The following is a 48,863-nucleotide window of genomic DNA, read 5'->3' as shown; positions in this document are numbered from 1 at the left end:
CGTTGGCCGCGCGGAACACGCGAATGGCAATTTCGGAGCGATTGGCAACGAGAATCTTGGAAATGGGCAAAACGGTCTCCTCAGACGTTCAGACGCGGGAATGCTGCACCCGCGAAGGAAATTCTTAACTTCTTGTCACAGAAACTTCAATTTATCTTGCGACTGCGAAATGCAATTTTTCGACATGCTGAAGCAATTCCAGGAAAAGTGCGATGCGGTTTCCGTCCGGAGTTGCGTAAAAATAAAATGCAAAGCGGTTTCGCTTCGATGAGAAGCGGAATTGCCCTAACTTATCAGGCCATGACGGAAGGCAAGCGCTACCGCCTGCTGCCTGTTTTTCGCCTTCAGCTTGTCCTGCAAGCCGTTCATATACCAGTCGACGGTGTGGTTTGATATCTTCAGCATCTTGCTGATCTCCATCGAAGTCATGCCTTCGGCGAGATAATGCAGGATTTCCATCTCGCGCCGCGTCAGCGGCGTGTCGGCCGGCAGCACGGTTTCTAGTGCCTGCGCCTCGCCTTTCAGATCGAGCAACCGCCAGAAGGCCTTGCGCGCCACCGCCTCCAGCAATGCGATTTCCACCGGCGACAGCTCGATCGGCTTGCCGGCGAGACTGAGGCTGGCGAGAGTGCCGTTGCGTCCGTGGATCGGAAAGATGTAACCGTCCTCCAACCCGTGCCCAAAGGCATCGACCATCATCTGCTCCATACGGCGCTGGTGGGTATCCTTGTGGAAGGCCGCCATCGCCTCTCGCCAGCCGAAAGGCCGCTGCGCGTGGGCGAGATAGCGCACCATCGGATCGATCAGAGCATATTTTTTCGCGGCATATATCTGCGGCCATTGTTCCGGCCAGCGGCCGGCAAGCGCCGCAGCCCAAGGCTCCGGATTCTGCTGTACCGGGCGCTGCGGCAAATGGCGCAGCAGGCCGTAATATTCGAAGCCGCAACCGTGGAGGACCTGCTCCAACTCGGTGACGACGGCTTCAGGGTTTGAGCATTCTTCCAGAATTACAAGCAATTGAATTAACGAATTAATTTTCACAAATATGCCCCTTGCCCGGACCTGATGCCCGCATGAGGCCGTCGGCGGCTGGTCAAGCTGGTCGCGAAACGGTCTTCAATAAATGCAGTCTGTAATTTAATGCTGCGCTAAACATTTAATAAAATGCAAGCGCAAATTGTCGCGAGATATAGCCGAACGGCAATTTCGGCGCCATAGCCATCTCGTCGCGTCTGCAATAATACGATCGTATCAATCGTCACATCGGTCGAACTCTGAATACGCCGTTAATCGCCCGTTCAGGTAGCCTTTTGTAGCATCGCATCATCCCGTTTTTCGCAGATGCACAAGAGGTTTCAACGTGACGCTATTCAAGGTCTATGCAAGGGCTCTGCGCTATCTTGGCGCCTACAAGCTGCGCGTATCCCTGGTCGTTGTCGCAAACATTGTTCTTGCGACGATCACCATCGCGGAGCCGATCCTGTTCGGTCGTATCATCGATGCGATTTCGGGCAAGGGTGAGGTCAAGCCCATCCTCTTCATGTGGGCGACTTTCGCCGTCTTCAACACCATTGCTTTCGTTCTGGTGGCCCGCGAGGCCGACCGGCTGGCCCATGGCCGGCGGGCGACGCTGTTGACGGAAGCCTTCGGCCGCATCATTTCCATGCCGCTTGGTTGGCACCATCAGCGCGGCACCTCAAACGCGCTGCACACATTGCTGCGCGCCTGCGAAACGCTGTTCGGCCTCTGGCTGGAATTCATGCGCAACCACCTGTCGACGGTCATCGCGCTTGCCCTTCTGATACCGACCGCAATGTCGATGGACCTGCGCCTTTCCGCCGTCCTCATGGTGCTCGCCATCGCCTACTGGCTGATCGGCCGCGTCGTGATGAGCCGCACCAAGGACGGCCAAGCTTCGGTCGAGAACCATTATCATACCGTCTTCTCGCATGTCAGCGACTCGATCAGCAACGTTTCGGTCCTGCATAGCTATAACCGCATCGAGGCCGAAACCAGGGCGCTGAAATCCTTTGCCGACCGTCTACTCGAAGCTCAGTATCCGGTGCTCGACTGGTGGGCGATCGCCAGCGCACTGAACCGCATGGCGTCGACCATCGCGATGATGGTGGTCCTGATTATCGGCACCATGCTCGTGCAGGCCGGCCAGCTGCGCGTCGGCGACGTCATCGCCTTCATCGGCTTTGCCAACCTGCTGATCGGCCGTCTCGACCTGATGCGCCAGTTCGCCACGCAGATTTTCGAGGCCCGTTCCAAGCTCGAGGACTTCTATACGCTTGAAGACTCGGTGCGTGAGCGTGAAGAGCCGGCCGGCAACGGCGAGATCAAGGACGTCAAGGGTGCGATCGAATTCCGCGACGTCTCCTTCGGCTTCGGCAACAGCTCACAGGGCCTGCATAATGTCTCCTTCTCGGTGAAGGCAGGCCAGACGGTGGCGATCGTCGGCCCGACCGGCGCCGGCAAGACGACACTCGTCAACCTGCTGCAGCGTGTCTACGACGCCCAGGCCGGCAAGATCCTCGTTGACGGCACCGATATCACAAAGGTGACCCGCAAGTCGCTGCGTCGCCACATCGCCACTGTCTTCCAGGATGCGGGCCTGCTGAACCGTTCGATCAGCGACAATATTCGCCTTGGCCGCGAAGGCGCCAGCGAAGAAGAAATGCGCCGTGCGGCCGAAGCCGCCGCCGCCGCCGACTTCATCGAGACCCGTGAGGATCGCTATGATACGCATGTCGGTGAACGCGGCAACAAGTTCTCCGGCGGCGAGCGCCAGCGCATCGCGATCGCCCGCGCCATCCTCAAGGACGCGCCGATCCTGGTGCTCGACGAGGCGACCTCGGCGCTCGACGTCGAAACCGAAGCTCGCGTCAAGGCCGCAATCGACAATCTGCGCCAGAATCGCACCACCTTCATCATCGCCCACCGCCTGTCGACGGTCCGCGAAGCCGATATGGTGCTCTTCCTGGATGACGGTCGCGTCGTCGAACAGGGCAGCTTCGACGAACTCAGCCACAGCAACGGCCGCTTCGCCGCCCTGCTGCGCGCCAGCGGCATCCTGACGGACGACGAGGTCCGCAAGGCCCACACCACCGAAGCCGCCTGATCGGTTCGGATTTCAAGATAATGGCCGGAAGGGTGACGCCCTTCCGGCCTTTTTGTTTGCTCTCGGACTGAGGACCAATCGACATACAGGATTCCCAAATCGGTGGATCGCTGATTCAGAGGGTACCGTGTGCAGCACGGAGGCCTTTGATGGGAGTTGATCGAGGCGCAAATGGTTTTCGCCTTTGTTGCCAGACAAAGCCAGCCATCCGGGTCGAACGGGGGTAGGGATAGACAACCGGTCCTTTGTGATCGGATGTTTGTGGATCCTGCGCTCGGGCGCACCCTCGCAGAGCCTGCCGGGAGCGCTATGGCAAGTGGAAGGCGGTCCACCGCCGGTTCAGTCGCTGGCGCCATGCCGGAGTATGGGAGCGGGCCTTTGATGCCCTTACTGCTGACCGGACAATCGGAACTTAAATGATCGACAGCACTATCATGCGCACCATCAACAGGCGGCGAGCGGAAATGGGGGCAAAGGATCAGGTGCTGGGGCGTTCCAGAGATAGGCTGACGACAAGGTCCATATGCTGGCCGATGCGCTCCCCCTGCGCTTTATCGTGGCGGCCGGCCAGGTCGGCGACATCACGCAAGGTCCGCTTTTCTCAACAACCCGACAGGTGATGCCATCTGGGCCATAAAGCGCATGACAGCCATTCCTTGCGCGCAACAATCGCGAAGATGGAGGCCGAGGCGGTCATCCCCTCAAACCATTCCCGAAATCTAGAGATGGTGTCGTACCTGCTGGGGCATCTCTCCGCCAGACCAGACCATGCCGACCTCCCGAGAAATCATCACGGAAGTGTCAGGCATGTCTCCGAACACCGGCCGGCTATGTCTCCGGGCGTACACAATGGGGGAGATGGGATGCCGCGTGGGTACCGCACGGTGTCTTCACAATTGTCCATATGATTGATCGCTGCGTTGATCCCCGCTATCCTTTCCCATCATGGAGTACCTCGGGAGCGAACCCATGAAGGTCCTGCGCATCGTCGCCAATATCCAGGCAGCGGATGTCACCCTGGCCCGGCGCTTCTATCAGGATATCCTCGGTCTTGACGTCATTATGGATCACGGCTGGATCACGACGTTCGGCGCGGCGCGCTCGATGAACGTTCAGCTCAGCATCGCCAGTGAAGGCGGTTCCGGAACGGAGGTGCCGGACCTCTCGATCGAGGTCGACGACCTCGATGCTGCTTTCGAAGCGATGTCGGCCTCAGGCTTCCCGATCGAGTACGGCCCGGCCGACGAGCCTTGGGGCGTCAGGCGCTTTTATGTCCGAGATCCCTTCGGCAAGTTGGTGAACATCCTCATGCATAAAAATTGAGCCGGCGGCCATCGGCCACCGGCTCCTTCATGTCGGGCAAATCCCAGCCCTATTTCCGATCGTTCCGGCGATAGGCATTTGCCGTCCCGCCAATGCGGACGGGAACGGGGATGGTGGCGGTATCGGTGACAAGTTTCCCCTTGAGCCTGCCCTGCTGGCGCTTGCGTTCGAGATAATAGGCATAGGCGAATTGTATCGCGATCCCTGCAATCACGAAGAGCGGACCGACCAGTTGGTCCTTGTTGGTGATGTAGAGCACCACCTGGCCGATCATGGCGAGGATCGTGCCGGCGACGAAGATGTTCAGCGAATGACGGCCGAGGATTGTCAGCGGATGGTCCGCAGGACGGCGCAGGATGCGCGAGAGTGCCGGGATGCTGATAACGAGATAGGTCAGCGCCAGTACATGCAGCAACCGCGGCAGCGACAGGAAGGTCTTGTCGAAACCGGTGATAACAGTCGGCAGGCCGAGTGCCGCCAGCGAATTGCCCCAGATCCAGAGATGGCCGGTCACCCAGATGAAGGACAGCATGACGTAACCGGCAGCGGCAGCGAGCAGCAGCGGATGCTGCGGGATCGTGCCGCCGCGCTTGATATGCAGCATCGAGACGATGCCGATCGAAAACAGGAACTGCCAGGAGAGCGGATTGAGGAACCAGTAACTCTCGATCAGCATGTTGTGCGGCGCCACCTCATAGATGCCCGCAAGCAGCCAGACCGTGGCCGAGACGCCGAGCGCGAGCCAGGGGCTGCGCGCATTCAACAGCAGGATGATCGGCACCATCAGCATCAGCGCGCCGTACATCGGCAGAATATTGTTGTAGCCGATCTGGTGGCCGAGCAAGAGCAGCGCCGGAATGCCTTCCTTCAGGTTCATCAGAACCGCCAGGATATTGATTTCGACCAGCAAGCCCGGCCGATGGAACAGCCAGGCACCGCAGATGAAGAGCGCCAGCGTCATGAAGGTGGTAATCATATGGGCGAGATAGAGTGTGAAGGCGCGCTTTACCGCCTTGATCGCCACCGTGAGCCGGTTGCCCACCTGGAAGCGGGACCCATAGGCAAGGCCGACGGCAATGCCCGAGATCAGCACGAAGGCTTCGGCGGCATCCGAGAAACCGAAATTCTTCGTCGTCACATATTCGAAGATTTGTCCGGGAACATGATTGATGAAGATCATGATCAGGGCCAGGCCGCGCAAGACGTCGAGCCTCGTGTCACGCACCGGCGCAGCTGCGGATAGGGAACTGCGCCCCGCGACGATGGCTTCGGTCGGCGTGCTTGCCATGGGTTTCTCCTTATTATCCGATTTGCAAACGCGACGACGGCCAAAAGGGTTCCCTTTTGGCCGTCGCGAATCGCCGTGTTTTTCAGCGTGGAGAACGCTGTTATCCGAGCGGATATCCCTCTTCGGGATCGGTGACTTCGCAGCCGTTTATCGACAGAGTGTAGCCGCTGTCATTGGACGCTTTTGAGACCAAAATGCGGTATTTGCCGTCGCCTTGCTCCACCTCCGCCGCAAAACCGTCCCATTCCGACGGGAGCGACGGACGCACATAGAGCCGGCCGTCCTTCCGCCGGATGCCGAGGATGCCCTCGACGGCGGCACGGTAGAGCCAGCCGGCAGACCCGGTATACCAGGTCCAGCCGCCGCGCGACGTATAGGGCTCATGTCCGTAGACGTCGGCCGCCACGACATAAGGTTCGACGCGGTATTGCTCCGCTGAAGCCTTGTCGAGCGCATGGGTGATCGGGTTGAGGATCTGGAAGCAGCGGAAGGCATCGTCGCCCCGCTTCAGCTCCGCCAGCGCCATCACCACCCAGGTTGCGGCATGGGTATATTGCCCGCCGTTTTCGCGCACACCCGGCGGATAGGCCTTGATATAACCGGGATCCCTGGCGGAATTGGCAAAAGGCGGTGTGAACAGCCGGATGATGCGGGCATCCTCGTCGACCAACTGATCGAGCACGGCATCCATCGCCGTGACGGCGCGGGCCGGATCGCCTTCGCCGGACAGAACGCTCCAGGACTGCGCGATGGAATCGATCCGGCATTCGGGGCTTTCCCTGGAGCCGAGCAACGCACCGTCGTCGAACGTGCCGCGGCGATAGTAGCCGCCATCCCAGGCCGCGGTTTCGAGCGCCTTCTTGAGCTCGGTAAGATGCGCCGACCAGCGCTCTGCACGGACCGTGTCGCCGCGCTCTTCGGCATAGGGAATGAAGGAGCGCAATGCGCCCGCCAGGAACCAGCCGAGCCAGACGCTGGTGCCGCGCCCGCCGATGCCGACGCGGTTCATGCCGTCGTTCCAGTCGCCGCCGAGGAACAGCGGCAGGCCGTTTTCCCCCTTGCGGGCGATGGCGAGATCGAGCGCCAGCGCCGCGTGTTCGTAGACGCTCGCCTTGTCTTCGGAAATTTCCGGCTTGTAGAACGAGTCGTGCTGGCCTTCGAGCAGTGCCGGCCCTTCCAGGAAGGCGATCTCCTCGTCGAGCACGTTTTTGTCGCCGGTGACGCTGCAGTAGTGATGGATTGCATAGCTGAGCCAGACGACATCGTCGGAGATCAGCGTGCGCACGCCGGCACCCGTTCCGGGCAGCCACCAATGCTGTACATCGCCTTCACGGAATTGCCGCGAAGCGGCATTGAGGATCTGCCGGCGGGCAAGCGAGGGTTCGTGCAGCACGAAGGCCAGCGTGTCCTGCAGCTGGTCGCGGAAACCGAAGGCGCCGCTTGCCTGGTAGAAGGCGGTACGGGCCATGATGCGGCAGCCGAGGCTCTGATACGGCAGCCAGGTGTTGACGAGATTGTTCATCCCGCGATCCGGAGTCGATATCTGCAGCCTGCCGGTGAAATCCCGCCAGAAGGCGCGGTTCGCCTCGACTGTCTCGTCGAATGAAGCCTTGCGGATATCGGCGATGACGGTGCGCGCTTCTTCTTCTGTCGGCGTATCGCCGAGGAAGAAGGTGAAGTCACGCTCCTCGCCGGCGCTAAGCTCGATGTCGATCGCAAGCGCTGCGGCCGGATCACCGTCGAGATCGGTCGTACCGGAAAGGCCGGCGGCGGAGGTGACGGCCTGCGGCGTCTGGATCGTTCCCGCCTTGCCGATGAATTCGCGCCGGCTTGCCGAGAAGCTCGAAAGCGTCTCGCTCGCCGCGAAGAAGGCGGTGCGGTTGGAAAAATCGATGCTGTAGGGATTGGTGGCAAACAGCGCCCCCGTCTCCTCGTCACGGCTCGACAGGACGAAAGGCACTGTGCGGGCCGCATTGCTGCCAAGGACCCATTCGACATAACCGTAGAGACGCAGCTTACGGCGGGCCGAACCGGTATTGCGCAAGCGAAGGCGCTGTAGTTTCACCGGCTTTTCGCGGTCGATCGTCTGCGTCAGCTCGAGTGCGATATCGTGCTGAACGCTGGAGAAGACGGAATAACCGAGCCCGTGGCGAGCTTCGAAACGGATGTCCGGGCGGCGGGAAAGCGCGGCGAACGGCGTCATGACGGCACCGCTGTCCAGATCGGTGAGATAGAACGCCTCGCCCGAACGGTTGACCACGGCATCGTTCGACCAGGAGGTCAGCTGATAGTCGCGCGAATTGACGCTCCAGGTAAAGCCTGAGCCTTCGGCCGACACATGGAAGCCGAACTTGTCATTGGAGATGACATTGATCCAGGGCTGCGGCGTCGCATGACCTCCGGGCAGCCGAACGACATATTCGCGCCCGTCGCGGGCAAAGCCGCCGATGCCGTTCCAGAAGTCGAGATCGCCTTCGTCCTCGATGACGACGGCAGGCACGACAGCTGGCGGCACCGGCGCGATACGCTTGACGGGGGCTTTGTTGCGCTCGGCCCGCTCCATCTCCTGCAACTCCTCCTTGGAGGGTGCAAACAGCGCCACGGCGCGGTTGATCTGGTCGACCACCTTGCCGTTCTTGGTATGCAGCGTGACGCGCGAAGCCGCGATCAGCGCATGATAGGTGCTCTCCTCCATCAGGTCCTTGCGAACCGCAAAAATATGCTGGCGCAACCCGTCGGCCTGGCCCATGCGGCGCACGTTTTCGCACATGGCGTCGAGCGCATGCTGCATGTCCTGCGCATAGGAAGAGGCGCGTTCGTTCATGATGACGAGATCGGCGGTGACGCCGCGAGAGCGCAGATATTCCTGCGCCAGCAGCGCCTCGCGGGCGATGTCGAGATCCATGTCGTCATTGATGCGCAGCGTGAAGATCGGGAAGTCGCCGGAGATCGCCAGCGGCCAGAGCGCCGATTGCGACTGCAGGCCGGCCTCGACGGTCGCCTCGTCCTTGCGCAGTTGCATGTCGGGATAGACGAGATAGCGTCCGAGATGCTGGAAGGCCGCCGCCTGCTGCGAGGTGACGCCGACATGGCGCATCTGCACCTGCGTGCGTGTCCAGGCCTGGACCAGCTCGTGGGTGAAGGCGTCGGGATGACGGTAGCGATTGACCGCCTTGTCGACTTCGTCACGGCTCGGCGCCGCGATCGTCCAGAAGATCACGCTGACTTTCTTGCCGGCCGGTACGCGGACGGTGCGGCGCAGCGACATGACGGCATCAAGCATGAAGCCGTCGCTGCCGGAAAGTGTCGCACCCGGATCGAAGGCCGCCGCATCGGCAAGGCTGCGGCCACGGCCGATGAACTTGCGCCGGTCGGTCTCGAATTCGGTGTGGCGGGTGTCGCCGGCATTGTCGACGATCAGATGTGCGATGCTGATGTTCGGCTCGTTCGGATCGCGCTTGTTGCGTTCGGCGCGGATGACGTCGCCGCGCTTGCCGATCTCTGTCTTGACGAACATCCGGGCGAATGCCGGATGCGCATTGTCGGTATCGTCGGAGGTGATCACCGGTTCGAGGTAGGAGGTGACCTCGATGAAACGGTCTTCCGTGCCCATGTTGAGCAGGGTGACGCGGCGGGCCTCGGCATCATGCTCGGTCGCAATGATGCACTCCACCTCGCTGGTGAGGTCACCGACCGTCTTGGTGAACTGCGCCTTCTCGTCGGCGAATTCGACCTTGATCTTTTCGCCCTCGACACCCTTCGGCTCCGATGTCGTCGACCACCATTCATTGGTGGCGGTGTCGCGCAGGAAGATGAAACTTCCCCAGCGGTCTTCGGTCGGATCGGCTTTCCAGCGTGAAACGGCAAGGCCGTTCCAGCGGGAATAACCGGCGCCCGTCGCCGTCAGCATCAGCGAATAATGGCCGTTCGACAGGAACACGAGTTCGCGGTCGCGCGACGCCGGATCGCTGATCTTCCTGATCTCCGGCCGCAGGAGATCGTCCTGGATGCTGGCCGGCGTGTCGGATTCATGCTTTCCGCTCATGACCGGAATGTCGCGCGGCGCCTTTTCCTGCAGCAGCAGCTCCGCTGCCTCGATGACGGGATCGGAGTGGAAGAGCTCGCGCAGATGACCGTTGAAGGCGACGTTGGCGACCGCCGCGATCGACATGCCGTGATGGTGGGCATAATAATTGTAGACCACCGCGCATTTCTTGCCTTCCGGCACGCGCGTCGGCGTGAAGTCGACGGCGTCGTGGAAGCCGAACTTGCCGAGCGCACCGACCTTGCGCAGCCTCTGCAGGTTTTCGAGCGCCCCCGGCGGGTCGTACTGGGCGGCGAGCAGCGAGGCGTAAGGCGCGATGACGGCATTGTGGCCGAGGCCACGCTTCAGGCCGAGCGTCGGCACGCCGAAATTCGTGTACTGATAATTGAGGTTGTGGTCACGGGCATTGAAGGCCGCTTCCGAAATGCCCCAGGGAATACCGAGCTTGCGGGCGTAATTCATCTGCTCGACGACGACCAGATTGTTGGTCTGGTTGAGAATACCCCCGCCGCGCTCCTGCATGACGAGCGGCGGCATCAGATATTCGAACATCGAGCCGGACCAGGAAACCAGCGCGCCGCGTGACCCCACAGGCACGACCTGGCGGCCGAGACGGTACCAGTGTTCCGTCGGCAGATCACCCTTGGCTATGCCGAAGAGGCTGGTCAGGCGGCATTCCGAGGCGAGAAGGTCGTAGCAGGCCTGGTCGAGTTCACCGCTTTCGACGCGATAGCCGATCGACAGCAGACGCCGCTCTGGCCGGAACAGGAAGCCGAAATCCATCGAGAAGGCGAGATCGCGCGCCTTGTCGCGCAGCGCCACCAGGCGCGGCCTCAGCGCATCGACCTTGGAAAGATCGAACGTGCTGTCGGAAATATGCGCCTCGCAGACCTTCACCAGCGATGCCGCCCACAAGGTGACCTCTTCGCTCTGCTTCGACTTGACCTCATGGTCGAGATTGGCGGCGAGCTTCTCGATGTCGCGCGCGAGAACGGCGAGGTTGATGATACGGATGGAGGCGAATTCGTGCTCGCGCTTGACTGCGGCGAGTGCGTTCTGGAAGCCGACGATGCGCTCCTCCAGGCGTCGGCGCAGCGGGCGCACGGTCTTGCGATCGTCGGGCAGGTCCGCCAGCACTTCGCCGAGAATGCCGGCCGTGTCGCCGACGCCGTCGAGATTGCCCTGCATATGTGCGGACGGCGCCTCGGCCCAGTTGCGGCAGGCCGACGAAATGGCGATCAGATGGCCGGCGAGATTGCCGCTGTCGACGGCCGAGACGTAACGGGGGCCAAGCGTCTGCAGCGTATCGGTGTGGTACCAGTTGAACAGGTGACCGCGGAATTTCTCCATTTTGTCGATCGTCGCGATCGTCTGCTCCAGCCGCTCGAGCGTCTCCTCGAAGGAGAACCAGCCGAAATGCCGGCCGGAAACGACGGAAAGCAGATAGACGCCGATATTGGTCGGCGAGGTGCGCGCCGCGACGATCACATGCGGCGTTTCCTGGATATTGTCCGGCGGCAGATAATTCTGTTCGGCCGTCGTGAAAGTCTCGAAATAACGCCAGGTGCGCCGGGCGATCTTGCGCAGTTCGCTCGACACGGAATCGGCGACCTCGAGCCGGTCCTCGGTCTCCGCCGACTGGCTGACATACCAGGCGACGACAGGCGACAGGATCCACAGCAGCGCGAAGGGAATGCCGACGAGGAAGGCGTTGTCGCCTGGAAGGGCAGCAAAACCAAGCGCCAGCAGCGCCAGCACCGGTGCATGCCACATCGCCTTGTAATAGGAGATCAGCGTGCCCTGGCCGCCGGCCTGGACGCTGGCGGCGGTCCGCCACTGCAGCATCAGCTTGCGGCTGACGAACAGGCGGTAGAGCGAACGGCCGATCGCATCCGCCATCATGCAAGCCGAATCGGCGATGAAGACGATGCGCAGCGCAACCTGCGCATTGGCAGCGGTGATATCGGACCAGACCGTATAGAGATGGGCGCGGGCGATGATATCGCTGGTGCGCGGGATGATGCCGTTGATGAGCGACAACGTCGGCGCGACGAAGAGGCAGAAGATCAGCAGAATCTGCCAGATGAGTGCGCCGAGCGGACTCATGAAATACCAGCCGAGCACGGAGGCGAAGAACCAGGCGATCGGCGTCAGCGAGCGGCGCAGATTGTCGAACATCTTCCAGCGGCCGAGTGCCGTGACGCCGTATTTCGGATTGAACATGTAGGGGAGAAGCTGCCAGTCGCCACGCGCCCAGCGATGCTGGCGCGAGGTTTCCACCTCGTAGCGGATCGGGAAATCCTCCACCAGTTCGAGATCGGTGACGAGCGCGCAACGCGCCATCGAACCTTCGAGAAGATCGTGGCTGAGCACGGAGTTCTCGTCGATCCGGCCCTTCAGCGACGCTTCGAAGGCGTCGACATGGTAAAGGCCCTTGCCGGTGAAGGTGCCTTCGCCGGCGAGATCCTGATAGACATCGGAAACGGTGAAGACGTAAGGATCGAGGCCGCGGTTGATCGAAAAGACGCGCTGGAAGACCGACGCGTCCTTGCCCGTCGTCAGCGACGGGGTGACACGCGGCTGCAGCACGCCATAGCCGCTTTCGACGCGGCCGGTTTTCGGATTGATGACCGGGCGGTTGATTGGATGATAGAGCTTGCCGACGAGCTTGGTGACGGCATCGCGCATCAGGCGCGTATCGGCATCGAGCGTCATGACATATTGCACATTGGCCGGCACGGTATTGGCGCCCGGCAGGTAGGTCGTGTCGCGGTCGCCGCGCAGAAGCATGTTCAGCTCGTGCAGCTTGCCGCGCTTGCGCTCCCAACCCATCCAGACGCCTTCCGAGGGATTGTAGAGGCGGCGGCGATGCAGCAGATAGAAACGCGTCTTACCGTCATAGGCATAACGGGCGGAGAGATTGGCGATCTCGCGCCTGGCATAATCGAGAACTTCGAGATCGGCAGGCGTTTCCTCGACCTCGCTGTCCGGCCAGTCGCTGAGCATCGCGAAATAGATCTCGCCGCGCGGATTGGCGAGATAATGGACCTCGAGATTGCGCACGTGATCGTCCACGCTGTCGCGGTTCGAGATCAGGCAGGGCACGACGAGCAGCGTGCGCCCATCTTCCGGAATGCCTTCCTTGAACTCGTAGCCGACGAGTCGCGCCGGCGTCACGAAGAAGGACAGCAAGGTGTTGAAGAGACCCGTCGCCCCCTCCGATGCCGGTACTGAGAACATGATCAGCAGCAAGGCGATTTCGAAAGCACCCATGCCGGCATTCGCCATGAATTTGCCGACGATCGCCATGGCGATAACCGTCAGCAGCATGACGGGCACGGCAATCGCCAGCCAGTTGAACCGGCGCACGGCGCGCACGAAATGCTGGATGACCGTCGGGCGATAATTCGCCCGCGCCTCGAGCTTCGGCCGCTGCGCGCCCGACAGGAAGCCGCCAACGTTCGGTTCATGCGGCTGCGGCTCGTCGGAGGCCTTGGCGGCATCGGTCATGTCGAGCGCCAGCTGGGCGATTTCCATTTCCGACAGCGGCGAGCGCTTGGCCAGCTTCTCGATCTGCTTGCGATATTTGTTGCGCGAGCCGGAATCGAGGATGCCGTAATCCGAATGCTCCCAGAGCAGCTTATCGACATGGCTGACCTGCTCGACCCAGACGGACCATTCGGCATCGTCGATCTCGCGAAGGCTGCGGATGATGTTACCCATCGTCACGTTGCCGGAAGAGAGCCGGCTGTGTTCGGCCGTCGTCGCCTCTTCGGTGTTGCGGCCGAGTTGTTCCAACCGCTCGTCGAGCCAGGTGATCGCCAAGCTCGACGTCTGCGAGCCGTCGCGCAGGCGATAGAGGAACTGCGTCGAGAAGGTATTGTCCTCAGCAAGCGGTTCCAGCGTCTTCAGATAGGCGGCCGCCGCGGCTGGATCGGTAAGGCGCACCAATTCGTCGGCCGCCTCATTGGCGCGGCGACGCAGGCGGCGGCTGGCTTCGACACGGCTCGAAATGCGACGAAGATTTTCCACGAGCACGTAGCGCACGAGGGAGGGCAACGCCCAGAGTTCGCCGATCCTGAGCGTTTCGCTGGCCTGGAAGCCGTCGACCAGCGCCGTCAGACTTTCCTGCGAGATCGTGCTGTGGGTATGGGCGACATAGAGCCAGGCAAGCACGAGGGTCCGCGGTACTTCGACGCCGCCGACGACCATGGTCGGCAATTCGCGATAGAAGCGGCGGGGGAAGTCGCGCCGCACCTCCTGGATCGCCTCTTCGACGATATAGTGATTGTCCAGCAGCCATTCTGCCGCCGGCGTGATCGTCTCGCCGGCCTCGACGTCGGTCGCCGTGGTCCGGTAGACGCGCAGGATTTCCTTCTCGTTTTCCTTATGACGCGCGAAGAAATCGAAGGGGGCGAAAGCCGGCAGCTTGTCGACGCCGTTGCGGGCGACTGCATCGCCCATCGCCTTGATGTCCTCGTTCGAAAGATAGGTCGAGCGGATCGAACCATTGTGATCGATCTGCTTCGTCTCGGATTCGCGCGGAAGGCTCGGAGAAAGATGAGAAATAGACATGGGTTCGGTTCTGGATCCAAACAAAGTTATAGCTGTTTTGCTCAGCCTTTTGCACTGCTTATCATGACTGCTACATGAACGGAGCCCTATTCTTCAAAGATCGATGAAGCTGGGGGTGACGACACTCGGGCCAAGCAATGCAAACGGGCTAAGCCCTGTTCAGGACGTGACCCGACGGGATCAAGACCATCGATACCCTCTCTGCGAAAGCCAGGTCGAAAGTTTGGACACCCTCGGGAAAATTCAAGTCAAGCGGCATGCGCCGCCGCCCGGCGAGCTTGTCTGGGCGGCGGAAATGACGAAAATGCCGGCACCTGGTTCCGGCAAAGAGCTCTTCGATTCGAGAAAAACGAAAGACGCTGATCGCCTGACCATGCGTCTGGCGGCGGGTTGGGCGGTTGTGGCCCACGCCGCTTCCGCTCGAGATCAAGGTCGCTCGGGCGTGTTTTGGATGGCGTGAAAAAAGTACAGAAGAACGATGCGGATCGGAATGCCGATCACCATAACAAAATGTCTCTCGTGACCATTCTCCTTTTGACATTCGAGTGTCAGGAGAATGCCGAGACAAATTAAATGTTCCGGAATTCAATAAAGGCAGAAACCGCCGCAGCGCCGGCACCTGCCGACGCTTGATCAGGCCGGATTACCCGACGACGCCGCAAACCATGGCTACGACGAACAGGAATGCTGCGGTGAAGATCGCGCCATGAAGCATCGTCTGAAGCCTGTGGCGCGTGGTGAGCGGCTTCTTGGTCGGTACGGAACCATACTGGTTCACGTGAGCATGCGAAATACCCAGATCTGCCATATGTCGCCTCCGTTGTTCTCGTGCGGCCGGTTGTGCGGCTCGCGCTTATATTCTTATTTTCTCTATCAAGTAGGTAGAGATAAATTTCCGTCCAGAGCGAGCGGAAGAGAAAATTCAACCAGCCCTTTTAGCAGAGCGTGCGCCAAGCCCAGATCAACGAGCGCTCGACGGCGTTCTCGGTCTGCGACGGGTTGGAGGAAGTCTCGATCAGCCGACGATCCTTTTCCGCAGGAATGGATGCCGAAATCTGTTCCCGGCGATCAGCTCTAACAGGAGGATCGAGGTAACCCATGGTCATCCCACCGAGAAAGAACATGCAATCAACCTCCATCGATCACGAAAGCTAACAAACGTTAACGAGATCATGACAGAAGCAAGGCAGCTGTCAATAGTCTAGTCGAATGGTCGTCTTTTAGGGAAGCATTATCCTTAACGCCGCCGCCGGTCTTTTCCTTTCAATGGTTTGAAAAGATTGGCTTTCAGGCTTTGACAAAACCCTTGCTCGCGATCATCAAATTTCTCGTATAGTCCTCGTGAACCGCGCCTTGCGCCAGTTCCTGCGAGCTCAGCCGCTCGACGACGGCGCCGTTGCGCATCACGGCGAGCCTTTCACACATATGGGTGACGACACCGAGATCATGGCTGACCATCACGAAGGTGAGCTTGCGGTCGCGTCGGATCTCTTCCAAAAGGTTCAGCACTTCGGCCTGCACCGAGGCGTCGAGCGCCGATGTCGGCTCGTCAAGCAGCAGGATCGACGGTTCCACGATCAGCGCCCGGGCGATCGCCACGCGCTGGCGCTGGCCGCCGGAGAGCTGGTGCGGGTAGCGGAAACGGAAACCATTGCCGAGGCCGACCTCGTCAAGCGCGCGGGCGATGCGCTTCTCGCCGTCGGCGATGCCGTGGATTGCTAGCGGTTCGAGCAGAAGCCGGTCGATCGTCTGGCGCGGATGCAGCGAACCATAAGGGTCCTGGAAGACCATTTGCACGCGCCGGTAGAAGACTTTGGTGCGTTTCGAACCTTTCAGCGGCTCGCCATCGATGTTGATCGCGCCGCCGCTGACCGGCGCAAGTCCGGCAACGGCCCGCAGCAAGGTCGATTTTCCCGAGCCGGATTCGCCGACAAGACCAAAGGATTCGCCGCGTTCGATGGCGATGCTGACATCCTTCAAGGCATGAAAATGGTCGTAAACGACGCTCAGGTCGGCGATCTCAAGAGCTGCACTCATGCCGCCCACTCCGGCTTGCGGTCGAGCACCGGTAACGGATGACGGTTCGCGCCGATCTCCGGCATGCAGTTCAGCAGCCCCTGTGTATAGGGATGCTGCGCATGTTTGAGATCGGCCGCCGCCAGCTCCTCGACGATCTTTCCGGCATACATGACGATGACGCGGTCGCAGAAGGAGGAGACCAGCCTCAGATCGTGGGAGACGAAGATCAGCCCCATGCCGCGCTCGGACACCAGCCTGTCCATGATCCGGAGCACGTCGAGTTGCACCGTGACGTCGAGCGCCGAGGTCGGCTCGTCGGCAATCAGCAGTTCCGGCCCGGCAATCAGCATCATTGCGATCATCGCGCGCTGCCCCATGCCACCCGAGACCTCGTGCGGATGCAGGTCGAAGACACGCTTCGGATCGCGAATCTGCACCGCTTCCAGCATGGCGAGCGCACGATCGCGCGCCTCCGTCTTGCCGACCTTCTCATGCGTGCGCAGCGTTTCGCAGATCTGCCGCCCGATCGACATGACGGGATCGAGTGAATATTTCGGATCCTGCAAGATCATGGCGATGCGCTTGCCGCGCAGCCTGCGCCTTTCGCCGGCCGAGGCATTGATAAGATCGATGCCGTTGAAATTAAGCCTGTCGGCCGTGACGATGCCGTGTTTCGGCGTCAGGCCCATGATGGCCCGTCCGGTCTGCGACTTGCCGGAACCGGATTCGCCGACGATGCCGAGCCTTTCCTTGCCGAGCGTGAAGGAGACGCCGCGCACGGCCTCGATCACGCCTGTGCGCGTGGGGTAGCTGACCTTGAGCTTGTCCACCGTCAGAAGTGTCGTCATTGGCCGCTCTCCTTCGGATCGAGCGCGTCGCGCAGGCCGTCGCCGAGGAGATTGAAGCCGAGGCTGACGATGAGGATGGCGATGCCGGGCATCGCCGCGACCCACCATTGATCGAGGATGAAGCGCCGTCCCGAAGCGATCATCGCCCCCCATTCCGGCAGCGGCGGCTGCGCCCCCAGACCGAGGAAACCGAGACCGGCCGCCGTCAGGATGATGCCCGCCATGTCGAGCGTCACGCGCACGATCAGCGAGGAAATACAGAGCGGCATGACATGGCGCACGATAATACGAAGAGGCGAGGCGCCCATCAGCTTCACCGCCGAAATATAATCGGAACGCCGAACCGTCAGCGTCTCGGCGCGCGCGATGCGGGCATAGGGCGGCCAGGAGGTGATGGCGATGGCGATGATCGCGTTCTGAATACCGGGACCGAGCGCTGCGACGAAGGCGAGCGCCAGCACCAGCTTCGGGAAGGCGAGAAAGATATCGGTGATGCGCATCAGTGTCGCATCCACCCAGCCTCCGGCATAACCGGAGACCGTGCCGACGATCAGCCCGACCGGCGCCGAGATGACGGCGACCAGCACGACGACGAGCAGCGTCAACCGCGATCCGTAGATTAACCGCGAATAGATATCGCGGCCCTGGTCATCCGAACCGAGCCAGAATCCCCCCGTGCCGGGCGGCAGCAGGCGGGCATTGCGAAGATCGCCGACGACGGGGTTATGCGTGGCGAGCACATCGGCAAAGGCGGCGATAAAAAGCAGCGCCACGATGATCAGCAGGCCGACAACGGCGAGCCTGTTGGCCGTGAACTGCCGCCAGGTGACGTAGGTGCGGCCGAGGCGAGCCTGCAGGCGCGATTGCGGCCGATCGGAAAGCAGCCATTCACGGCGGCTCATTGGCTGGGATGGGTTGGCGGGAAACGTCATCGGTTTCGCGTCCTCGGGTCGAGCGTCCGGTAGAGAAGATCGGACAGAAGGTTGATGCCGATGAAAACAGTACCGATGACGATCGTGCCGCCGAGCACGGCGTTCATGTCGGCGTTCTGCAGCGAATTGGTGATGTAGAGCCCGATGCCCGGCCAGGAAAAAACGGTCTCCGTCAGCACCGATCCTTCGAGCAGGCCGGCATAGGAAAGCGCAATGACGGTGACCAACGGCACGGCGGCATTGCGCAACGCATGGCCCCAGATCACCCGCGTTTCCGAAAGCCCCTTGGCGCGCGCGGCAACGATATATTCCTGGGAAAGCTCGTTCAGCATGAAGCTGCGCGTCATGCGGCTGATATAGGCGAGCGAGAAATAGCCAAGCAGCGAGGCGGGCAGGATGATGTGACGGAAGACATCATAGAAGACGTCCCATTGCCCTTGCCAGGCGCTGTCTAGCAGGTAAAGGCCGGTGATCGGCGTGAACGTATATTCGAAGACGATGTCGATGCGCCCGGGAAAGGCCACCCAGCGCAGTTGCGCATAGAAGATGACGAGCGAGATCAGCGCCAGCCAGAAGATCGGCACCGAATAACCGATCAGGCCGATGACGCGCACGATCTGGTCGGCGATGCTGCCACGACGCACCGCGGCGAGAACGCCAAGCGGCACGCCGACGAAAGCACCGATGAGCGTTCCGAGCGTCGCGAGTTCGATCGTCGCCGGCAGCACCCGGCGGATATCCACCATGACGGGATTGGTCGTCAGCACCGAATTGCCGAAATCGCCGGACAGTATGCCTTTGATATAAATGAAAAATTGCTGGTAAAGCGGCAGGTTGAAGCCCATTTCCTGGCGTACGCGCTCGACGACGTGGTTGGGCGCGCGGTCGCCGAGAATGGCGAGCACGGGATCGATCGGCACGACGCGGCCGATGAAGAAGGTGACGGCCAGCAGGCCGAGATAGGTGGTGACGGCGGCAAACAGAAACCGCCCTAGCGCCTTTGCAAAGGCCCTAGCACGGCCCTTTCGGGGCCGCGCCTCCTGCATTGTTTCGACGGTGCTCAAGCGACCAATCCTGCCGGACTATTCCTTGGCGATCGGACCGACGAAATTGGTATCGAAGCTCGGACCCAGCTTGAAGTCCTTCAGGTTCTTGCGGTAGCCAGCCACCTCGGTCTGCTGGAAGATGAAGACGAAGGGGCTGTTTGCCAGGTACTTCTTCTGGATGTCCTGATATATGGCGGCGCGCTTGGCGGCGTCGCGTTCCAGAAGAGCTGCCTTGGCTTGCTTGTCAAGTTCCGGCGCTTCCCAGCTGTTGCGCCACGCGAGCGTCTTCACCGTGCCGGCATCGGAATTGTCAGGATTGCCGGTAAAGGTGTCGGCATTGGAATTCGGGTCGAAATAGTCCGAACCCCATTGGCCGATATACATGTCGTGGGTACGGGCACGGTACTTGGTCAGCGTCTGCTTGCCGTCGCCGGGGATAATTTCCATCTTCACGCCGGCCTGCGCCAGCGTTTGCTGCATCGATTCTGCGATACCGGTCACCGGCTGGCTGTTGCGCACGTCCATGGTGATCGAGAAACCGTCGGGTACACCGGCCTTGGCCAGCAGTTCCTTGGCCTTGGCGACATCGAGCTTGTAGGGATTCTCATCGAGTGCGCCGAGCTGACCCTTTGGCAGGAAGGTCTGATGGATCTCGCCGATACCCTTGATCAGCGTTGCGCTGATCGCATCGTAATCGACCAGGTATTTGAAGGCTTCCTGGACTTCCGGCTTCTTCAGGTTCTCGTTCTTGTTGTTCAGGCTGACATAATAGATCGTGCCCTTCGGCGCACTCGTTATCGCAAGATCGGCATTCTTCGAAACGGCGTCGATGTCGCCCGGCTCGAGATTGCGGGCGATATCGATATCACCGGCTTCGAGCGCCAGGCGTTGGGCAGCGCTTTCCTTCATGTAGCGGTAGATGACGCGGTTGAGCTTTGCCTTGTCGCCATAATAATTGTCGTTGCGCTCCAGCACGACGACTTCGTTGGCGCGCCATTCGCGCATCTTATAGGGGCCGGAGCCGGCATAGCCGGTCTTCAGCCATTCATTGCCGAAGTCGTTGTCGTATTTGTGGTCGGCATCGGGCGTCACCGCCTTCACATGCTCCAGCACCAGCTTCTTGTCGACGACGGAAGCGACAGTTGCCGTCAAGCAATTGAGCACAAAGCTCGGCGCATAGGCCTTGTCAACCGTGAAGACGAAGGTGCCGGCATCGGCCGCCTTGGCCTTTTCCGTGACGTTGTCGCCGGTCAGACCGAATTGGGTGAGGATGAAGGCCGGGCTCTTGTCGAGCTTGACGGCACGCTCGAACGACCAGGCAACGTCTTCGGCGGTGATTGGGTTGCCGGAGGCGAATTTCAGGCCTGGCTTCAGCTTGAACGTATAGGTAAGGCCGTCATCGGAAACGCTCCAGCTCTCGGCGAGATCGCCCTTCACCTTGGACGTGTCGTCCATGTCGAGACGGACGAGCAGGCTGTAGCTGTTGGTGGTGATTTCGGCGGTCGAAAGCTCGAAAGCCTCGCCCGGATCCATCGTGATGATATCGTCGATGGCGAAACCTTCGACCAGCGTATCCTTCGGCGTCTCGGCAAAGGCCGAGGGTGCGGCCATCATCAGCAGTGAAAGCGCAGCTCCCGCGGAAAGCATGCGGAAATTGCGGTTGAGCTTGGTCATCATCATGGTCTGTTCCCCTGTTTTTTGATTGGATACGAAAGGCTTAGGCGTGGTCCTCCCGCCAAGCCTGCGCCAGAATGCGAAGCCAGTTTTCACGGGCAAGTTTTGCCAGGTTGGCATCAGCATAGCCAACCTCTCTGAGAGCGGCAATCAGCTTCTGATTACCGGCTGCATCACCGATTTCCTCGGGAATGGTGGCCCCGTCGAAGTCCGATCCGAGCGCCACGCAGTCGATGCCGATGCGATTCACAAGATAGTCGATATGGCGGATCATGTCGGCAAGCGGCGTATCGCTGTCCGAGCGGCCGTCGGCACGCAGCATGGCGGTGGCATAATTGATGCCGACGAGCCCGCGGCTTTCGCGGATCGCATCGAGCTGCCTGTCCGTCAGGTTACGCGCGACCGGCGTCAGGGCGTGGGCATTGGAGTGGCTGGCGACCAGCGGCTGGTCCGTCTTCTTCGCCACGTCCCAGAAACCCTTCTCGGTGATATGGGCAAGGTCGATCAGGATACCGAGGCGATTACATTCCCTGACCAGCGCGAAGCCGGCATCGGTGAGGCCGGGCGCCGTGTCCGGCGACATCGGGAAGGCGAAGGGCACGCCGTGACCGAAGACATTGTGCCGGCTCCAGACCGGACCGAGCGACCGCAGCCCTGCCGCATAGAACACCTCGAGCGCCGAGAGATCGGCGCTGATCGCCTCGCAGCCTTCCATATGCATGACGGCGGCGAAAATGTCGTCCGCCATGGCGCTGCGGATATCCTTCACCGTCCGGCAGAGCCGCCAGGCGCCGGCCTGGTCGAGCCGCAGCGCGATCGCGGCCATTTCATTGGCGATGGCAAGCGAAGGCAGCGGATCGAGAGGTGCCGCCATCGGCGTCACATAGCGACCATCGGCATCCGGATCGGCGAAGACGAGATCGCCTGAGGGAATATAGATGGCGCAGAGACCGCCCGAAAGACCGCCCTCTCTAGCCCGATGCGCATCGATATGGCCGACCGTCGTGCCGTCTGCGAATTCCGCGATCGGATCGCTGCCGTCTTTTGAATGTGTCCAGAGCCGAAGGAGAACGTCATTGTGACCGTCAAATACGAATTGCATCTGTCTTCCTGCGCTGCCCGAGCGGGCGAATGAAGCGGCCAGAATAGAAAAGCTGACGGAATTCGCCACCTCTTTTTTTGAAATCCGTCATCGGCGCTAGAACAGCATGATTTTCGGCCGGATCGGCCTAAAATCTGAATGCTCTTCTAAGTTAAACAGTTAGAGCATGATGTTGTCCGAAAACCGCTCACACTCTTCGGCACCATGCTCTGAAAACGGAACGGGGGCCGAGGCCCCCGTAAAATATCAGATCACGCTGCCGGAAATTAGTGTTTGCGGCGTTTCTTCTGTCTGTAGACGTCGATGACGACAGCCGCGACGATGATGAGGCCTTTGACGATCTCCTGGTAGTAGGCGTCGATCCTGAGGAACGTGAAGCCTGAGGTCATGACGCCGAGGATGATGGTGCCGATGACGGTGCCGGTGATGCGCCCGACGCCGCCGGTGAGCGAGGTGCCGCCGATAACGGTCGCGGCGATCGCGTCGAGTTCATATCCAACACCCATGCTGGCCTGTGCGGTTTCAGCACGTGCCGCCGTGACGATACCGGCAAGGCCGGCGAGCAATCCGGCAATCACATAGACCTTTACGAGATGCGCCTCGATGTTGATGCCGGAAACACGCGCGGCCTGCGGGTTCGCGCCGATGGCATAGGTGAACTTTCCATAACGCGTATAGCGCAGCGCAATGTGAAAGATCAGTGCAACGACCAGGAAGACGACAACCGGCCAGGCTTTCGTTCCGATGAAATGAAACTGCTCGGTGACCCCGGAAACCGGCTGTCCCTTCGTATACCACTTCGCGACACCTCTGGCCGAAACGAACATACCAAGCGTGGCAATGAACGGAGGGATCTTCGTGTAGGCGATGAGCGCGCCGTTCGCGAGGCCGGCGGCCGCCCCGATCAGCAGACCAACGACGATAGGCACGAAAGCCGGCAGGTCGGTCAGCGAGGGAAAAACGGCCCGTCCCCAGGTCGAGGATTGGGCAAAGCTCGTTGCGATCATCGCCGTCATGCCGACGACCGAACCCGACGAAAGGTCGATGCCGCCGGTGATGATGACCTGCGTGACGCCGACGGCGATGATGCCGATGACGGAGACCTGCAGGATCATGATCGTCAGACGCTGCGAATTCATCAGGAAGCTTTGGCCGATGAACATCCAGCCGAGCACTTCATAGATCAGCGCGATGCCGACGAGCACGAGGAAAATGCTGAGCTCCGTCGGTATGCGCCGCCGCCTTTGCCGGGTTGCGAGCGGAGCCGCGCCCTCTGCTGCCTTGGTAGTCATGTCAAACCTCCCTTGGGCAATCGCCGTCAACGCATCACTGCGCAGCCAGCTCCATCACCTTGATCTGCGTTGCTTCATCGCGATTGAGGAAACCGGTCACGCGTCCCTCATGCATGACCATGATGCGGTCGCTCATCCCGAGAACCTCGGGCATCTCGGACGAGATCATCACCACCGCCACACCGTCTCGCGCCATCTCCGTGACCAGCCGGTGGATTTCCGCCTTGGCGCCGACATCGATACCGCGCGTCGGCTCATCGAGGATGAGGATGCGCGGATTGGTGAGCAGCCAGCGCCCGATCAGCACCTTCTGCTGATTGCCGCCCGAAAGATTTTCTACCCGCTCGTAAAGATTGGGCGTTTTCACGCGCAGCTTTTTTGCCATGTCTTCGCAGGTTGCCTCGATCGCGCCCTGCTGCACGAAGCCGCCCTTGACGTATCTGTCCTGCAGAACGGCAATCTGCATGTTCTCGAGAATATCGAGGATCAGCAGGCAGCCGGTATCTTTCCGGTCTTCGGTCAGGAACGCCATCCGATTGCGGATGGCCTCGGTCGGCGAAGTAATGGTCACCGGCTTGCCGTAGAGCTCGACCGAGCCGGAGCTTGCCGGCGTCACGCCAAACAGCGTTTCGGCGACATTCGACCGGCCGGAGCCGACAAGGCCGGCCACGCCGAGGATTTCGCCGGCCCTGACCTCGAAAGAGACGTTGTTGAAGACGCCCTTGAGACAAAGATCCTTGACGGAGAGCACGACTTCGCCGATCGGCACCTCTTCCTTGGGAAACATCTGGGTGATCTCGCGCCCGACCATCATGCGGATGATGTCGTCGCGGGTGACGTCGGTCGAGGCATGCGTGCCGATATATCGGCCGTCACGGAAGACGGAGAACTCGTCGGCGATCTCGAAAAGCTCGTTCATCTTGTGGGTAATGTAGACGATGCCGATGCCTTGGGCCCTGAGGTCCCGGATAATACTGAAAAGATGCTCGACCTCGCGCTCCGTCAGTGCCGAAGTCGGCTCGTCCATGATCAGCACGTCGGAATTATAGGAAACCGCCTTGGCGATCTCGACCATCTGCCGGTTGGCGACCGACAGGAACCGAACCTCGATATCGGGATCGATTGATATATTGAGCCGGGCAAACAGCTCCTCGGTCATGCGATGCATCACGCCGTGATCGATGAAGCCGAGGCGGTTCTTCGGTTCGCGGCGAATCCAGATATTTTCGGCAACCGTCATGAACGGCATCAGGTTCAGTTCCTGATGGATCATGGCAATGCCGTTCTCCAGCGCGTCGAGCGGAGATTTCAGTCGAATCTCGATCCCCTTCAGGCGAATATCACCCTTATCGGGCGTGTAGATGCCGGCGAGGATCTTCATTAAGGTCGATTTGCCGGCGCCGTTTTCGCCCATCAACGCATGCACGGAAGCGCGCTTCAGCCGGAACTGCACGTCGTCGAGTGCGACGACACCAGGAAATTCCTTGCGGACACCCTCGGCGCTCAAGAGATATTCCGCATTCGGGACGGCGCCGCTTGCACGCACGGCGGCCATGGTTGTCGGGCTGACGGCCATATCATCTCCTCCAGATACGGGTAGGCGAAAAGGATGCGGGCAAAGCCCGCATCCAGTGTGGCGTTCGCCTCAGTTCTTGGTGACGAAGTCCTTGACGTTGGCAGGCGTGACGAGCTGGAAGGGAATGTAGACCTTCTTTTCGATCTTTTCGCCCTTGGCGAGCTTGAGCGCTGCATCAAGCGAGCCCTTGCCCTGGCCGGCGGCATCCTGGAACACGGTAACGTCGAGATCGCCCGCCTGCATGGCGGCAAGCGCGTCCTGCGTGGCGTCGACACCGCCGACGACGACCTTGCTCATGTCCTTGCCGGCTGCCTTCAGCGCCTGGATGGCGCCGATCGCCATTTCGTCGTTGTTGGAGATGACGGCGTCGAACTCGATGCCGCTGGAGAGCCAGTTGGTCATCAGGTCGGCACCCTGGGTACGATCCCAGTTGGCCGTCTGCTCTTCGACGATCTCGATGCCTTTGCACTCATCGGTCTTGATGACGTCATGGACGTCCTGGGTCCGCATGCGCGCAGCCTGGTTGGAGAGCTCGCCCATGATGACGACAGCCTTGCCCTTGCCGCCGAGAATACGGCAGATTTCCTTGGTTTCCAGCGTGCCGGATTCCAGCTCGTTGGAAGCGACGAAGGCCTGCTTGTCCGGCAGCGTGTCGACGTTGACCGGCTGACGGTTGACGTAAACCAGCGGAATGCCGGCATCGGCCGCGAGCTTCGACATCGCCGTGGTCGCATCGGTATCGACAGGGTTGACGATGATTGCATCGACCTTGGAGGCGATGAAATTCTGGATCTGGCTCTGCTGCTTGGAAACGTCGTTCTGCGCGTCTTCGACCTGCAGCGTTACGCCGCTCAGTGTCTTTGCATAATCGGTCATGCCGTTGCGCAGAACCGTCAGGAAATTGTCGTCGAATTTCGCCATCGAGACGCCGACCGTCTCTGCGTGAGCCGCCGTCGACATGACGAGCGCCATCGCAGTGCCCAGGATAAACTTTTTCATTTTACTTCCTCCACAAAGCGGTGCCCGGCTGCACCCTCCTCACGCCGGAGCTCCAGGCATTTGCTCTGAAGCCGCAATTTTCTGCGCCACCTCTCCCGCGGCGCTCCGCAAAACGGAACAAACAAACCGTCAAATCTGTTCTGCGGAATATTCATTCCATTTTCTGGGGACGACGTCAAGTATCTTTAGCGGCGACGAGATAGGGAGGAGAGCGCAATGCCATGCGGGGCTTCACGACCGACGCCCGCATTCGCTCTGTTGTGAAAGACCAGGCGAGCATCCATCTATGGGAGGGTCGAAGACGGGCTCACGGCCACAGACGCCTTCGACCTCTCGCCGCGACCCAATCATTTGAAGATTTTGGAGACAGGACAGATGTCCATTTCGATGTATCGCCTCACCGTTCCGATGTTCCAGCGCGGCCTCGCCAGCCTGAAAACCTACCTCGACAAGGCCGAAGCCTATGCCAAGGAAAAGAATATCGATCCCGTCATATTGGTCGCCGCTCGCCTGGCGCCCGACATGCTGCCGCTCTCCGGCCAGTATCAGCGCGCCAGCGACACCGCCAAATTTGCGCTCGCCCGCCTGACGGCGACCGACGCCCCGAAGTTCGAGGATAACGAAACGACGTTCGAAGACCTTCGTGAGCGCCTGGCAAAGACCGAAGCCTATCTCGCCGGTTTCTCGGTGGAAGCACTGGAAGGCACAGAAACCCGCCAGATCACCCTGCCGGGAAAGAGTGGTATCGTGCTGCCGGGTGACGAATATATCGCCACCTTCGCCCTGCCGAACTTCTATTTCCACGTCGCGACGGCCCACGCCATCCTGCGTAGCCAGGGTGCGCCGATCGGCAAACGCGATTATCTCGGCTAAGTGATATCAGGGCCGGCGCGTCACCGGCCCTCTTTCCGTCAGCTCGGTATAGGCGAGCGTCTGATCGAGATGGCGTGCTCGAAGCGACAGCAGCGTCTCGGCATAGTCGAGCCGTATCGCCGCATAGGCCGGATCCGCCGCGACATTGTCGAGCTCCATCGGATCGTCGGCAAGATCGAAGAGCAGCGGTGGCAAAGCGGTAAAATGCACATATTTGAACCGTGCGTCGCGGATCACCGCGAGATTGCATTCGTTGGGCCGCAGCCGGAAATGCCGCTCGGCCTCGCCATGCGCAATGTCGCGGAAATCGAATTCCCAGAATGCCGCATCCCGCCAGCCCTGTCCGCTCCCACCCCTGACAAACGGCATGAGCGACCGGCCATCGAGCCCGTTCTTCGCGTCGATGCCGAGCCTTTGGCAAAGTGTTGGAAAAATATCGGCAGCGCTGGTGAATTTGTCGACGACCCCACCCGCAGCACTGCTTGCGGGATCGCGTATGACAAGCGGAATATGATAGCCGCCGTCGAAGAAGCCGCCCTTGCCGAGCGTCCAGTGATCGCCCGCCATCTCGGCGTGATCCGAGGTGAAGACAACAAGTGTGTCGTCCCAGGCACCCGCATCCTTGAGGGCCTGCCAGATGCGGCCGAGCTGCGCATCGACCTCTGATATCATGCCGTAATAGATCGCCCGGATCGCGGCGAAATCCTCATCGTTCCAGCCGCTGAGCGGCCCCGCTGCACCGAGGATGAAGTTGCCCTTGTCGGAGCGTGGCATGGCATAGGCGAGGTAGGGATGACTGTCCTGTTCGGCTTCGAAGTTTGCCGCGCGGGCAAAAACCGGTCCGTCCCCCGGCTTGAACATGCGGTTGAACGGCTCCGGCACGGAGAATGGTGGATGCGGACGTAAGAAAGAGACATGCGCAAACCACGGCCTGTCCTGTTCGCCCATCCAGCGGATGAACTCGCCGGCCAGGAAAGCCGTCTGGGTCTCGTCGCATGAATAGGCCGGCGCTGCATCGGAAATGTCTCCGGCTCTGGCACCGACGGGAATATGGATATCGCGGCTGACGGCATCCGCATGGCCGCGGGACCTGAGCCAGGAGAGCCATTGTTTCTCATGCTCGGGCAGAAGCTGGCGGGCGGTAAAGCCCGGCAGCACGCCTTCGTAGGTCGTCAGATGCGGATCGCCGGCATCCATCCCGCGCGGATCGGGCGCCGTATCCGTGTAGCCAAACAGCGTCGGGTCGTATCCCGCCCGCCGGGCGGCCAGTGCCAGATTGTCGAAGCGAGCATCGAGCGGCGAACCGTTGCGGCAGACGCGGTGGTTCATCTGATAGAGACCGGTATAGAGTGTTGCCCGCGCCGGCGAGCAGGGTGCCGCCCCTGCATAGTGCCGCCGGAAGAGGGTGCCTTCGCGCGCCAGCGCATCGACACCCGGCGTCTTTACGCAGGCATGGCCGACGGCCGACAGGCAATCACCGCGCCACTGGTCCGCCGTGATCAGCAGGATGTTCGGCCGGCGGGCTTTCTCAATGCTGATTGGCTCAATGCTGGTTGGATTTTGCATGCCAGTCCCAGGCGGAGCGGATGATCTGAGACAGATCATACTGCGGCACCCAGCCGAGCACGTCGCGCGCCTTGTCGTTATTGGCGACCAGCGTATGCGAATCGCCTTCGCGACGGCCGATATATTCGACCGGGAAAGGCCGGTTCGACACGTCCTCGATGGCGCCGAGCAATTCCTTGACCGTCGTGCCGGTGCCGGTGCCGAGATTGAGCGCGACGGAATCGCCGCCCTTCAGCAGATATTCGACGGCGCGCACATGCGCATCGGCAAGATCGAGCACATGGATATAGTCGCGCACACAGGTGCCGTCACGGGTCTCGTAATCGCTGCCGAACACCTTGAAACCCTGACGGCGGCCGAGCGCCGCATCGATCGCCAGCGGTATCGCATGGGTTTCCGGCTGATGCCATTCGCCGATCCGGCCCTCGAAATCGGCGCCGGCCGCATTGAAATAACGCAGCACCACCGAGCGCAGGCTCCTGTACTGGTCGTAATCGGCAAGCGCCTGCTCGACGATATATTTCGTCCGCCCGTAAGGATTGATCGGCACCTGCCGGTGCGTCTCGTCGAGCGGCACGCTCTGCGGCAGGCCGTAGGTCGCGCAGGTGGAGGAGAAGACGAAGGCGTTGATGCCGGCCGCCTGTGCCGCTGAGAGCAGCGTCAAGGTGCCGATCACATTGTTCTCGTAGAAGGAAACCGGATCCTTGACCGATTCGCCGACCTCGATCAGCGCCGCGAAATGCAGGATCGCCGCCGGCTTGTGCTTGGCCAGTACCTCATCCAGCCGGGCGCGATCGCGAATATCGCCTTCCTCGGCCGGCCCCCATCTGACGAACTCGCGATGGCCGTTCGAAAAATTATCGAAGACGACAGGCCTATAGCCCTTATTCGCCAGGTCGAGGCACGTATGCGAGCCGATATAGCCGGCACCGCCGACGACAAGAACCGTTTCACCTGCCATGCACCACCCTTATTATTCATTGAGAGATGGGAGAAACCTAGACGAGATACACGTCAATAAAAAGAAGGAACTACGATCGGCGTCAATGGACAATACGTCAAATGCCGAAGTCGCCCCATTCGTGCGGTTTGTGCCGAGTCAGCAGATAGTCATGAATTATTCGCGTGATTTGCACAGCCGCCCGATCTAATGGGCTTGCACCACCATGTGATGATCAACGTCTGCAGTTATAAAGCAGGGAGAGCGCAAATGAGGAAGGCAATGATCGTTTGGGGCGGCTGGCAGGGTCATGAGCCAGAGCAATGCGCCCATATCGTCGCCGATCTCTTGCGCGAGGACGATTTTACGGTCGAGGTGACCGGCGATCTCGGCGTGTTCGGATCTCCGACGCTGGCGAAAGCCGATCTGCTGGTGCCTATCATTACCGGCGAAAAGCTTGAGAAGGAGCATGCCGCTGGCCTCGTCGAAGCCGTGCGCAGCGGTCTGGGGCTCGCCGGCCATCACGGCGCGCTCGCCACGTCCTTCAAGGAAAGCGCGCCTTTCCGCTATGTCTCCGGCGTCACCTGGGTCGCCCATCCCGGTAATATCATCGACTTCCGCGTTGCCGTTACCCGCCAGGACGATCCCGTCATGGAGGGCATTCCCGATTTCGACTATCGTTCGGAGCAATATTACCTCCATTACGATCCGACCGTCGAAATCCTCGCGACCACCACCTTCACCGGCGCCTACGATCCGGCGGCCCGCAATGTCGTGATGCCCGTCGTCTTCAAGCGCCATTTCGGCGCCGGCCGCATCTTCTATTCCGCCCTCGGCCACGTTGCGGCCGAATTCGACCATCCCTACATGCCCCTCATCCTGCGGCGTGGCCTCAGCTGGGCCGCACGCCAGTAGCGCCAGAACGATCGCCCGCGGATGAGGATCGGCAACGATATCCGGGCGATGTCGGCGGCTAAAGAACGCGGATTTCAGGCTGCAGGGCAGCCTCGCCTGATCGGCCGGCATGGGGCGGCCGCTTGCCGATCGTCCGCCCGCGCCATAACTTGCCCGGATGCAGGATCGCTTCTCTTTCTTCCCCGCTACCGCCGACCGCCTGGCCGACATAGAAGCGGTTTTCGACGATTGCGCCGACGGCCGGAATTGTCGCTGCGCCTACTGGTATCTTCCGAATGCCGACTACAAGGCAGGATGGGGCGAGGGAAATCGCAACTGGTTCCGCAGCCTCGTCGCCGAACGACGCCCGCCCGGCATTCTCGGCTATCGCGAGAATGAGCCGGCCGGATGGTGCGGTGTCGCGCCACGCGCCGTATTCGATCGGCTGCGCCGCTCAAAACCCTTTGCTTCAGTCGATGACAGGCCGGCCTGGTCGATCAATTGCTTCATCGTCCGCAAGCCGTTCCGGCGGCAGGGTCTGTCGCGATTGTTATTGAAACACGCGGTTGAATTTGCAAGCGCGAACGGCGCCGAATGTCTCGAAGCCTACCCTGTCGATCAGTCAGCCCGTGCTTCGAACGGAGCCGAGCTCTATCCGGGAACTCTATCGATGTTTCTGGATGCCGGTTTCGCCGAAGTGGCAAGACGCCTGCCGGCAAGGCCGATCGTGCGCCTGGAATGCCGCTGAATATTTCGGCAACCCAGGGATTGATAGATACCGCCTAGCGAGCCGCCTTGATCTGCCGGTCGTTCTCCAAGGCGGGACCCGCCTCGTCATAGATCCGCATCAGCCGCCCGGCGGCCTTGAGTTTCTCGATGAGGTCGTTTCCATCAGGCGAGGCCTTCGTCCGCTCCAACTGCTCGAACTCCCTCAGCGCCTGCGCCCAATGGCTTTCCCCACGCCCATCCGGCCTGCCTTCCGATTCCCATAGTGAATAAGCGCGCTGGCTGACCCAGGCGTCTTTATTATGACTCATAATCAACCCCAGCGAGAAATTTGGAAGCAATATTCGACAGGCAACAAGGTGCCAAAACCGGCTTTAGGAGTCGTTACAAGGCAGCGTTAGTTTTTAGCTAATAGCGACGTGCCGAAGGATTATCCCGCGCATACATTCCCGGACCTTGGCCTCGTACCGCCTCCAGGGTAGGTTTATCGCAGAAACGACAGCGATGACCGATGGCAGCCAAGACAACACTCAATGCGAAGAATCTCGAGTCCCTTGGCGCGCAGCGTCTTGCCGAACTGCTGATCGAGATCAGCACGGGCAGTGCTGCCCACAAGCGGCGGCTTCGAATGGAGCTTGCCGGCAATCATGGCGGCGCCGAGGTGGCGCGTGAGGTGCGAAAGCGGCTTGCCAGCATTGCCCGTGCCCGCACCGTCATCAACTGGCGCAAAGTGAAAGCGCTGAAGAGCGATCTCGAAACCCAGCGCAAGACGATTGCAGAGACGGTTGCCGCCGATGATCCCCAGGAAGCTTTCGAACTGATATGGCAGTTCCTCGCACTGGCGAACCCGATTTTTGAGAGATCCAGCGACAGCAGCGGTTCTCTCATCGAAAGTTTTCATCAGGCTTGCGTGGATGCTGCCGCAATCGCCGCGTCCGCCAAGATCGACTCCAAAGTCCTGGCCGACAAGGTGTTCAAAGCCGTGCAGGACGATGGTTACGGTCAGTACGACAACCTCATTGCGGCGATGGCGCCCGCTCTCGGTAAGGATGGCCTCGATTGTTTGAAGACCCTCTTCGTCCAATGGGCCAAGGAGCCGAACGACAAGCCGGCTAATGACAAGCTCGAGGTCATCGGCTGGGGCAGCGCTGGTCCCCTTTACGAAGATGAGATCTACGGCACTCAGCGGGATCTGACGGTGCGCATAGCCTTGCAGGAAATTGCCGACGCCCAGGGCGATGTCGATGCCTACATCGCCCAGCAACCCGAGAACACACGCAAGGCGCCGATGATTGCGGCCGATATCGCCACTCGCCTGATCTCGGCCGGCCGGGCGAAGGAAGCGCTTGAGATGCTGAATGAGGTCGAGACGAAAGACCGGGTCGACATGCCGTTCGAATGGCAGCTCGCGCGCGTCGAGACGCTGGAGGCCCTGGGGCGCGCAGAGGAGGCGCAGACCTATAGATGGACGTGCTTCGAGCAGTCGCTGCACGACCAGCATCTCCGCGCCTTCCTCAAGCGACTGCCGGACTTCGACGATCTAGAGGCGGAGGAGAAGGCATTCGCCCATGCCCAGGCTTTCCCGGACGTCCACCAGGCGCTTGCATTTTTCCTGCTTTGGCAGGCACCCGCCGAGGCAGCGAAACTCGTGATGAGGCGGAAGGCGGAACTGGATGGCAATCTCTATGAGCTGATGCCGCCGGCGGCCGAAGCTCTGGCGGAGAAACATCCGCTTGCGGCAACCATCCTCTTGCGCTCCATGATCGATTTCGCGCTCGATAGCGGCCGGTCCAGCCGCTATAAGCATGCGGCGAGGCATCTTGCGGACTGCGCATCGCTTGCGCCTCATATCAATGACTTCGGCGACACAAGACCCCATGACATCTATGTCGCAGAACTTAAGCGTCGACACGGCAAGAGGCATGGCTTCTGGAGCCTGGCGACCTAAGTCGCTTCAGACATCTCACCTCCGGAGGAATTCCATGACCACACCGCCTGGCACGCCGATCCACTGAATTGGGGCAACGGACCCCGCATCTTCGAGGCCTTTCTGGAGCCGACTTGCCCCTATTCGGTCAGGGCGTTCAACAAGTTCGACCAACTGCTGAGCCAGGCCGGCGAAGACAAGATCACCGTGAAGATCCGCCTGCAGCCGCAACCTTGGCATATGTATTCGGGCGTCCTCGTCCGCTGTATCATCGCAGCCTCTACATTGGAAGGCGGCAAGGAGACTGCAAAGCAGGTGATGGCCGCTATCGCCGCCCATCGCGAGGAGTTCGAATTCGAGCGTCATGCCAGCGGCCCGAATATGGATGTGACGCCGAACCAGATCGTCGAGCGCCTGGAACGCTACAGCGGCGTCAAGCTGAAGGAAGCCTTCGCAATTCCGGATCTCGATCGGGAGATCAAATGGCACTGCAAATATGCCCGCCAGAACGGCATCCATGTCTCGCCAACCTTCATGATCGACGGGCTGGTGCAGCCCGACATGAGCAGCGGCGACGAAGTTGGAGCCTGGGTGAAGAAGGCGCTGGGCAATTGACGCTGGCCGTGTGCCAGAGACTATCAAGGTGAGCCGTCTCGCCGCTGTCCTTATCGTGTTCGCATGAGGAATGGAGTCAGTAATCAATCTGGGCTAATTGCTTTTTAAGGCATTGCTGATGAACTGCCGTCATGACAAAGCCGCCCCGCAAGCCTTCCAAGCCGCTGCTCGGTGAAGCCTACGAGCCGCTCCGCAGCCGACCGCGCCGGCGGCGAGATCCCGCTCAGCCTAATCCTCCTCTCGATCCGATGACGGCGCGTATCGCGCCGCGTCGGGGGTCGGGGAGGACACGGTTTCAAATGACGGACGACCCGGAATTGACCCGGGTCGAAGGTCAGCAATGTCAGCAGCAGACGACCGGCCGGGACATGGCTGCTCGCTACTATCTGAGCCTCGACACGGCGATCTTGCTGGGGATCCTGTTTATTGCGATCGTCTTCAGGTTCCACAAGATCACCTTGCCGCTGGTCGACGGCTTCAGCTGGCGCGAGATAAGCACCGCAATGATGGCCGACAATTTCCAGCAGCGCAGCTGGAACATCTTCTTTCCGGAGGTCAGCTGGACCGGGCCCGGGCCAAGCTATCAGGGCCGTGAGTTCCAGATCGTCAGCTATCTCACGGCCCTGCTCTACCAACTCTTCGGCTGGCACGATTGGTTCGGCCGCGCGGTTGCGGCCTTCTTCGGCCTGGTGACGGTGTTTTCGCTGCACAGGCTAACGGCGCTATGCTGGGACGAGATGCACGCCCACGCGGCGGCGCTGGCCTACGCGCTGATGCCGGCGGCGATCATGATCGACAGCTCGTTTCTTCCCGATCCCGCGATGCTGGCCTTGGTCACTCTTGGTGTCTGGCTGTTCGTCAAATACTGGGCCGGCGGCAGCCGCTGGCTCTTGCCGCTCGCCACGCTCAGCTTCTCGCTCGGCGTGCTGTCAAAGCTACCAGGCATCGCTGCCGGCGCCGTCATCTTCTACCTGATGGTCTGCTGGATTCTGGAGAAGAAACGAAAGCAGGCAAGCTGGGTTTTCCTGTCGGGACTTTCGAGCCTGGCCGTCATCGGCGCTTATTACATCTGGGCGATTTATCTCGGCCGCAGCTATCCGCCGTTTCATGTCGCCGGCACCGGCGGCTATATCTGGGATGACGGCTTCTGGACTTATGTCAGGGACAGATTCTACTTCAAATCCTTGTGGAACACCTCGGTCTTGTGGTTCTACGGCTATCCGTTCCTGGTGCTGCTGGCCGTCGGCTTGTGGATACCGCTCAGCCGCGCCGAAGACCCGAAGCAACGCAGCCTTTCGGCCATTCCCTATGTGTGGCTGACTGCGGCCATCATCCTCTATCTGGCGGCGGCAGGCGAGATCACCAGCAATGTGTGGAACTTCCATATCTTCCATGTGCCGATCGCGATGTTCTGCGGCCACGGCGCGCTTCTTCTGGCAACGCTTGGGTCGAGAACCGTTCTGACGCCGGCGGTGGTGCTTCGCTCGATCTTCATCGTGGCCATCGCGCTTGCCTGGTCGACCTTGCCCCTCGTCAGGACGATGAAGAAGCCAATCGCCATGAACGGCAAGCTGCTTGGCGAGGAACTGGCACGGTTGGCGCAACCGGGCGACCTTGTCGTCGCCATCGCGCCTGAGGTCGGCGATCCCGTCGCAGTCTATTACAGCAGGGCGCGCGGCTGGGTGTTCCCGCCTGGCGGAGGTGATGCGGAATGGTCGAAATTCGTTGCGGATGACGCCACTGCGATCGCGCAGCTCGAGGAACTGCGCGCGCAGGGCGCGGATCTGTTCGGCGTGACCAAGAACGCCACCGACAAGGAGGGCCGGCTGTTCGTCGAGCATCATGATGGGGTCATCGACTATCTGGACAGAACCGCAACCAAGCTTGCGGATTTGAATAATTTGCTGGTCTATAGGATCACCCGTCCATGAGAGCCGCGACAATCAGGGGTCATGGGCCTTCGACCCCATCAAGCCCGGCACTTTCGCGGTGGGAGACGATCGGGTTTTTCCTCACATATGTCTTGGGTGCGCTGGGCTTCTGCAATGGGCGACGTGGTGCGAAGCCGTTTCGGCGCCGGCCGCAATCGGTCGCGCACCGCTCACCTCAAGCGCCGGGCTGCAGCACGTGCTCTGACGACCGAGGCTTGGGCCCGCGCGGCGTGTCAGCGCAGATGGTCAAGGAGACAGCCGATCTCGATCGTCTGCTTCGCCGAAAAATCGAAAGATAGCAGGAGGATGGGGGACACCCTTAAGGTCGAAGGCCGAATGGCGGAGAGGGTGGGATTTGAACCCACGATACCCTTGCAGGTATGCCGCATTTCGAGTGCGGTGCATTCGACCACTCTGCCACCTCTCCGCGGTCTGGTCGGCGCTTGTTCGGCGCGGGCGTTCTCATAACGGGCAAATGACAGGCTGGCAAGCCGAAAAGTCGAAGCATTCCATCCTTTTGCCTTGACACCTTTTTGTCACTCGCGTATCTCGGCTGCGCAATAGGTTTGGAGAAATCCGCGCCTTGGCCGTCCCGCGCTCGCGCGGGGCTTCACCGGCAGGAAGAGTTCGAGGATTAGACCTCTGAAATCCCTGCTTAACTTCGACTGATAAAAAGACAGCCACCTGCTGGATTAGCGGGGAGCGCTGGAACGAACATGAAAGGATAAAAAATGTTCGCAGTCATCAAGACCGGCGGTAAACAGTACCGTGTGGCAGCCAACGACGTGCTGACCATCGAAAAGCTGGAAGCCACCGCTGGCGACTCCATTGAATTCACCGAAGTGCTCGTGATCGGCGAAGGCGCCGACGCTGCGATCGGTGCGCCCTTCGTTACCGGCGCCTCTGTCAAGGCAGAAGTCGTCGAACAGAACCGCGGCAAGAAGGTCATCGCCTTCAAGAAGCGCCGCCGTCAGAATTCGAAGCGTTCGCGCGGCCATCGTCAGCATCACACGGTCGTCCGTATCACGGACATCGTGGCTGCCAAGTAAGATCAACGGGACAAGGTTTAAAGGAGAACTCCAATGGCACACAAAAAAGCTGGCGGTTCATCGCGCAACGGTCGCGATTCTCAGTCCAAGCGCCTTGGCGTGAAGAAGTTCGGCGGCGAAGCCGTCATCGCAGGCAACATCATCGTGCGTCAGCGCGGTACTGAGTGGCATCCGGGTTCCAACGTCGGCCTCGGCAAGGATCACACGATTTTTGCGCTTACCGCCGGCAATGTGAACTACCGAACCAAGGCCAACGGTCGCGTCTACGTGTCTGTCATGCCGAAAGCGGAAGCAGCGGAATAAGCCGGTAGCGCTCAAAAACAGCCGGCGTCTCATCGACCCGGCTGGCCGTATCAGGTTCAGTCTAGAAAACAGGGGAGATGGGGCGCCATCTCCCCTTTTTCTTTACCCCTCAAGGAGGACTGAACCATGCAAGGCGAATTGTTAAGGGTAGACCAATCACGGTCTCCCCAGGAAGACCAGCGGTCTTCCACGGAGCGGCTGAGGCCGGAACGGTTAAGGACCGATTGCCCTGTCTTGTTATCGGAAAGGCTCGTCATGCGCGCGCCCCACGAAGAAGACATCGACGCCCTTGCCCATCTCGCCAATAACGCCAAAGTCGCCACCATGGTATCGCGTATGCCGCACCCTTATACCGCCGATGATGCTGCCGACTTCGTGCGTCGCACGAAAAATGGCGAGATTGGCAAGTGCGTCTATGCGATCACCAAGGCCGAAAACGGCGCATTTATCGGCTGCTGCGGCGTGGAACCGCAGACAGACGGCAAGACCGTCGAGATCGGCTACTGGCTGGGCGAGCCCTATTGGAACAAGGGTTATACGACCGAGGCCTGCCATGCCCTGGTCGATATGGTGTTCAGGACCCGTCAGGACGTCGATCAGATCGACGCCCGTTGCCGGGTCATGAACGTCGCCTCGCGCCGCGTCATCCAGAAGTGCGGCTTCCAGTTTCAGGGTTCGGGGCTCGCCGCCTCGCTGGCGCTCGGCAGCAACGTGCCGGTCGAATGGTACAGGCTCGACCGCAAGACCTGGATGTCCCTCAGAAGCTGGGGGAACATCGCATGAGCACGACTGCGCTGCAAAGGCCAGAGGCCAAGCCGATGATGCCCGGCCCCGCGCCGGTCATCTCGACCGCCCGCCTGACGCTCCGCCCCCACAGGCTGAGCGATGCGCCTGATATCGCGGAATCGCTCTCCGATTTCGCGGTCACGCGCATGCTGTCCCGCGTACCCGCGCCGTTCGACCGGCAGGATGCGCTGGACTGGCTGATCCCGGTCACATCGGGCACCTTGCCCGACTGGCCGCTGGCAATCACCGGCAAGGACGATGTCCATATCGGTAACGTCTCGATCGAGTTGCGCCACGGCCGCTGGCACCTCGGCTACTGGCTGAACCGCTACTACTGGCGGCGCGGCTATATGAGCGAGGCGGTGACGGCGATCATCGAACGCTTCTCGCGCCGCATGCCGGAGACGCCTGTTCATTCCGGCGTCTTCGCCGACAACCCGGCTTCGCTGCGACTGCAGGAGAAGCTCGGTTTCCACATGACGGGTTGCGGCGAAATCTATTGTTTCGCCCGCAACACCATGGTGTCGCAGATCGAAACCGTGCTGCAGCAGGGCACGCTGCAGCCGCGAAAGGTCGCCTGATCAAACTCGAGACGCCGCCGCATCGGCGGCGTCTCCTTCAATCGCCGATCTCGACCCATACGGGGAAATGATCGGAACCGACGGATTGCGTATCGATCCGGGCGGATTTCAACCGGCTCTGCAGGCCGCAACTGACGAAGCAATAATCGAGATGCATGCGTTTGCCGCGATCTTCGGGATCCATCCAGCTGTAGCTCTCCGGAGAGTAAGCCTCCAGCGCCGCAAAGGCGTCGACCGGCGTGCCGAACCTCGCCACGCGGCCGTAATATCCGCCGCCAGCACCGGCAAGCGCGCAATATTCCGGCGATTCCGGCTCCATGTTGAAATCGCCCATGATGACGTAATCCTCCGGCAGCGGCGGCTCCGGCAGGTCGAATTCACCACCCCCCGTCAGCGACCCACCCTCCTGGACGAAGGCATTGATACGCGCGTTCAAGAATTGCAGCTGGCGAATGCGCTCGTCGGCGGAGACATGGTCGAGATGCACGGAGTAGACGCGGATCGCACCGCCGGGTGCATCGATCACCGCCTCGGTCGCGCCGCGCTGGAGGTTGATCTTGCCGATCGTCCGGCTGCGCGGCAGAAGCAGCGTCCGGGTCGAGACGATCGGCCAGCGCGACAGCACCATGTTGCCAAACTGGAATCGCGTGCCGCGCGCCGGCTGCAGCCCGCCTTCGGCCGCCTTGACATGCATGTCGCAGGCCGGCCCATACACCCAGAAATAGTCGGGAAAGAAGGCTGCAACATCGGCCGCCATGTCGGCGAAACCGTTGCGGGAGAAGCCGCGGGTTACCTCCTGCAGCGCGATGACATCGGCACCCTCGAGGCTGCGGGCAATGCGCGCCAGATCGTATCTGCCGTCGAGACCGAAGCCGTACTGTATGTTATAGCTCGCAAAATTCACGATAATCTTTGACCTCCGTCGGAACCGCCTATATCGAATGGGCCAAGACGGGCCGTCCAACTGCCACTGAATATTGGAAGTAAAATGAAATTTCTCGACGAAGCAAAGGTCTATATCAAGTCCGGGGACGGCGGCGGCGGCAGCGTTTCCTTCCGACGCGAGAAATTCATCGAGTTCGGCGGCCCGGATGGCGGCGACGGCGGACGCGGCGGCGACGTCTGGGTTGAGACCGTCAACGGCCTCAACACGCTGATCGATTTCCGCTTTCAGCAGCATTTCAAGGCGACGATCGGCACCCATGGCATGGGCAGGAACCGCACCGGCGCCAACGGCAGCGACGTGACGCTGAAGGTCCCGGTCGGCACCCAGATCTTCGAGGAAGACCAGGAAACGCTGATCTGCGACCTGACCGTCGAAGGCCAGCGCTACTGTCTCGCCCATGGCGGCAATGGCGGCTTCGGCAACGCCCATTTCAAAACCTCGACCAATCAGGCGCCGGATTGGGCCAATCCCGGTCTGCCCGGCGAGGAAAAGACCATCTGGCTACGCCTGAAGCTGATTGCCGATGCCGGCCTCGTCGGCATGCCGAATGCCGGCAAGTCGACCTTCCTGGCATCAGTCACCCGGGCCCGGCCGAAAATCGCCAACTATCCCTTCACCACACTGCATCCTAATCTCGGCGTCGCCACTATCGACGAGCGCGAATTCATCCTGGCCGACATTCCGGGCCTCATCGAAGGCGCCCATGAAGGTGTCGGCATCGGCGACCGTTTCCTCGGCCATGTCGAGCGCACCCGCGTGCTGCTCCACCTCATCTCCGCCCAGGAGGAAAAGGTCGGCAAGGCGTATAAGACGGTCAAGCACGAGCTCGAAGCCTATGGAAACGATCTGGCCGACAAGGCGGAGATCGTGGCACTGTCGCAGATCGACGTGCTCGATGATGCCGAACTGAAGAAGAAGACCAAGGAATTGGCCAAGGCCTGCGGCAAGACGCCGTTCCAGATTTCGGCCGTCACCGGCAAGGGCATGACCGAAGTGCTGCGTGCACTCCGCGACATCATCGTCGAAGCCAATACGGAGGAGAAGCCGGCCAAGGTGCCGAAGCTGCGCCATCGCGACATGGTCGTCACCGATGAGGACAAGGGTGGGGACGAGGACGATGACCAGCCGTAAGCCGCTTGGCCGCTACCGCCGCATCGTCATCAAGATCGGATCCGCGCTTCTGGTCGACCGCAAGGCCGGGCTGAAGAAGGCCTGGCTCGACGCCATGTGCGCCGATATCTCAGGCTTGAAGGCCAAGGGCATCGACGTGCTCGTCGTTTCCTCGGGCGCAATCGCGCTCGGCCGCTCGGTGCTCGACCTGCCCTCGGGCGCGCTGAAGCTGGAGGAAAGCCAGGCGGCGGCTGCCGTCGGCCAGATTGCGCTGGCGCGCGCCTGGTCGGAAAGCCTGTCACGCGACGAGATTGTCGCCGGCCAGATCCTGCTGACGCTCGGCGATACCGAAGAGCGCCGCCGATATCTCAACGCCCGCGCCACCATCAATCAGCTTTTGAAGATCGGCGCCGTGCCGATCATCAATGAAAACGACACGGTTGCCACCAGCGAGATCCGCTATGGCGACAACGACCGGCTAGCCGCCCGCGTCGCGACGATGACCGGCGCCGATCTGCTCATTCTTCTCTCCGATATCGACGGTCTCTACACCGCGCCGCCCCATCTCGATCCGAACGCAACGTTCCTCGAGACAATTGCTGAAATCACCCCGGAGATCGAGGCAATGGCCGGGGGTGCTGCCTCCGAGTTTTCGCGTGGCGGCATGCGCACCAAGATCGATGCCGGCAAGATTGCGACGGCATCAGGCTGCGCCATGATCATCGCCTCCGGCAAGACCGACAACCCACTGTCGGCAATCGAAAACGGCGCGCGTTCCTCCTGGTTCGCGCCGTCGGGCACACCCGTTACCGCCCGCAAGACCTGGATTGCCGGGCAGCTGCAGCCGGCCGGCGAACTGCATGTCGACGACGGCGCCGTCGTTGCGCTCGGGGCCGGCAAGAGTCTGCTTCCCGCCGGCGTTCGCAGCGTTTCCGGCCTCTTCAGCCGCGGCGATACGGTGGCGATCATCGGCCCGGCCGGCCGCGAGATTGCCCGCGGCCTGGTAAGCTACGATGCCGACGACGCCCGCCGGATTGCCGGCCGCAAGTCGGCGGAGATCGAGGCCATCCTCGGTTATGCCGGGCGCGCCGCCATGATCCATCGCGACGACATGGTGATGACCGCGCAGACCGGTTCGAAATCGGAAAGGCAGAAGAAGGACGCGAGCTATGCTTGATACCGTTGCGCCAGGCCCTGACATTGACGTGCTGATGAACGACATCGGCCGCAAGGCAAAGGCTGCGGCACGACCGCTGGGTTTTGCGTCCACCGAGGCGAAGAACAGCGCGTTGAACGCCATGGCCGATGCGATCCTGGGCAACAAGGCGCATATTCTTGCCGAGAACGCCAAGGACCTGAAGGATATCGAAGGCACCGAGACGCTCGCTTCCTTCGTCGACCGGCTGACGCTGAACGACAAGCGCGTCGCCGAAATGGCCGAGGGAATCCGCGCCATCGCTGCCCTTGCCGATCCGGTCGGCGAAGTCATCGCTGCCTGGGACCGGCCGAACGGGCTGAAAATCGAGCGCGTCCGCACGCCGCTCGGCGTCATCGGCGTGATCTTCGAAAGCCGACCGAACGTTACCGCGGATGCCGGCGCCCTCTGCCTCAAGGCGGGCAATGCCGTTATCCTGCGTTGCGGCTCGGATTCGCGCCGTTCATCGCAGGCTATCCATGCCTGCTTGGTCGAGGGCCTGAAGGCGGCGGGACTTCCAGAGCATGCTATCCAGCTCGTGCCGGTCACCGACCGCGCCGCAGTCGGCGCCATGCTGCGGGGCTTGGACGGGGCGATCGACGTCATCGTGCCGCGCGGCGGCAAGAGCCTGGTTGCCCGCGTGCAGAGCGAGGCTCGCGTGCCGGTTTTTGCCCATCTCGAAGGCCTTTGCCACATTTATGTCGACGCTTCGGCCGATATCGAAATGGCCAAGAAGATCATCGTCAACGCCAAGATGCGCCGCACCGGCATCTGCGGGGCGGCCGAAACCCTGCTCGTCGATGGCGCCGCGATCGGCACGCATCTTACGCCGCTGCTTGAGGTTCTGACGGAGGCCGGCTGCGAGATCCGCGCTTCGGCAACGGTGCTGAAGGTCGCACCCGGCACGAAGCCCGCGACCGAAGAGGACTGGTCGACCGAATATCTCGACGCGATCATTTCCGTTGCCGTCGTCGACGGCATATCGGGCGCCATCGCCCACATTCAGACATATTCCTCCAACCACACCGAGGCGGTTATCGCCGAGGACCCCGCCGTCGTCGCGCGTTTCTTCACCGAAGTCGATTCAGCGATCCTCCTGCACAATGCCTCGACGCAGTTTGCCGATGGCGGCGAGTTCGGCATGGGTGCGGAAATCGGTATCGCCACCGGCAAGATGCATGCCCGTGGCCCCGTCGGCGTCGAACAGCTCACTTCTTTCAAATATCGGGTGCATGGTGCCGGACAGACGCGGCCCTGACGTGACGACCGAGAATGTGGACCGGCACTATCTCCGCATGCCGCACAGCGAGCGCGGCATGGTCGTCGGTCTGTTCGGCGGTTCGTTCAATCCGCCGCATCAGGGCCATGCGCTCGTCGCCGAAATCGCCCTCAAGCGACTTGGCCTCGACCAGCTCTGGTGGATGGTTACCCCGGGCAATCCGCTGAAGAGCCGCAACCAGCTCGCTCCGCTTGCCGAGCGCATTGCCGAAAGCGAGCGTGTTGCCGCCGACCCGCGGGTCAAGGTCACCGCCTTCGAACAGGCGCTCGGCACCAGCTACACCGCCAATACGCTTGTGCGCGTCAAGGCGCGTAATCCACATGTGCATTTCATCTGGATCATGGGCGCTGACAGCCTGCAGACCTTTCACAAATGGCAGAAATGGCAGGAGATTGCCCGCACCTTTCCGATCGCGGTGATCGACCGGCCGGGCGCGACGCTCTCCTTCCTGTCCTCGAAAATGGCTAGGACATTCGATTTCGCCCGTGTCGACGAGGATGATGCCCGTATTCTCTGGAAGAAGCGTGCGCCGGCCTGGACCTTCATCCACGGACCGCGCTCCGGCCTGAGTTCGACGGCAATCCGCAACGGCTCGTCACACAGCGGCGCTGAATAGCCTAATTTTAAGAAGACCCCGAAAACGAGAAAGCCCGACGGGGGAGGAGATCCGTCGGGCTTATAAACTCGATCGACAACTGGGAGGAGGAGTGTTGTCGACCCTATCGAACGGCTATGGGAGGAGGAGAAGCCGTGTCGATGAGTGTGTTGTAGCATATTTCGCAGGAAGATGAATATCGATTGGTGCATTGCAGCAATGCATTGTCTGCAATCCTGTGCAGCCTTGCGGCTTTGGCATTGCCGTTTTTCTTGGCAGAAATCGACGGAGGATGCTCTGCCGCCGGGAGTCCCTGCGGTTTGCCAAGCTGTCGCGCGGGTATTTCAACCCTATGGATCTCATGCTGCGGCTCAAGCCATGCACTTCGACAACGCGCAACTATTGGGTCATTGCGGACACCGCGTCCAATACGGTTATATTTTCCTGGATATATCCCTAGCCAAGACGCCTCGTCCATTATATTCCTTGCAATATTTCGAACGCGGGCAATGAATCATGCAGAACAGCCGCCGATGGATGAAACTGGCAACCGCCGCGATCGCAGTCCTGTGGCTTGGCGCAGCAGCGCTCCCGGCGCCTGCCGCCGCAGCCGAAAAACTTACCGTCTTTGCGGCGGCGAGCCTCAAGGATGCGCTCGACGCCGCCAATGCCGCCTGGGCAAAGGAAAGTGGCAAGGAAGCCGTCGTATCCTATGCGGCAAGCGGGGCGCTGGCCAAGCAGATCGAGAACGCCGCACCCGCCGATATCTTCATCTCGGCCGACCTCGACTGGATGGATTACGTCGCCAAGAAGAAACTGATCAAGGCCGATACCCGCTCCAACCTGCTCGGCAACAAAATTGTGCTCGTTGCGGAAAAGGGCAAGGCAAAACCGATTGAGATCAAGCAAGGCTTCGATCTCGCCGGGCTTTTGGGTGACGGCAAGCTTGCCATGGGTGAGCCGAAATCCGTTCCGGCCGGCAAATACGGCATGGCGGCGCTCGAAAAGCTCGGCGTCTGGAAATCGGTCGAAACCAAGGTCGCCGGCGTCGAAAGCGTGCGCGCCGCCCTGGCCCTCGTCTCCCGCGGCGAAGTGCCTTATGGCATCGTCTATCAGACGGATGCCGCAGCCGATAAGGGTGTCGCTGTCGTCGGCACCTTCCCCGCCGAGTCCCATCCGCCGATCATCTATCCGATTGCGATCCTCGCCGAGAGCGAGAACCCGGATGCATCAGCCTATCTCGACTTCCTGAAATCCGACAAGGCAGCCGCCTTCTTCACGGCGCAAGGTTTCACCATCCTCAAGTGACTACGGATTTGCACATGAGCGCCTCACTTGAGGCTCACATCACGATGCTTCAGTCTGCTGACGAAGACCGCTAAGTACTCTATCGTCATGCTCGGGCTTGTCCCGAGCATCTGCATCCGGTCGACTTTGGATAGGCAGCAGATCCTCGGCACAAGGCCGAGGATGACGCCGAGTAGAACGAGTTTATCAACAAACGGCTCGCATATGCGAGCCTTCATTTTTGAGAGGAATAGAAGCGCTTGTTGGACGCTCTGGGCTTGAGCAATGAGGAATGGACGGCGATCCTGCTCAGCCTGCGCGTCTCGATTGTCGCCATGTTGGCAAGCCTGCCCTTCGGCATCCTTGTCGCCCTGCTGCTTGCCCGCGGCCGGTTCTGGGGCAAGTCGGTGCTGAACGGCGTCGTTCACCTGCCGCTGGTCCTGCCCCCGGTGGTCACCGGTTTTCTTCTCCTCATCCTGTTTGGCCGCCGCGGTCCGATCGGCAGCCTGCTCGACCAGTATTTCGGCATCGTCTTTTCTTTCCGCTGGACGGGTGCTGCACTGGCCTGCGCCATCATGGCCTTTCCGCTGATGGTGCGCAGCATCCGCCTGTCGATCGAGGCGGTCGACCGCAAGCTGGAAGAGGCGGCCGGAACGCTCGGCGCCGGCCCTGTCTGGGTCTTCCTGACGATCACCTTGCCGCTGACCCTGCCCGGCATCATCGCCGGCATGATCCTCTCTTTTGCCAAGGCGATGGGCGAATTCGGCGCGACGATCACCTTTGTCTCCAACATTCCGGGCGAAACCCAGACGCTGTCGGCGGCGATCTACACTTTTACCCAGGTGCCAGGCGGCGATGCCGGCGCGCTCCGCCTGACGCTTGTCGCCGTCGTCATTTCCATGACCGCCCTGGTCGCCTCCGAATTCCTCGCCCGTCTCGCCGGCCGGAGGATCGATCCGGAATGACGCTGATCGTCGAGGCAAAACAGAGGCTCGGCGCCTTTTCGCTCGATGCCGCCTTCACCTCCGAGCGTGGCGTCACCGCGCTGTTCGGCCGCTCCGGCTCCGGCAAGACCTCGATGATCCGCATCATCGCCGGCCTTGCCCGCCCTGACCAAGGCCGCGTCGTCCTCGACGGCGAGGTCTTGACCGAAACCGAAACCGACATCTTCCTCCCGAAGCATCGCCGCCGCTTCGGTTATGTCTTTCAGGAAGCGCGGCTTTTCCCGCATCTCAGCGTTCGCGCCAATCTGTTCTACGGCCGATGGTTCGCGGCGAAAACGGCGCGCGGCGAGAGCTTCGACCGCATCGTCGACCTGCTCGGCATCGAGACGCTGCTCGCGCGCAGCCCCGCGAAGCTTTCCGGCGGCGAGAAGCAGCGCGTCGCCATCGGCCGCGCGCTTCTCTCCTCGCCCCGCCTGCTGTTGATGGACGAGCCGCTCGCCGCCCTCGATGATGCCCGTAAGGCCGAGATTTTGCCTTATCTCGAGCGACTGCGCGACGAAACCGACATACCGATCGTCTATGTCAGCCACTCGATCGCCGAGGTGGCGCGGCTGGCAAACCAGGTCGTCGTCATGCGTGACGGCAAGGTCGAAGCGACAGGCCCCGCCGTCGACATATTGAGCCGCCCCTCCACCACCTCCGACCGGCGCGAGGCAGGCGCACTGCTGGAAGGCACGGTGGAAAGCTTCGATGCGCGGCACCATCTATCGACGGTCGCGCTGAAATCCTGTCAGCTCCATATTCCGGGAGCCGCCCTTGCGCCCGGCAAATCGGTTCGCATCCGCATTCCCTCCCGCGATGTCATGCTGGCGACCGCAAGGCCTGAGGGGCTCAGCGCGCTGAATATCCTGGAAGCAAAGATAGAAGGGATGTCCTCGGCCGAGGACGGAACGGTGGAAATCCGGCTCGACTGCGGCGGCGATATCATTCTTTCCCGGATCACGACCCTCTCCTGCGAACGTCTGGATCTTCGACCGGGAAGAGCGGTCTTCGCCGTCATCAAGACAGTGGCCCTGGAGGCCTGATCAGCCGCGCTCACCCTGCTGCAGGTTGCGCTTGGCCTCGAGCCAGGCGAGATCTTCGGCAAGGCTGGTCCGCACCGTCCTTTCCATCCGGCGGAAACGCCCGAGCAATTCCTCGCCGAACGGCGTCAGCGCCGCGCCGCCGCCCTTCTGCCCGCCGCGCTGCGATTCCACCACCTGTTCGTTAAACATCCGGTTCATCTCGCTGACCAGCAACCATGCCCGCCGATAGGACATGTCCATCGCCCGCCCGGCGGCCGAGATCGATCCGGTCTGGCGGATATGCTCCAGCAGTTCCATCTTGCCATGGCCGAGGCGATCCTCATCCGGGAAGCTGATTCGCAGGACGGGCACGAGTGTTTTTGCGGCTGAGTCGGTCATTGAATCTAGGGATCGTGGAATTTGCCGCACTTTACGCTGCGGCATGGAAACTGTACACCGCCCGCACGAGGCCGCCCCGGGCAGTCAAATACTTCAATTCGAACGGCAGATCGGATTTTCGACCGTTCTGTACCTTAGCATGTCTTGAAACATTAATGGTTTGATGCCTATCTTAACCTTGATCCGGTCGTGATCGGATCTGTGTTGTGCATAGTTTGTCATTCCAGGAAAGGGAAAGCACTGACAACAGTACACGCCAAGGGAAAAACGCTCGCCGTTATCCCGAAGAGTGCGGAACGTGGCGCCGATGCCGCCGCCCGTGCCCTAGAAACCGTCCTCGCCAGCCTCGAGGACTCCAAAGCTGAAGATATCGTCACCATCGACATTGCCGGAAAATCGGCGTTGGGAGACTACATGATCGTCGTCTCCGGCCGCTCGAACAGGCATGTCATGGCGATCTCGGATCACCTGCTCACCGACCTTAAGGACGACGGCCTCGGTACGGCCCGCGTCGAAGGTCAGGAAGGCGGCGATTGGGTCCTGATCGACACTGGTGACATTATCGTGCATGTGTTCCGTCCTGAAATCCGCGAGTTCTACAACATCGAAAAGATGTGGGCGGCTCCGGATATGGATGAAGAAACACGGCACTGACAGGCGAGCCGGCATTCTGTCCGGCGCCTGAGACGTGGCATTGGCTGGCCGGTAAACAGACAAGCCGACCGGTGGCGTAGTGTGCGCCCGATGTGCCGCATGAGCGGGAGCGGATGAATGCGAATAGGTCTTTTTGCGGTGGGGCGGCTGAAGTCCGGCCCGGAAAAGGATCTTGCCGCCCGTTATTTCGACCGTTTTGCCAAGGCCGGCCCTGCCGTCGGTCTCGAATTGACCCGCGTTGCCGAAGTTGCCGAAAGCCGGGCCTCCAATGCGGAGACCCGCAAGCGTGAAGAGGCGGCGATGCTTCTCAAATCGCTTGCCGATGGCAGCATCCTCATTCTTCTCGATGAACGCGGCAAGGCGCTCGACAGCGAAGCCTTCGCAAACCTGCTCGGCTCCTATCGCGACCAGGGCAAACGCGAGCTGACCATCGCGATCGGCAGCGCCGATGGCCTCGATCCCTCGCTTTACGACCGTGCCGACGCGACGCTCTGCCTGGGCAAGATGACCTGGCCGCACCAGCTCGTGCGCACGTTGATCGCCGAACAGCTCTATCGCGCCGTTACCATCCTGTCTGGTCACCCCTATCACCGCGTCTGATGCCGTATCGGCCTGATGTGTCGGCAATCGCAATGTCACGCAGCCGTGTTTTGCTAGGCAGCCCGTTCTCCTTCAAACTTTCTGGCAAAGCGCACCAAATCAGCTTAGTCTCCGCGCGATTTGAGAAAGTGCCCCAACACGCATGACGAGAGCATCCACCAGGCGACACCGCATGATCCTGCCGGCTATCGCGGCCAGCGTCGGTGTGGCGGTGATTGTCATGTCGGCAAATCCGTTCATCGTCCGGGCGCAGGATGCCGCGCCCGAGCCGGCACAATCCGCACCGCAGCCGGCAGCCGAGCCGCCGCCCGATCCGGCAGCCGAACTTGCCGCCAAGCGTGACCAGACCCGTGCCGAACTCGAAACCCTGTCGAAGACGATCAACCTCTCCACCGACAAGGTGAGCGCGCTTCAGCAGAGCATCACCGATCTCGAAAAGAGCACGGAAAGCATCCGCCAGGCACTAATTGACTCCGCCGCCCGCCGCAAGACGCTCGAAAAGCAGATCCTCGAAAGCGAGAAGAAACTTGCCGATCTCGGCGTCAAGGAGGATGGCATCCACCGTTCCCTGCACGAGCGCCGCGGCCTGCTGGCCGAGGTGCTGGCAGCGCTCCAGCGTATGGGCCGCAACCCGCCGCCCGCTTTGCTCGTCACCCCCGATGACGCGCTCGCCTCCGTGCGCAGCGCCATTCTGCTCGGCGCAGTCGTGCCCGGCATCCGCAAGGAGACCGACAAGCTTGCCGCAGACCTCGCAAG

43 protein-coding genes and 1 tRNA gene (1 of these 44 only partly in view) are annotated in these 48,863 nt (G+C 61.0%); 24 read left to right on the top strand and 20 right to left on the bottom strand.

Annotated features, from left to right (window positions below; genetic code table 11):
• The coding region (locus FY112_RS37240) for a hypothetical protein (RefSeq protein ID WP_210384815.1) at window positions 1–271 on the top strand (271 nt) is incomplete at its 5' end.
• Between the two features lie 14 nt (window positions 272–285).
• On the opposite strand, the gene FY112_RS35010 is transcribed toward FY112_RS37240, so the two are convergent.
• Window positions 286–1,041 carry a LuxR family transcriptional regulator gene (locus FY112_RS35010; RefSeq protein WP_094087125.1) on the bottom strand — a complete coding sequence of 252 codons (756 nt, stop codon included), beginning with the start codon at window positions 1,039–1,041 and terminating at the stop codon, window positions 286–288.
• 319 nt (window positions 1,042–1,360) lie between these two features.
• Between FY112_RS35010 and FY112_RS35005 the strand changes: the two genes are divergently transcribed.
• A complete protein-coding gene (locus FY112_RS35005) occupies window positions 1,361–3,124 on the top strand; it encodes a glucan ABC transporter ATP-binding protein/ permease (RefSeq protein ID WP_065281622.1) in 1,764 nt (587 codons plus the stop codon).
• Between the two features lie 969 nt (window positions 3,125–4,093).
• Entirely contained in the window at window positions 4,094–4,447 is a 354-nt protein-coding gene (locus tag FY112_RS34990; protein ID WP_017962548.1) for a VOC family protein, read from the top strand.
• 49 nt (window positions 4,448–4,496) lie between these two features.
• Here the strand turns inward: FY112_RS34990 and opgC are convergent, their stop codons facing one another.
• Together opgC and FY112_RS34980 are read right to left on the bottom strand one after the other, a co-directional pair.
• Window positions 4,497–5,735: an OpgC domain-containing protein gene (opgC, locus tag FY112_RS34985; RefSeq protein WP_131620053.1), complete on the bottom strand. Its 1,239-nt coding sequence runs from the start codon at window positions 5,733–5,735 to the stop codon at window positions 4,497–4,499.
• A gap of 100 nt (window positions 5,736–5,835) precedes the next feature.
• Window positions 5,836–14,355, bottom strand: coding sequence for a glucoamylase family protein (locus FY112_RS34980; protein ID WP_151520390.1), 8,520 nt, complete (start codon window positions 14,353–14,355; stop codon window positions 5,836–5,838).
• Between the two features lie 115 nt (window positions 14,356–14,470).
• On the opposite strand from FY112_RS34980, the gene FY112_RS37105 reads away from it, so the two are divergent.
• Complete coding sequence (locus tag FY112_RS37105) at window positions 14,471–14,815, top strand: hypothetical protein (protein ID WP_181018325.1); 345 nt, start codon at window positions 14,471–14,473, stop codon at window positions 14,813–14,815.
• Window positions 14,816–14,998: 183 nt separating this feature from the next.
• Here FY112_RS37105 and FY112_RS37100 read toward each other — a convergent pair whose 3' ends face one another.
• The 11 genes from FY112_RS37100 to FY112_RS34925 form a co-directional block, all read right to left on the bottom strand.
• Window positions 14,999–15,163, bottom strand: a complete 165-nt coding sequence (locus FY112_RS37100) for a hypothetical protein (RefSeq protein ID WP_003543858.1) — start codon at window positions 15,161–15,163, stop codon at window positions 14,999–15,001.
• Between the two features lie 127 nt (window positions 15,164–15,290).
• The gene (locus FY112_RS34970) at window positions 15,291–15,479 is read right to left on the bottom strand and encodes a hypothetical protein (RefSeq protein ID WP_017962552.1); all 189 of its coding nucleotides are present in this window, start codon (window positions 15,477–15,479) and stop codon (window positions 15,291–15,293) included.
• 163 nt (window positions 15,480–15,642) lie between these two features.
• Window positions 15,643–16,392: an ABC transporter ATP-binding protein gene (locus tag FY112_RS34965; RefSeq protein WP_026158940.1), complete on the bottom strand. Its 750-nt coding sequence runs from the start codon at window positions 16,390–16,392 to the stop codon at window positions 15,643–15,645.
• Window positions 16,389–17,222, bottom strand: coding sequence for an ABC transporter ATP-binding protein (locus FY112_RS34960; protein WP_131628234.1), 834 nt, complete (start codon window positions 17,220–17,222; stop codon window positions 16,389–16,391). Before FY112_RS34960 ends, FY112_RS34965 begins: the two co-directional genes overlap by 4 nt.
• The gene (locus tag FY112_RS34955; protein ID WP_017962555.1) at window positions 17,219–18,154 is read right to left on the bottom strand and encodes an ABC transporter permease; all 936 of its coding nucleotides are present in this window, start codon (window positions 18,152–18,154) and stop codon (window positions 17,219–17,221) included. Before FY112_RS34955 ends, FY112_RS34960 begins: the two co-directional genes overlap by 4 nt.
• On the bottom strand, window positions 18,151–19,218 hold the full coding sequence (locus tag FY112_RS34950; protein WP_017962556.1) for an ABC transporter permease: 1,068 nt from the start codon (window positions 19,216–19,218) through the stop codon (window positions 18,151–18,153). The genes FY112_RS34955 and FY112_RS34950 overlap by 4 nt, the downstream gene beginning before the upstream one ends.
• 18 nt (window positions 19,219–19,236) lie before the next feature.
• Complete coding sequence (locus FY112_RS34945) at window positions 19,237–20,880, bottom strand: ABC transporter substrate-binding protein (RefSeq protein ID WP_017962557.1); 1,644 nt, start codon at window positions 20,878–20,880, stop codon at window positions 19,237–19,239.
• A gap of 37 nt (window positions 20,881–20,917) precedes the next feature.
• Complete coding sequence (locus FY112_RS34940; RefSeq protein ID WP_151520388.1) at window positions 20,918–21,976, bottom strand: dipeptidase; 1,059 nt, start codon at window positions 21,974–21,976, stop codon at window positions 20,918–20,920.
• Between the two features lie 266 nt (window positions 21,977–22,242).
• Window positions 22,243–23,268: an ABC transporter permease gene (locus FY112_RS34935; RefSeq protein WP_017962559.1), complete on the bottom strand. Its 1,026-nt coding sequence runs from the start codon at window positions 23,266–23,268 to the stop codon at window positions 22,243–22,245.
• Window positions 23,269–23,302: 34 nt separating this feature from the next.
• Window positions 23,303–24,844 carry a sugar ABC transporter ATP-binding protein gene (locus FY112_RS34930; RefSeq protein ID WP_151520387.1) on the bottom strand — a complete coding sequence of 514 codons (1,542 nt, stop codon included), beginning with the start codon at window positions 24,842–24,844 and terminating at the stop codon, window positions 23,303–23,305.
• A gap of 69 nt (window positions 24,845–24,913) precedes the next feature.
• Complete coding sequence (locus FY112_RS34925; protein WP_065284428.1) at window positions 24,914–25,843, bottom strand: sugar ABC transporter substrate-binding protein; 930 nt, start codon at window positions 25,841–25,843, stop codon at window positions 24,914–24,916.
• A 375-nt stretch (window positions 25,844–26,218) separates the two neighbouring features.
• Here FY112_RS34925 and FY112_RS34920 point away from each other — a divergent pair, with 375 nt between their 5' ends.
• Window positions 26,219–26,716 carry a DUF1993 domain-containing protein gene (locus FY112_RS34920; protein ID WP_017962562.1) on the top strand — a complete coding sequence of 166 codons (498 nt, stop codon included), beginning with the start codon at window positions 26,219–26,221 and terminating at the stop codon, window positions 26,714–26,716.
• Between the two features lie 6 nt (window positions 26,717–26,722).
• Here FY112_RS34920 and FY112_RS34915 read toward each other — a convergent pair whose 3' ends face one another.
• Both FY112_RS34915 and galE read right to left on the bottom strand, forming a co-directional pair.
• A complete protein-coding gene (locus FY112_RS34915) occupies window positions 26,723–28,282 on the bottom strand; it encodes an alkaline phosphatase family protein (RefSeq protein ID WP_017962563.1) in 1,560 nt (519 codons plus the stop codon).
• The gene (gene galE / locus FY112_RS34910; protein ID WP_025396443.1) at window positions 28,260–29,243 is read right to left on the bottom strand and encodes a UDP-glucose 4-epimerase GalE; all 984 of its coding nucleotides are present in this window, start codon (window positions 29,241–29,243) and stop codon (window positions 28,260–28,262) included. Before galE ends, FY112_RS34915 begins: the two co-directional genes overlap by 23 nt.
• A gap of 249 nt (window positions 29,244–29,492) precedes the next feature.
• Here galE and FY112_RS34905 point away from each other — a divergent pair, with 249 nt between their 5' ends.
• Both FY112_RS34905 and FY112_RS34900 read left to right on the top strand, forming a co-directional pair.
• Window positions 29,493–30,137 (top strand): ThuA domain-containing protein, encoded by a 645-nt coding sequence (locus tag FY112_RS34905; protein ID WP_131620062.1) that lies wholly within the window; start codon window positions 29,493–29,495, stop codon window positions 30,135–30,137.
• A 157-nt stretch (window positions 30,138–30,294) separates the two neighbouring features.
• Window positions 30,295–30,864 (top strand): GNAT family N-acetyltransferase, encoded by a 570-nt coding sequence (locus FY112_RS34900; protein WP_017962566.1) that lies wholly within the window; start codon window positions 30,295–30,297, stop codon window positions 30,862–30,864.
• 34 nt (window positions 30,865–30,898) lie between these two features.
• Here the strand turns inward: FY112_RS34900 and FY112_RS34895 are convergent, their stop codons facing one another.
• Complete coding sequence (locus tag FY112_RS34895) at window positions 30,899–31,153, bottom strand: DUF2934 domain-containing protein (RefSeq protein ID WP_026158941.1); 255 nt, start codon at window positions 31,151–31,153, stop codon at window positions 30,899–30,901.
• Window positions 31,154–31,353: 200 nt separating this feature from the next.
• Here FY112_RS34895 and FY112_RS34890 point away from each other — a divergent pair, with 200 nt between their 5' ends.
• The 3 genes from FY112_RS34890 to FY112_RS34875 all read left to right on the top strand — a co-directional run bounded on the left by FY112_RS34890 (window position 31,354) and on the right by FY112_RS34875 (window position 35,315).
• The gene (locus tag FY112_RS34890; protein ID WP_151520386.1) at window positions 31,354–32,790 is read left to right on the top strand and encodes a DUF6880 family protein; all 1,437 of its coding nucleotides are present in this window, start codon (window positions 31,354–31,356) and stop codon (window positions 32,788–32,790) included.
• A gap of 12 nt (window positions 32,791–32,802) precedes the next feature.
• Window positions 32,803–33,384, top strand: coding sequence for a thioredoxin domain-containing protein (locus FY112_RS34885; RefSeq protein WP_151520385.1), 582 nt, complete (start codon window positions 32,803–32,805; stop codon window positions 33,382–33,384).
• A gap of 299 nt (window positions 33,385–33,683) precedes the next feature.
• Window positions 33,684–35,315 carry a glycosyltransferase family 39 protein gene (locus FY112_RS34875; protein WP_131719640.1) on the top strand — a complete coding sequence of 544 codons (1,632 nt, stop codon included), beginning with the start codon at window positions 33,684–33,686 and terminating at the stop codon, window positions 35,313–35,315.
• Between the two features lie 337 nt (window positions 35,316–35,652).
• Here FY112_RS34875 and FY112_RS34870 read toward each other — a convergent pair.
• Window positions 35,653–35,742 (bottom strand) — tRNA-Ser (locus FY112_RS34870).
• Between the two features lie 304 nt (window positions 35,743–36,046).
• On the opposite strand from FY112_RS34870, the gene rplU reads away from it, so the two are divergent.
• The 4 genes from rplU to FY112_RS34850 all read left to right on the top strand — a co-directional run bounded on the left by rplU (window position 36,047) and on the right by FY112_RS34850 (window position 38,034).
• Complete coding sequence (rplU, locus tag FY112_RS34865; RefSeq protein ID WP_003543907.1) at window positions 36,047–36,364, top strand: 50S ribosomal protein L21; 318 nt, start codon at window positions 36,047–36,049, stop codon at window positions 36,362–36,364.
• Window positions 36,365–36,397: 33 nt separating this feature from the next.
• Complete coding sequence (rpmA, locus tag FY112_RS34860) at window positions 36,398–36,667, top strand: 50S ribosomal protein L27 (protein WP_003543909.1); 270 nt, start codon at window positions 36,398–36,400, stop codon at window positions 36,665–36,667.
• A gap of 126 nt (window positions 36,668–36,793) precedes the next feature.
• The gene (locus tag FY112_RS34855) at window positions 36,794–37,450 is read left to right on the top strand and encodes a GNAT family protein (protein WP_003543911.1); all 657 of its coding nucleotides are present in this window, start codon (window positions 36,794–36,796) and stop codon (window positions 37,448–37,450) included.
• On the top strand, window positions 37,447–38,034 hold the full coding sequence (locus tag FY112_RS34850; protein ID WP_151520384.1) for a GNAT family N-acetyltransferase: 588 nt from the start codon (window positions 37,447–37,449) through the stop codon (window positions 38,032–38,034). The genes FY112_RS34855 and FY112_RS34850 overlap by 4 nt, the downstream gene beginning before the upstream one ends.
• 37 nt (window positions 38,035–38,071) lie before the next feature.
• Here FY112_RS34850 and FY112_RS34845 read toward each other — a convergent pair whose 3' ends face one another.
• Window positions 38,072–38,938, bottom strand: a complete 867-nt coding sequence (locus tag FY112_RS34845; RefSeq protein WP_131645097.1) for an endonuclease/exonuclease/phosphatase family protein — start codon at window positions 38,936–38,938, stop codon at window positions 38,072–38,074.
• Between the two features lie 84 nt (window positions 38,939–39,022).
• On the opposite strand from FY112_RS34845, the gene obgE reads away from it, so the two are divergent.
• The 7 genes from obgE to modC all read left to right on the top strand — a co-directional run bounded on the left by obgE (window position 39,023) and on the right by modC (window position 46,475).
• Window positions 39,023–40,111: a GTPase ObgE gene (gene obgE, locus FY112_RS34840; protein WP_017962573.1), complete on the top strand. Its 1,089-nt coding sequence runs from the start codon at window positions 39,023–39,025 to the stop codon at window positions 40,109–40,111.
• Window positions 40,098–41,267 carry a glutamate 5-kinase gene (gene proB, locus FY112_RS34835; RefSeq protein WP_017962574.1) on the top strand — a complete coding sequence of 390 codons (1,170 nt, stop codon included), beginning with the start codon at window positions 40,098–40,100 and terminating at the stop codon, window positions 41,265–41,267. The genes obgE and proB overlap by 14 nt, the downstream gene beginning before the upstream one ends.
• Window positions 41,260–42,543, top strand: coding sequence for a glutamate-5-semialdehyde dehydrogenase (locus FY112_RS34830; RefSeq protein ID WP_151520383.1), 1,284 nt, complete (start codon window positions 41,260–41,262; stop codon window positions 42,541–42,543). Before proB ends, FY112_RS34830 begins: the two co-directional genes overlap by 8 nt.
• Complete coding sequence (locus FY112_RS34825; protein ID WP_017962576.1) at window positions 42,518–43,180, top strand: nicotinate-nucleotide adenylyltransferase; 663 nt, start codon at window positions 42,518–42,520, stop codon at window positions 43,178–43,180. Before FY112_RS34830 ends, FY112_RS34825 begins: the two co-directional genes overlap by 26 nt.
• Window positions 43,181–43,675: 495 nt before the next feature.
• Window positions 43,676–44,467 carry a molybdate ABC transporter substrate-binding protein gene (gene modA / locus FY112_RS34820; protein ID WP_131719598.1) on the top strand — a complete coding sequence of 264 codons (792 nt, stop codon included), beginning with the start codon at window positions 43,676–43,678 and terminating at the stop codon, window positions 44,465–44,467.
• A 242-nt stretch (window positions 44,468–44,709) separates the two neighbouring features.
• On the top strand, window positions 44,710–45,411 hold the full coding sequence (gene modB, locus FY112_RS34810) for a molybdate ABC transporter permease subunit (protein ID WP_151520495.1): 702 nt from the start codon (window positions 44,710–44,712) through the stop codon (window positions 45,409–45,411).
• Window positions 45,408–46,475, top strand: a complete 1,068-nt coding sequence (modC, locus tag FY112_RS34805; protein WP_131645101.1) for a molybdenum ABC transporter ATP-binding protein — start codon at window positions 45,408–45,410, stop codon at window positions 46,473–46,475. The genes modB and modC overlap by 4 nt, the downstream gene beginning before the upstream one ends.
• Here modC and FY112_RS34800 read toward each other — a convergent pair whose 3' ends face one another.
• Entirely contained in the window at window positions 46,476–46,853 is a 378-nt protein-coding gene (locus FY112_RS34800; protein WP_131645129.1) for a winged helix-turn-helix domain-containing protein, read from the bottom strand.
• A gap of 210 nt (window positions 46,854–47,063) precedes the next feature.
• Here FY112_RS34800 and rsfS point away from each other — a divergent pair, with 210 nt between their 5' ends.
• The 3 genes from rsfS to FY112_RS34785 all read left to right on the top strand — a co-directional run.
• Window positions 47,064–47,507, top strand: a complete 444-nt coding sequence (rsfS, locus tag FY112_RS34795) for a ribosome silencing factor (protein WP_032984631.1) — start codon at window positions 47,064–47,066, stop codon at window positions 47,505–47,507.
• Between the two features lie 117 nt (window positions 47,508–47,624).
• Entirely contained in the window at window positions 47,625–48,107 is a 483-nt protein-coding gene (gene rlmH, locus FY112_RS34790; protein ID WP_017962582.1) for a 23S rRNA (pseudouridine(1915)-N(3))-methyltransferase RlmH, read from the top strand.
• Window positions 48,108–48,279: 172 nt separating this feature from the next.
• A protein-coding gene (locus tag FY112_RS34785) for a murein hydrolase activator EnvC (RefSeq protein ID WP_151520382.1) crosses the window boundary here: on the top strand, window positions 48,280–48,863 show its start. It continues 814 nt past the right edge of the window; 584 of the gene's 1,398 nt are visible here — the first part of the coding sequence; the start codon lies at window positions 48,280–48,282; the stop codon falls past the right edge of the window.

It is taken from the genome of Rhizobium sp. PEPV16 (assembly GCF_008919455.1).
GTDB classification, from domain to species: domain Bacteria; phylum Pseudomonadota; class Alphaproteobacteria; order Rhizobiales; family Rhizobiaceae; genus Rhizobium; species Rhizobium leguminosarum_Q.
This window is presented reverse-complemented; position numbering and strand designations above follow the sequence as displayed.

What these genes read in the sequence shown, in the direction of transcription:
- FY112_RS34955 (WP_017962555.1), bottom strand. Translation starts at nt 18,154, where the DNA reads ATGACGTTTCCCGCCAACCCATCCCAGCCAATGAGCCGCCGTGAATGG.
- FY112_RS34830 (WP_151520383.1), top strand. Translation starts at nt 41,260, where the DNA reads ATGCTTGATACCGTTGCGCCAGGCCCTGACATTGACGTGCTGATGAAC.
- FY112_RS34965 (WP_026158940.1), bottom strand. Translation starts at nt 16,392, where the DNA reads ATGAGTGCAGCTCTTGAGATCGCCGACCTGAGCGTCGTTTACGACCAT.
- FY112_RS34960 (WP_131628234.1), bottom strand. Translation starts at nt 17,222, where the DNA reads ATGACGACACTTCTGACGGTGGACAAGCTCAAGGTCAGCTACCCCACG.
- rplU (WP_003543907.1), top strand. Translation starts at nt 36,047, where the DNA reads ATGTTCGCAGTCATCAAGACCGGCGGTAAACAGTACCGTGTGGCAGCC.
- galE (WP_025396443.1), bottom strand. Translation starts at nt 29,243, where the DNA reads ATGGCAGGTGAAACGGTTCTTGTCGTCGGCGGTGCCGGCTATATCGGC.
- FY112_RS34900 (WP_017962566.1), top strand. Translation starts at nt 30,295, where the DNA reads ATGCAGGATCGCTTCTCTTTCTTCCCCGCTACCGCCGACCGCCTGGCC.
- modA (WP_131719598.1), top strand. Translation starts at nt 43,676, where the DNA reads ATGCAGAACAGCCGCCGATGGATGAAACTGGCAACCGCCGCGATCGCA.
- FY112_RS34935 (WP_017962559.1), bottom strand. Translation starts at nt 23,268, where the DNA reads ATGACTACCAAGGCAGCAGAGGGCGCGGCTCCGCTCGCAACCCGGCAA.
- FY112_RS34800 (WP_131645129.1), bottom strand. Translation starts at nt 46,853, where the DNA reads ATGACCGACTCAGCCGCAAAAACACTCGTGCCCGTCCTGCGAATCAGC.
- FY112_RS34980 (WP_151520390.1), bottom strand. Translation starts at nt 14,355, where the DNA reads ATGTCTATTTCTCATCTTTCTCCGAGCCTTCCGCGCGAATCCGAGACG.
- rlmH (WP_017962582.1), top strand. Translation starts at nt 47,625, where the DNA reads ATGCGAATAGGTCTTTTTGCGGTGGGGCGGCTGAAGTCCGGCCCGGAA.
- FY112_RS34970 (WP_017962552.1), bottom strand. Translation starts at nt 15,479, where the DNA reads ATGTTCTTTCTCGGTGGGATGACCATGGGTTACCTCGATCCTCCTGTT.
- obgE (WP_017962573.1), top strand. Translation starts at nt 39,023, where the DNA reads ATGAAATTTCTCGACGAAGCAAAGGTCTATATCAAGTCCGGGGACGGC.
- proB (WP_017962574.1), top strand. Translation starts at nt 40,098, where the DNA reads ATGACCAGCCGTAAGCCGCTTGGCCGCTACCGCCGCATCGTCATCAAG.
- FY112_RS34920 (WP_017962562.1), top strand. Translation starts at nt 26,219, where the DNA reads ATGTCCATTTCGATGTATCGCCTCACCGTTCCGATGTTCCAGCGCGGC.
- opgC (WP_131620053.1), bottom strand. Translation starts at nt 5,735, where the DNA reads ATGGCAAGCACGCCGACCGAAGCCATCGTCGCGGGGCGCAGTTCCCTA.
- FY112_RS34855 (WP_003543911.1), top strand. Translation starts at nt 36,794, where the DNA reads ATGCAAGGCGAATTGTTAAGGGTAGACCAATCACGGTCTCCCCAGGAA.
- FY112_RS34905 (WP_131620062.1), top strand. Translation starts at nt 29,493, where the DNA reads ATGAGGAAGGCAATGATCGTTTGGGGCGGCTGGCAGGGTCATGAGCCA.
- FY112_RS37100 (WP_003543858.1), bottom strand. Translation starts at nt 15,163, where the DNA reads ATGGCAGATCTGGGTATTTCGCATGCTCACGTGAACCAGTATGGTTCC.
- FY112_RS34990 (WP_017962548.1), top strand. Translation starts at nt 4,094, where the DNA reads ATGAAGGTCCTGCGCATCGTCGCCAATATCCAGGCAGCGGATGTCACC.
- rpmA (WP_003543909.1), top strand. Translation starts at nt 36,398, where the DNA reads ATGGCACACAAAAAAGCTGGCGGTTCATCGCGCAACGGTCGCGATTCT.
- FY112_RS34825 (WP_017962576.1), top strand. Translation starts at nt 42,518, where the DNA reads ATGGTGCCGGACAGACGCGGCCCTGACGTGACGACCGAGAATGTGGAC.
- FY112_RS34945 (WP_017962557.1), bottom strand. Translation starts at nt 20,880, where the DNA reads ATGATGATGACCAAGCTCAACCGCAATTTCCGCATGCTTTCCGCGGGA.
- FY112_RS34940 (WP_151520388.1), bottom strand. Translation starts at nt 21,976, where the DNA reads ATGCAATTCGTATTTGACGGTCACAATGACGTTCTCCTTCGGCTCTGG.
- modC (WP_131645101.1), top strand. Translation starts at nt 45,408, where the DNA reads ATGACGCTGATCGTCGAGGCAAAACAGAGGCTCGGCGCCTTTTCGCTC.
- FY112_RS34890 (WP_151520386.1), top strand. Translation starts at nt 31,354, where the DNA reads ATGGCAGCCAAGACAACACTCAATGCGAAGAATCTCGAGTCCCTTGGC.
- FY112_RS34925 (WP_065284428.1), bottom strand. Translation starts at nt 25,843, where the DNA reads ATGAAAAAGTTTATCCTGGGCACTGCGATGGCGCTCGTCATGTCGACG.
- FY112_RS34895 (WP_026158941.1), bottom strand. Translation starts at nt 31,153, where the DNA reads ATGAGTCATAATAAAGACGCCTGGGTCAGCCAGCGCGCTTATTCACTA.
- FY112_RS34875 (WP_131719640.1), top strand. Translation starts at nt 33,684, where the DNA reads ATGACGGACGACCCGGAATTGACCCGGGTCGAAGGTCAGCAATGTCAG.
- FY112_RS34850 (WP_151520384.1), top strand. Translation starts at nt 37,447, where the DNA reads ATGAGCACGACTGCGCTGCAAAGGCCAGAGGCCAAGCCGATGATGCCC.
- FY112_RS34930 (WP_151520387.1), bottom strand. Translation starts at nt 24,844, where the DNA reads ATGGCCGTCAGCCCGACAACCATGGCCGCCGTGCGTGCAAGCGGCGCC.
- FY112_RS34915 (WP_017962563.1), bottom strand. Translation starts at nt 28,282, where the DNA reads ATGCAAAATCCAACCAGCATTGAGCCAATCAGCATTGAGAAAGCCCGC.